The following is a 57671-nucleotide window of genomic DNA, read 5'->3' as shown; positions in this document are numbered from 1 at the left end:
TCATCAATAGTATATGTTGTATATCCGCCATCATAACTTGCTAAATTATGAGAATCGGTAGTAGGGTCTTGTTCCCAATAGCGTAAAACGCCATCAAAAACATTTCTATTCTCAGCATCCCATATGTAAGCGTGAGCATCCATTGCAGAAGGGTATGGGTTTCCAACAAGAGTTTCGGAGCCATTGACAACAGTTATGCTAATTGTTCCTGTATTTGGTTTACCTCTAAAATCGTAGTTCTGATTTTCTCCAGAGCCAACAGTGCCTTTCATAGAAAAGCCATATCCAGGAGCTATAAGTGTTGCGTCCCCTGCGTATACCCAACCTGTATAGTCTGTTCCTGCAGGGTAAGTCCAAATCCAATAAGGCTCTATATTCAAAGGGGCAGATGTTCCATTATAGCCAGGCTGGTGGGTTGTACCTGCAGAAGTAGAATTTACATCATCTACAATGTCATTAAGTAGTGTAATGCCAAATAAGCCATTTCCAGTAGCAACAGCAGGAAGTCCTGTAGGCGAACACCAATAGTTATATTCGTAAGCTCCAACATTTCCATCTTGGTAAACACTTAATGCGCCTTCCCCTGAGTTTACTGTAGTTTCAATACCTTGTATTATTTGAGCTTCGGCTCTTAAATATATTGTACTTGCAGGTTCAACAAGGTTAATATCATCTTCAACAAATACAATTTCATCATTTACATAAACATATGCATTGTTTCTTACAGTTAGTTGAGCTTCTGCAAATTGACATAATAATACTGTGAAGAACAGACCAAATCTAATTGATAAAATAGTTGTTTTTTCTTTCGTTAAATTGCATTTTAACGAACTAAAAAGCGTTTTGCGGATGTTTGGTGTAGGTTTTATCATAGTTTTTTAATGAATATGGAACAATACAAATATACTAAAACTTTGTTAACATCATATTATTTATATAAAATGGTTAAAAATTAAGTGTTTGATAATTAATGATTTAATGTTTTTGAGTAATTTAAGAAATTATAATCTCAATTATTTTGATTAGTATTTGTTTAAATTTGCCGAATGAAGTATTTAAATTATATATTAATTTTAGTTGGAGCAGTAGTTGCTATGTATGCTAAAGTTGGTGCAGAGCAGAACCAGTATTTACTAATGGTTGGTATTGTTTTTTTAATGATGGGAGTTTATAGAATTTCTAAATTAGTACCAAGTAAAAGGGATGAAGATTTAGAAAACAACGACTCAATAGAAAACTAATTACTATGAAATTTAAAGTAAACGATTTTGTTTTAGTTTTAGATGAAAACCTGTCTGGGCATATAAAATCTATTGCCGGAAATACAATATCTATTGAAACAATCGATGGTTTTTTGTTAGATTTTGAAGCCGAAGAACTCGTTAAAGATACTTCAAAGAGCGATTTTTCTACTGGTGTTTTTTCTCATAAAAGTTTAAGTTCTGTTTTAGATGAAAAAGAAAAACCAGGTCGCAGAAAATCTGTTAGAGTAAAACCAAAAGAAAGATTTGAACCTACAATGGAGGTCGATTTACATATTAATCAACTTGTAAAATCCTCTAGAGGCATGAGTAATCACGATATGTTAACCACCCAATTAGATACAGCAAGGTATAAGCTAGATTGGGCTATTTCTAAACGCATACAGAAAATTGTATTTATCCATGGTGTTGGAGAAGGTGTGCTTAAAATGGAATTAGAATATTTATTTGGTCGCTACAACAACGTTAAATATTACGACGCCAATTACCAAAAATATGGTTTAGGCGCCACCGAAGTTTATATTTACCAAAATGTAAGTGCTAATTAAAGCCTACTCAAAATCTGGTGTTACACTTTCCGATGATGTTAAACCACTATCGCTTAAAACACCAAAATCAAAATCGTCTTGAGATAAAAAGCTTAAGCTAATTTCTTGCAAGTTTACAGTTACTAAATAGGTGTAGTAAATTGTATGTTCTCTATAAGCTGTTGCCGGAACTGTTTCTGCAACGGCAGGATTTAAATAATCTGCACCAACATCACTGTTAGTAATATCATTATTTGGACGTTGATCTTGTGAGTCATTTTCTTCATCACGAGTTAAAACACCATCGCCATCATCATCAGCATCTAAATAATCAGGAATACCATCACCATCGGTATCTTGAGCATCTTCTAAATCACCATCACCATTTGGGTCTGGGTTTTCATCTTCAGTTAAAATATTATCACCATCATCATCCCAATCAATATAATTTGGTAAACCATCACCATCGGTATCATCATCAGTTAAATCACCGTTTCCATTAACGTCTTCAAGATCTGCAAGAATTCCATCTTCATCATCTTTAGTTAAAATAGTTAAAATTTCCGCAGTACAAGCATCACTTTCACTAGAAGTAATCGTTACTTCATCAGGAATATCGTTACAAAATAAGGTAGAGGGTAAACTTTCATCACTATAAGTTCTATAGTAAAACGTAGCACCTAAGGCAAGTTCTAGAGAATCATTACTTTCTACCGCTAGAATTTCATCTAAAGTCAAATCAGAAATTAATACTGATAAAGATTCTGATGGATCGTCTTTCGTTTTATAAAGAACAAGATCTGATACACCTTCGCATGCGCTAAACTCATCGTCGAATTCAAGCTCTACGGTAATAATATCACCATCATCACAGCCTTGGATTGAAATTAAACAAACAGCAATAAAAATATAAATTAACTTACGCATGGACATCTATTTTGCCACAAAAATAGTGGAATTGATATTGATAACAAATAAACTTCAAAATTACAGATTAAATTCGTTTTTATCATTTTTTTAACCTACTTAATATGTAATAAAAAATAATGAGTAAACTGAATTTTGCAATGTTGTAAAATTCATTTCAAACTAATAACGAACGATATTAGAAATAATTTTATTTGAAGTATTTTTGTTGCTTAATAAAGTAATATGAAACCAGTATATTTTGATAATGCCGCAACAACAGAACTGAGAGATGAAGTTATTGATGTTATGGCTCAAGTTTTGAAAGCAAACTTCGGAAACCCATCATCTTCACACAGTTTCGGGAGGTCTTCAAAATCTTTAATCGAAAAATCTAGAAAGGCCATAGCGAGTTGTTTAAATGTTTCGGCTAGTGAAATTATTTTTACATCGGGTGGCACAGAGGCTGATAATTTAATTTTGAATAGTGCCGTTCGCGATTTAGGCGTTAAGCATATTATAACCACACAAATTGAACATCATGCCGTTTTACATACAGTAGAAGCTTTACAGGAAAGCCATAACATTGATGTCAGTTTTGTTAATTTGGACAGCAAAGGGAATTTGGATTTTAATCATTTGGAATCCTTATTACAAACAGAAACCAAAACATTGGTGAGCTTAATGCACATTAATAATGAAATTGGCAACATTACCGATATTAAGCATGTTTCTAATTTATGTAAAGCTAATAATGCACTTTTCCATAGTGATGCCGTACAATCTGTAGGGCACTATAATTTAGATTTACAAGATATTCAAGTTGATTTTATAGCTGCAGCAGGTCATAAATTCCATGGTCCAAAAGGTGTTGGTTTTGCTTTTATCAGAAAAAATATAGGATACCTTAAACCTTTAATTTTTGGAGGAGAGCAAGAACGCGGACTTCGAGCAGGTACAGAGAGTGTGCATAATATTGCTGGTTTAGAGGCGGCTCTAAAATTATGTCACGAACGTGCAGAAGAAGAGCATGAATATATTAATGGCCTGAAATTATATTTTATAAATGAAATTAAGGCGGCTTTACCGGGTGTTACCTTTAATGGAGAATCAGAGAATTTAGAAAAAAGCACTTATACCTTAATTAATGTTTGCTTGCCAATTCCGGCAAATAAATCTGCTATGCTGCTCTTTCAATTAGATTTAAAAGGTATTGCTTGTTCTAAAGGAAGTGCGTGCCAAAGTGGAAGTAATAAAAAATCGCATGTTTTATCCGAAATATTATCTGGTGACGATTTAGAGAGACCATCTTTAAGGTTCTCGTTTAGTATTTTTAATACAAAAGAGGAGGTTGACTATGTGATTTCTATTTTGAAGGAATTCGCTTAATAATAATTTGTTTTTATATAATAAATCCGATTAAATGATTGTTTTTAACGTTTAAATGTGTTTTTGTAGTGTTTAACTGATTTTTTATGCTTAACTTTGCGCTTTATTTATTATATTTAGAGTAACTTAAAGCTAAGCGAACATGAAGAACACTACTATTTTTATCGGATTATTATTTTTAGTCCTTTTTCAGATACCAACATATGCACAAGTAGGTATAGGAACAACTACTCCTGATGCTTCTTCAATTCTAGATATAGAATCTACAACTCAAGGAATTTTAACACCAAGAATGACAACTGCACAGCGAATTGCTATTGCTTCTCCTGCAGAAGGTTTAATGGTTTTCGATATCGATGAAGGTTCTTTTTTCTATTTTGACGGAACAGTTTGGGTTGAGTTAGAAGGATCAGTAACTAGAGATAATTATAAATTAGTGAAATCTGCAGCCGATTTGGCCGATGAGCTTGCTGCGGGTGGTGGAACCGAATACTTATTTACTACCGACTTTATGTATGAAATTAATGGCACAATAACTTTAGCTGCACCAATTAATTTAAATGGTGCTTATTTAGTTGGAGAGGATACAAACGAAGATATTTTAATGCGAGTTGGAGGTACTATTTTTGAAGGTGATACTGGCGGTTCTATTAGGGGGCTTACTTTAGTAGCCTCTGGACCTGGAGCAGCAGTATTTAATCTAACGGGTAGTACTGGAACAGAGCGTTTTGTGTTTCGAGATAGTGTTGTAGCGAACTCAACTTCGGTTGGTACTATTTCTTCATATGGATTAGTTTTTATTAGTATTGTACAGTACGTAAATAATGCAGCAGGAATTACTTTTGATGATATACACCAGTTACTTTTAAATTCTGAAGGATGGGCTAGTGATAATACAGGTATTTATCAAACTTTTACAGGTGACTTTGATATTATAGCCAAACAAGGTGGTTTTAGTAAAGTAGTGGGCGCAACAGCGGCAATCGATATCACAGGAGTATCAGCTTTGACTAGTGGAAATATAAGTAATGTTAATTTTTATGGAGGAGGCAATTATGTTAATGGTTCTTCTCCTTATACTGGCTACGATTTTTCTAATAAATGGGATGTGGATAGCCCGGGAATTCCCGTAGAAACAGATGGGGTAGCATCTGGTAATTTTTACTTTAATGGTACTTTAACAACGGGTTTCTCTCAATTTATATCTAACGGCACTCCTGTTGAAGTACAAGGCACAGGTGGTTTTGATGCTCCTAGATTGTTTCGGTTTATAGCGTCTGAAGGGAATAATAAATTAACCTATGATGGTATTAAACCTAGAAAATTTCAAGTAAATGTATCGATGTCTATTCGTGTAGATGATGCTGTGGGTAATTTTTACGCTTTTGTTATTGCTAAAGAAGGTGCTTTAGTTACTGAATCTAACGCAGTTGTACGTATTGATAGTAATCTTCAAATTCAAAATGTGTCATTAAATGCCGATATTGATTTAATAGCAGGTGAAAGTATAGAGGTTTATGTTCAGCGCTTAACAGGTTCAGGGACAGATGAACTTGCTGTTTTTTCAGAGAATTTATCTATTAAATAAAACGTTAATATTAAAACCTCATACTAGTTTTCACATTAAAAACACGCGGTGTTAAGTAATTAGGAATCGCATATTGGCGTTTGCTATATACATCGCGTACCCAAGTGTTAGTTATAGAGTTTTGAGCATCAAACATGTTATAGATTTCAAACCCAAAAGACAAAGCTTTAAAAGGCTTTCTCCAACCACGATCAAATTGCTTTTTATCATCGACTACCACAAATTGTAAACCTAAATCGGCACGTTTGTAATCTGGTAATCTGTTTTGATAATCGTAAGGATCGGCATAACTTGGCGATCCACCAGGTAAGCCTGTATTGTAAACTAGATTTAAATACACTTTCATGTTTGGTACATTAGGTACATAATCTTGAAATAAGGCAGCAAACTTTAAACGCTGATCTGTTGGGCGTGCAATATAGCCACGATTATCTATATTCTCCTCATTTTTTAAGTATCCAAAACTAAACCAAGATTCGGTTCCAGGAACAAACTCTCCGTTTAAGCGCATATCTAAACCATATGCATAAGCTTCAGCATTATTATTGGCAGCATAACGGATACGTACGTTTTCTAAAGTGTACGGATTAACATCGGTAATGCCTTTATAATAAAGTTCGGTAGTTAATTTAAAGGGGCGTTCCCACATTTTAAAACTATAATCGTTTCCTAATACAACATGAAGTGATTTTTGAGCTTTAACATCAGGCTGAATTGTTCCCGAAGCATCACGTAACTCACGATAGAAAGGTGGCTGATAATATAAACCTGTAGCTACTCTAAATAGCATATCTTTTTCCCAATTAGGTTTTATAGTGAATTGTGCACGCGGACTAAATACGATTTGATTGCTTCCAGATATTCCATCTCCCGAAACCGACCAACTATGTATACGCCCTCCGGCATTGTACCAAACATCGCTATTGCCTATAGTAGAGCGTTTACTCCATTGCGCATAGGCTTGCAGTCTATTAATTTGTGTGCTATTTGTAGCTCTAATATTTTGATAAGGTTCTAGCGGACCGCTAAATGGCGTATAAGGTTGCTCGTTTGCTACTGTTTTTGGAGGCCTAATAGAGAATCCTGCCGAATCTATGGTTTCCCATTCTACTAAGCGGTCTCTAATATCTTCGTGAGTATATTTTATAGACCATTCAATATGGTTATCTTCAATTCTTAAATCGCCTTTATGCTCAATATTTGTAATTAAGGCGTCAAGATCGTTTCGGCCATGATTTAATTGACTACCAACACCTTCGCTAAATTCTACCTCTCCTAAATTCTCGTCACCAATATTACTATTAACTTCACCTAATCTATATTGTGCTAAAATATCAAAATACTCTTCTTCTGTAGTGTGGTAAGTTGAGGCTATTAACTTTAATGTTAAATCATCATTTGCAAAATAGCTTCCTTTAAAAGCTCCAAAATAGGTTTGATATTCATCTTTTTCTTGTCCTTCATAAAACACTAAAAGTGCAATAGGGTCGGCAAGTGTTCCAAAATTGGTTTGTCGGCTTTGCGGTTCAAAATTGTATTTATTGATAGAGGCGTTTCCTAAAAAACTCAAATGAAATTTATCGGTAAATTTATAAGTCAAAAATGCTTGAGCATCTGCAAAGGTTGGTTTAACATTAGTTTCGGTTTCCTTAGCATCAACTAGCAAACTATTGTCGCGATAACGTAAACCTATAATGCTTGTAAATTTAGAATCTTTACTAATATTTTCTACGGAAAGACTTCCGCCAAGTAAACTCAAATCGGCATTAACTTCAAACTGGTAAGGTGTTTTATAGGTAATATCTAAAACTGAAGATAATTTATCGCCATATTTAGCTTGAAATCCACCTGCTGAAAAATCAACATTTTGCACCAAATTAGAGTTTACAAAACTTAGACCTTCTTGTTGGCCGGAACGAATTAAAAACGGACGATAGACTTCTATATCATTCACGTAAACCAAATTCTCATCGTAATTTCCACCGCGAACAGAGTATTGTGTGCTCAATTCGTTATTATTACTAACGCCTGGTAAGGTCATTAATAGGTTTTCTACACCGGCATTGGCACCGGGTATTTTTCTAATGGTTTCTGGTTTTATAGTAATTATACCTTCAATATCTTTCCTGCGGTTGCTCGTTACCACAACAGCTGCTATTTGCTCTAAAGAAGTACTCATTACAGGATTGAATTCGAAGATTTCTCCGTTTTTCAAATTAAAAGTACTCGATATTTTCTTGAAAGCTAAATGTGTAAATTCAACTAAAACATCTTCATTTATATTTATAGTTAAACTGTAAAACCCGTTGGTATTACTAATGGTGCCTTGAGTACCAGATTTAATACTCACCTGTTCTACGGGTAAATTGTTTTCATCTAAAATAATACCTTTTATAGTTGCTGTTTGCGCAACCCCATTGTAAAGGTTCAAAAAAAATAAACTGAAAATTAAAAGTTTTGTTTTCAAATGAATTGATGAGTTAGTTCGTGTTATTTCCTGTAAAATAACGCTTCAAAAGTAGAGCTATTTCCAACATTATCAGTAACAATAACTTTTAAATTATTGTTAGTGTCTGTAAAATCGCCATCATTAAAATCGTAAGTTAAAGTATTTGTTTTGTATTCGTATTCCATTAAAATAAATTTCCCGTTAATGGTTGCTCGGTAATTAGAAATGCCAGAAAGATCGTCGCTAATTTTAACTTTTAGATATTTAAAATTACTTAACCATTGCTTATTTTTAAAATTATCTGCCTTAATAGTAGGAGGAACGCTATCTGTTGCTAACGCGTATTTTCCTAAATATTTTGTGGTAGTCGATAAAATATCGCCTTTTCTTTTTGTTGTAGAATAAGCTGGGTAATCTTTGTAGCCAAGTAGACGAGCAATAAATAGTTTGCTTTTATCGGCATCGTTATATTGGCTAACATCAAAAGAGATATTGAAGATTTTTTGTGTTGGTACCGTATCGTCATGCAATAATAAGGTGTCGTTTTTTACTTCAAAATCTAAATAAAAATCGTTGTAAAAAGTATCTTTATAAAAATCGACAGTAATTTTATCTTGTTTTAAATTGGTTACTTGGTCAGCTTTAATAAAATAAGGTGTTATTTTCTTTTCCTTGGGTTCGGTAATGGTCTTTTTTGTTCCCTTTATATTAACGGTAATCCAGGTTGAATTGTTTTTATAATCGGATACTCTAATTTTGTAAACGGAATTGGTGCTATCTTTTATAGTTAAAATACCATTGTTAGATACCGATTTATACAAGCTTAATTGGTTGTCTTGTCGGTACAAACGTTGAATGCGTTCTCTTTTAGTTTTAAAATGCTCGTAATCGATTAAGGCATTAATGTGTTTTGTTTCATCGAATGAAAATTCTTTAAAATCAATTTCAAAATTACGCAAACCATTAATTACGGTTTGTATGTTGTACACACCATTAGAGTTTCCTGCCAAATCTTGTCGGTCAATAGTTTTAATTCCAAAACCAATATTTCCAATGGCGTCAATTTTTTCTGTAACAAAATCACCATTTTTTAGAGGCACCAATCTTACTTTTTGCTTTTTATTCTTCTTATTTACAAATGAAGTGCTATCTAAAGGGTACACGTAAAGTGATTGCACAACAGGGGCTTTAGTGTCTAGAATGTCAATGCCAAAAAGCATTGGGTTTATGGGGTGCTCGTCTTTGTTTCTAATTTCAAAATGTAGGTGAGGACCGCCAGAACTGCCCGTGTTTCCACTATAAGCCACAAGTTCACCTTGTGTTACAGGTAATTCTTCTGGAGTAGGAAATAGCTCAATTTCATAACTTTCGGCCTCGTATTGCTTCTTTTTTATGTAAGCTTCAATTTCTGGAGATAGTTTTGATAAATGCGCATACACTGTAGTATAACCGTTTGGGTGTGTAATGTATAGAGCTTTACCGTAACCGTAATGTGCAATTTTAATACGGCTTACAAATCCGCTTGCCGAGGCATTTACTTTTAAGCCAATGCGTTGTTTGGTTTTAATATCGAGTCCGGAATGGAAATGATTAGACCGCAGTTCGGCAAAAGTACCAGCGAGTACCAAAGTACCCTCTAAAGGATTTGCAAAATAATCTTGTGGATAGTTGTTTTGGGCGTTCAATAAAAACGAACAGAACAAAAGAAGGGAAAGGATAAATTTCATAGAATAAATGTAACTGCTAAAATATTAATTTGAGATGAAAACACAAAGAATAAAGCAAAAACTAAGCCATTGTATTTAAAAGGAGTTTAAAGGAATAATCTAAAAATTTATTGAAAAACTATTGTAATTTATAGCGAACTTGGTTAACTTTGTAAGATAAGTATTGAAATTTGTAAATGAGTAATATTGAGGATATTGTAGATTCGTTAGAAAACAAAATTAGCAAAGTATTACATAAAATAGAGCTTTTAAAGCAAACTAATTTGAAATTAAATGAAGAATTAGAAGTTTCAAAGCAGGAAATTTTGAACCAAAAAAAGCTAAATGCTAATTGGGAAGAAAAATATGAAGCTCTTAAAATTGCAAATTCAATGCTTGGTGGTGACGATAATAAAAGAGAAACTAAGCTTAAAATAAATGCCCTAATTAGAGAAATTGACCATTGTATTGGACAACTATCTGAATAGTGCTAATTAAATTCAATGTCCGACAAGCTTAAAATAAAGCTATCTATTGCTAATCGCGTATATCCTTTAACTATTGACCCAAGTCAAGAAGAAGGTTTACGTAAGGCGGCAAAGAACATTGAAGTAATGATTAAAAAATTTGAGCAAAGTTATTCTGTTCGAGATAAACAAGACGTTTTGGCTATGTGTGCCTTGCAATTTGCATCTCAAGTAGAGCAGAAGTCTATAGATAAAACAAATATAAACGAGCATGTTGAAGAAAAGCTTGTTGCGCTTAATAGTTTGTTAGATTCTCACATAGGCTCTTAATTCGTTCTTTAAAATAAACTAAAAAGTTACTGCCTACATTGGTTATTTTTTTTGATAAACTCAACGTTAATTCTTTAAAAAGGGTGAGTTTAAGTTGTAAAAGCAGGCTGCAACACTAAATTTATTTAGTGTTAGACAGATCCTTGATCAGCTTGTTAGCCCTAAACTTGTTTTTAAGGAGTTTATACAAAACTTTATGCTAGTGTAGGCTTTTTTTATATATTATAATCAACTAATTTAAACGATGGATAACTCAATTATATTTGCAGTAGGTGGTGTTATATTAGGGCTTGCAATAGGCTTTATTATAGCAAAAACGTTAGAAAAAAACAATGCGTCTAAACTTATAAAAAACGCTAAAAAAAATGCAGCATCAATACTTAAACAAGCTAACCTAGAAGGTGAGAGTATTAAAAAAGATAAAATGCTACAGGCTAAAGAAAAATTCTTAGAGCTAAAAGCAGAACACGAAAAGGTTATTTTAAGTCGTGATAAAAAAATGAGTGAAGCTGAAAAGCGCACTAGAGATAAAGAATCTCAAGTATCAAATGAACTTTCCAAGAGTAAAAAAGCTAACGATAGTTTAGAGAGTAAAATAAAGGACTATAACCACAGACTTGATGTATTAGAAAGCAAACAAGAAGAGGTTGAAAGATTACACAGAAGTCAAGTACAACAATTAGAAGTTATTTCTAGTCTTTCGGCAGAAGAAGCTAAAGAGCAATTAGTAGAGTCTTTAAAAGGTGAAGCTAAAAATGATGCGATGGCTTTTATACAGAGTTCTATAGAAGAAGCTAAGCTTACAGCTGAACAGGACGCTAAGAAAATTATAATAAACACCATACAGCGTATTGGAACAGAGGAAGCAGTTGATAACTGTGTATCTGTATTTAATATCGAATCTGATGATGTTAAAGGACGTATTATTGGTCGTGAAGGTAGAAATATACGTGCCATTGAAGCAGCTACAGGAGTAGAAATTATTGTTGATGATACGCCAGAGGCTATTATCTTATCTTGTTTCGATTCTGTACGTCGTGAAATAGCAAGATTATCACTTCATAAATTAGTGACAGATGGTAGAATTCACCCTGCACGAATTGAAGAAGTAGTTAAGAAAACTCAAAAACAAATAGAACAGGAAATTATAGAAGTTGGTAAGCGTACGGTTATCGATTTAGGTATTCATAATCTACACCCAGAACTTATTAAAATGGTTGGTAGAATGAAATATCGTTCATCTTACGGACAAAACTTATTACAACACTCACGTGAGGTTGCTAAGCTTTGTGGAGTGATGGCAGCAGAATTAGGTTTAAACCCTAAACTTGCAAAACGTGCTGGGTTATTACACGATATTGGAAAAGTGCCAGATGCTGAAACAGATATGGAAACGCCACATGCTATATTGGGAATGCAATGGGCTGAGAAATATGGTGAGAAAGACGATGTAATAAATGCTATTGGAGCACACCACGATGAAATTGAAATGAAATCTTTACTAGCGCCAATTATACAAGTTTGTGATGCAATCTCAGGAGCAAGACCAGGAGCACGTAGACAAGTATTAGATAGTTATATTCAACGTTTAAAAGACTTAGAGGAAATTGCTTTCGGATTTAGTGGTGTTAAAAAAGCATACGCTATTCAAGCCGGTAGAGAACTACGTGTGATTGTAGAAAGCGAAAAGGTTAACGATCAAACAGCTGCTGATTTGTCGTTTAATATTTCTCAGAAAATCCAAACAGATATGACGTATCCAGGACAAGTAAAAGTTACTGTAATTAGAGAAACAAGAGCAGTTAATATTGCAAAATAAACTACTGGTTTAAAGTAGAAGACGTATTAAAGCTTTCCTTTTTTTTATTAAGAAGGAAAGCTTTTTCTTTTGGAAAAAAGAGTTTAAATGTCGTGCCTTCGTTTAGTTTACTATCAATAGTAATTTTACCTCCTAAATCTTCAACTTGTATTTTAGTAAGATATAAACCTATGCCTTCAGAATCGTCTCTACTGCTTTCGTGAAATGTGTTGTACATTCCAAAAACTTGCTCTTTATATTTTTCTAAATCAATACCAATACCGTTGTCCGAAATCGAAATTTCAAAGCCTTCCTCTGTTTGAACACCTTTAATATTTACTATTGGTGTCTTTTGAGGGTGAACGTATTTTACAGCGTTAGAAATTAGGTTATGGAATATACTTTCTAAATAAGACGAGTTTCCTTTAAGATATAAGTTAGAAGGCAAGTCTGTGTTTATAGTCGCTCTTTTTGTAGCTATTTCAATAGATAGATTACCTAATGTTTCTCTAACTACACCATTTATGCCTATGTTATTGTTTAGGTCGTTATACTCTGAGTTTACACTAATAACGTCATTTAAATTGGTGATAGTAGTCGTTAACGCAGACGAAATGGTTTTTAAATAATTAAACATTTCATCTTTTTCTTGTTGCGTTGTAGAGGACTCGTGAAACTCTAGTACGTTTTTAAAGTTACCAATATGGGTTCTTAAATTATGAGAAACTATATGCGTAAAATTATAAAGTCTTTTATTTTGACTTGTAATTATGTTGAAGTTTTCATTTAGAAGCACTTCATTCCGCTTGCGAGATGTAATGTCTATATGTGTACCTATAATACGTAACGGTTTACCGTTTTTATCTTTACTAACAATTTTTCCGCTATCTAGAATCCATCTATAGCTACCGTCTTTACAAAGTACACGGTGTTCATTTTTGTAGAGTTCTAGTTCGCCTGTAATATGTCTTTGAAAATCGCTATTGTAAGCAGCTTTATCTTCTGGGTGTACACGTTTGTTCCATTCATCGGCATGGTTACCAATTTCATGATCATTGTATCCTAAAATATTTTTAGATTCAACTGAATAAAACACTTCGTTCATCTTTGCATCCCAATCCCAAACACCAATTTTAGAGTTTTCAACAGCAAATTGCCATTTTAAACTATTGGAGTTATTAGAATTAGTTCTATGTTCAAATAGACGACGAATAGGGGAGAATATACGCTTAATCATTTGGTTTTCTTAGGGTTATTAATGTAATATGAATTATAAGTAGGTGCTATTTAGACGCATTAAATAGTAATAGGTCACAGTTTTGGTCTTGATTTTGTTTCAAATCTTACATAAGAAACAATATTTCTCGGATAAAAGCACTATTTTCTTGGATGAAATTTCTCTACAACCTTAGTTAAATGGTTTCTGTCTAAGTGCACATAGATTTCGGTGGTGGTTATACTTTCGTGCCCAAGCATAAGCTGTATCGATCTTAAATCTGCATTGTTTTGAAGTAAATGTGTTGCAAAAGAATGTCTAAATGTATGTGGAGAAATACTTTTATTTAAATCTATTTTCACTGCCAACTGTTTTATAATGGTAAAAATCATGGCTCTTGTTAATTGTTTACCCCGACGGTTTAAAAACAAAGTATCTTCAAAACCTGCTTGAATGTTCATGTGTTTTCTAATATCTTTTCTGTAAATATCAATATATTTTTTAGTAACATCAATAATAGGTACAAAACGCTGTTTGTCTCCTTTACCGGTAACTTTTATAAAGCCTTCTTCAAAAAATAAATCCGATAGTTTTAAATTCACCAATTCACTAACACGCAAGCCACAGCCATATAGTGTTTCTAACATGGCTCTATTACGTTCGCCTTCTGGTTTGCTTAAATCTATGGCTTTTATAAGGTTATCAATTTCTTCTTCTGATAAGGTGTCTGGAAGTTTTCTTCCTATTTTAGGAGATTCTATAAGCTCCAAAGGGTTGTCTGGTCTATAATCTTCGAAAACCAAGTAATTAAAAAAACTACGTAAACCAGATATTAATCGAGACTGTGAACGCTCGTTAATATGTTTAGAGGTGTTATAGATAAATTCTCTAATGGTTTCATCTGTAATTGAAATAGCTGTTTCGTTAATATCTTTTTCCTCTAAAAAAGATATTAATTTTTCAACATCTAGTACATAGCTGTTAATTGAATTTTGAGATAACCCTCTTTCTATTTTTAGATAAAAGGTATAATCTTTTAAAGCTTGACTCCATTTCATTATGATAAAAGTAAAGAATTTTTTGGATTAAATAGAGATTGGATTGCTCATATTTTTGGAAGTATTTAATAAACAAATGAATAAGAAATCACAGTGTATTTAAGGATGAAAAAAAACTGATTTTCGGCTTTTTTTATGTTAAAAAAAAAGTTTTTTCTGTAGATATTGATTACCAATGAGTTGTAGTCTAAACAATGTTAAAATTATCACAAAGCGGGATTAAGTGTTAATTTAACGGGTAAACAGTCTTTAATTTGCGGAATATTTAAAATAAAACAATTTAATTATGAAAAAATTATTTTTTGCTGCGGCAATTGCAGTTTTCGGATTTACTACAGTAAATGCACAAGATGATACTACTGAATTTGGTTTTGGAGAAGGTAACGTTTTTGTTGAAGGAAGTTTAGGTTTTAGCAGTACTAATGACAAAAACTTTGATACAAAATCTAACACTTTTAACTTTACACCAAAAGTAGGTTATTTTTTAAATGATGATTTAGCAGTTGGTGTTCAATTAGATTTTGGTACAGCTAAAACTTCTGCTTCTGGAACTGACACTTCTAAAAACTCAAATGTTGGAATTGGTGCTTTTGGACGTTATTACTTTTTAGATTTAGGAAAACGTTTTAAAACGTATACTGAACTTGGTGTTGGGTATAACACATTAGATGACAAAATTTCTGATGTTAAAGTGAATTCAATTGGAGCTGGTCTAGATTTAGGTCTTAACTATTTTGTAAAAGAAAACATTGCACTTACTTTCGGATTAGATAATGTTTTAGCATACTCTTCTTCTAAAGTAGATGTATCTGGAGCTAAAGCTACAAACAGTTTTGAGTTTGGAGTAGGTGAAGTAAACAATCCTTTTGGTGGAACTGCTAAATTTGGAGTATTATTCGTATTCTAAGTAATAATAGTTATTGAAAATAAAAAAAAGGAAGTCGTAAAGGCTTCCTTTTTTTATGCGTAAAAATTAAATATATTTACCATATGAAAAAACTAATGATCATCAACGGGCCAAATCTAAATTTGTTAGGTAAACGCGAACCAGAAATTTATGGTAGCTTAACTTTTGAAGCTTTTTTTAGTGAATTAAAAGAAAAGTATCCATCGGTAAGTTTAGAGTATTTTCAGTCTAACATAGAGGGAGAGATTATAGATAAGTTGCACGAAGTTGGTTTTAGTATAGATGGTATTATTTTAAATGCAGGAGCTTATACGCACACATCCATCGGTATTGGCGATGCTATAAAAGGAATTTCCACTCCTGTTGTAGAAGTACATATTTCTAATACATTTGGTCGCGAAGCTTTTCGTCACCAGTCTTACATTTCACCAAATGCTAAAGGGGTTATATTAGGTTTTGGTATGGCAAGTTACGGATTGGCTATACAGAGCTTTTTGTAAAAATCTTTTAAGTTTAAATTATAAATAAATTGTGAAAGATTAACAGGTATTAAGGTTAAATTTGTGTAGTATTAAGTTTACGATAATTTATATATGAAACAAAAATTACTTATTCTGTTTTTTATCTGCCCTGTATTTTTTATTGTAAATGCTCAAGAAAATTCTAAAGAGAAGGAAGATGCCTTTGAGATAACCGATGATGTTAACATAAACAACAGCGTTTTACCATTTTCAAACTACTTTTCGGAATATAGAATAAGTGATAATTGGAACATCCGTGCAGAGAATATTGAAACCAACTTTGGAGGTTTTAATACAAACTATAAGGTGAAAGAATTTCCAATACTTGCAAAATACAGTTTTACTCAAAAATTTAGTGTTATGTTTGGGCCAACAACACGTTTATTATTAAAAAATGGTGTTATTGAAGATGTATCTACATCAGGAACTTTAGGTGTGCAATACGATTTTACTGAATCGTTTTTAATGGAGGCTAGGCTAAATTATAATTTAACCGATGATGCGCCATTTAATTCAAACTTACCAACTACAAATTCTATTTTTAAACTAAGCGGCAAATATAAATTCTAAAAAAAAAGTGCGATTCAAAATATATTGAATCGCACTTTTTATATTTATAATATCTAATAGTATTAGATATGTATTACTTCATCATAAGCAGCTGCAACAGCTTCCATAACGGCCTCACTCATTGTTGGGTGTGGGTGAATGGTTTTTAAAACTTCATGACCTGTAGTTTCTAATTTTCTACCTAAAACAGCTTCAGCAATCATATCAGTAACACCAGCACCAACCATATGGCATCCTAACCATTCGCCGTACTTAGCATCAAAAATTACTTTTACAAAACCTTCTTTGTTTCCACCAGCACTAGCTTTTCCAGAAGCAGAGAAAGGGAATTTACCAATCTTTACATCTAAACCTTGTTCTTTAGCTTGCTTTTCAGTGATACCAACAGATGCAATCTCAGGAGTACAGTAAGTACAACCAGGAATGTTTCCGTAGTCTAAAGCTTCAACGTGTTGTCCAGCTAATTTTTCTACACAAAGTATACCTTCAGCAGAAGCAACGTGTGCTAAAGCAGGCCCAGGAGTAATATCTCCAATAGCAAAATATCCAGGAATATTAGTTTGGTAAAAATCGTTAACAATTACTTTATCTCTATCCACAACAATTCCAACATCTTCTAATCCAATGTTTTCAATGTTTGTTTTAATACCAACAGCGCTTAAAATAATATCAGCTTCAAGAATTTCTTCACCTTTACTAGTTTTAACTGTAGCTTTCACACCTTCTCCAGATGTATCAACAGTAGTCACTTCAGCAGAAGTCATTACTTTAATACCAGATTTTTTGAAAGAACGCTCAACTAATTTAGATACGTCTTCATCTTCAACAGGTACAATGTTTGGTAAATATTCAACAATAGTTACATCAGTTCCCATAGAGTTGTAAAAGTATGCGAACTCAACACCAATAGCTCCAGAACCAACCACAATCATTTTCTTAGGTTGTTCTTTTAACGTTAAGGCTTGTCTGTATCCAATAACTTTTTTACCATCTTGCGGTAAGTTTGGTAACTCACGAGAGCGAGCACCTGTAGCTATAATAATATTGTCGGCGCTATATTCAGTACCATCAACATCTATTTTTTTACCTGGTTTAAGTTTTCCAAAACCATCAATTACGTCTACTTTATTTTTCTTTAGTAAAAACTGAACACCTTTACTCATACCGTCTGCAACGTTACGGCTACGTTTTACAACAGCATCAAAATCGTGTTCTGCATCTGTTACTTTTAAACCGTAATCTTCAGCATGTTTTAGATATTCAAAAACTTGAGCAGATTTTAATAAGGCTTTGGTTGGAATACAACCCCAGTTTAAACAAACCCCACCAAGATTTTCTTTTTCAACAATAGCAGTTTTAAAACCTAATTGTGATGCTCTAATAGCTGTTACATAACCACCAGGACCACTTCCAAGAACAATAATATCGTATTTACTCATTTGTTAATTTTTAGGTTACGAATTTACAAAATCGAAATGTAATAATGAATTAACAAAGCCTTAAATCGAAAAAAAAAGCACGCTCCTGTTCCTTTTGGTTTTCAATAAATTAGAAGCCCCAGTAATAAATGGAATTTACCTTTGTTTTACTACCTTTGCTTTGCAAGTTATTATTTATGAACATACCTAAAACAAGTTACCCACGAATTATTATAATTGGTGGCGGTTTTGCAGGAATTGCCTTAGCAAGAAAATTATCAAAACAAGAAGTACAAGTGGTACTCTTGGATAAACATAACTATCATACATTTCAACCGTTATTATACCAAGTATCTACCGGTGGACTAGAGCCAGACTCCATAGCATATCCCATTCGTAAAATTTTAAAAGATTTTCCAAACTTTCACTTTAGGCTTGCAGAAGTAAATGAAATTGATACCACTTGCAATACCATAAAAACGAATATTGGCGATTTAAAATTTGATTATTTAGTGGTGGCTTCGGGATCTAAAACTAATTATTTTGGTAATACGGAAATCGAAAAACACAGTATGGCCATGAAAACCATACCACAATCTCTAAACCTAAGGAGTTTAATACTCGAGAATTTTGAAGAAGCTCTATTAACGACTGATTTGCATGAGCGTATTGCTCTCATGAATTTTGTAATAGTAGGTGGTGGTCCAACAGGCGTAGAGCTTGCAGGTGCTTTAGCCGAAATTAAAAAAGGTATTCTTCCAAAAGATTATCCCGATTTAGATACTCGTTTAGCGCAGATTAATATTATACAATCTGGAGGTTGCTTATTAAAGGGTATGAGTGAAAATGCATCGGCAAAAGCCGAAGACTTTCTTGAGAAACTTGGCGTTCATGTATGGAAAAACGTTCGTGTAACTAATTACGATGGTAAAACAGTAACTACAAATTCCGATTTAACCTTCGATACAGCTACCGTAGTTTGGGCAGCAGGAGTACAAGGTGCAACTATAAAAGGACTAGATGCTAAAGATTTTGTTACTCGTGGTAACCGTATTTTAGTAAACCAATGCAACCAAGTAAAAGGCTTCGAGCATATTTTTGCCATTGGCGATATCGCTTGCATGGCAACCGATGAGTTTCCGAACGGCTTACCAATGATGGCACAACCCGCCATACAACAAGGTCAGCAATTGGGGAGTAATATTTTAAAACTTATAGAGGAAAAACCCATGAAACCTTTTGAATATAAAGACAAAGGTGCTATGGCAACAGTAGGACGAAACAAAGCAGTGGTCGATTTAAAAACATTGAGATTTCAAGGTGTTTTTGCCTGGTATGTTTGGATGTTTGTTCATTTGTTTTTCCTAATTGGTTTCCGAAACCGGATGGTTGTTTTTGTAAACTGGGTGTATAATTACATACGTTTCGATCGCGAAGCACGTTTAATTATTCGTCCGTTTAAAAAGAAGTTTAAATTATAAATTCTCTCTTTTTTGTTTAATGTTTATAGCGAGTTGCCATGAAAAATGGCAAACAGGCTTTCCGCTATATCTTTTGTTTTTTTTCTTAAGGAGAGTGATGGCTTGATTGTTTTCGTTTTTTCTAAACTCGAAAGTACAAGTTAATCAACGTAAAACAAAAGGATATCGCATCAATCCTTCTCGCAGGGCATATCCGCAAAAGTATGTTTTAAGTATTTATATTATTGGGTTTGTTTCGTCATGTCGACGCTGGGAGACATCATATCACAGTAAGCACTTCAATTTAAAATATCGAAATTTAAATTACAAAATACCACCATTATAAATCATCAGTAAAATGCTTTCTAGATTTTTCTTCGCTAAACTTTTTATCGTTATAAGCTTTAGATCCTCCTTTAGGGATGGAAAGAATCTGCCAATCTTTTCCTTTAAAAATTTTACCTAAAAAAACAATTTGACCAATATGATAAGAGTAATGCGCTAATTGTCTATTTATCGCTTCTGTAACAGTATGGCCTTCATTCCTGATATAAACTATGCGTTCTAAATCGCTTTCCGTTAAAGGTTTTATAGCATTAAATAGGCAGTCCCAACCAGTATTCCAACTTTCTAATAATTGCTCTTTGGTTTCAAAAGTATCATCGAATTCTCGATTTCGGTTTCTCGAAGGTTTTTCACCGTCTTCAGTTAAAAAGTTTGTCCAACGGCTTAGCATATTCCCAGAAAGATGCTTTGTTATAATGGCTATAGAATTGGCATCTTGGGCAATTTCATTTTGTAATTCATCAAATGATAATTGATCAAAAGTTTTGTCGCCTAAACCTTTATAATATTCAAACTGTTTTCTAATACTTTCTAAATAACTTTCCATGCGATAAATGTAATCCATCAAGGCAATAAAAGCAAATGGAGAAGGTAACTTTCAAAAAAGCTTATTCTGTAGGTACAAATTTTAAAGAGACACCGTTAATGCAATGGCGCATTCCGGTTGTTCGCTTTGGGCCATCGTTAAAAACATGACCTAAATGTCCGCCACAAGTTCCACAATGTTCTTCGGTTCTAGCATATCCTAAATCGTAATCGGTAGAAAAATCGACATTACCTTTAATTTCTCTATCGAAACTTGGCCATCCCGTACCGGAATCAAACTTGTGTTCACTTTCAAATAAAGGTGTTTCGCAAGCTTTGCAAACGTAAGTTCCTGGTTTTTTGTTATTGTTTAAAGCGCTTGAGAAAGCACGTTCGGTTCCTGCTTCACGTAAAACGTAATACTCTACATCAGATAATTGTGCTTTCCACTCAGATTTTGTTTTCGTGACTTCAAAAGTTTTCTTTGTCTCGGTTTTCTTCTTTTGTGCTGTAGAATTGCAACTAAAAGCTAAAAATAAAGCAAGTACTATAATTATCTTATTCATATTTAAATTTGTTTTTTAATTCAGTCGTAGTGTAAATCTAAAAATAACAGAATAGAATTTAATTAAAGTTATATTTTTCATAAAAAAGCGCTTTTATTATGTTCAAAGTTTGTTAAATTTGAATGTGACTAATTAAATAAAAATGTGTCTCAATATTAAACATACAGTTTTTGTATTTTTGAGATCTAATAAAACCCAATATGATGAAACTAAAAGTTACTTTAATATCCTTAGGAGTTTGTGCCATGATATTTTCTTGTGCAACAAACCCTTTTACAGGAAAAAAAACAATGGCATTTGTATCTAATGCTCAGTTGTTTCCAACTGCTTTTGCTCAATACGATCAGTTTTTAACGGATAATAATGTTGTAACAGGTACTAAAGATGCAGAAATGATTACAAGAGTAGGACAGCGTATAGCTGTTGCAGCTGAGCGTTGGTTAACTGCAAACGGAAATGCTGGTTATTTAAATGATTACAAATGGGAATATAATTTGGTAGATGATGAAACTGTAAATGCTTGGTGCATGCCAGGTGGTAAAATTGTATTTTACACAGGTATTTTACCAATAGCAGCAAACGAAACAGGAGTTGCTGCCATTATGGGGCACGAGGTTGCGCATGCATTAGCAAACCACGGACAGCAACGTATGAGTGCTGGATATGTACAACAAGGTTTAGCGGTTGCAGGAAATGTAGCTATACAAGATGAGCAATCTAGAAATGCTTTTAACCAGTACTATGGTGTTGGTTCAAATGTATTAGGAATGTTACCTTTTAGTAGAAGTCATGAAACTGAAGCTGATAAAATTGGTTTATACTTAATGGCTGTTGCTGGTTATAACCCAGATGAAGCTGCTGAATTATGGAAACGTATGAAAGCTAATAGTGGAGGAGATGCGCCTGCAGAATTTATGAGTACGCACCCATCTAACGATACGCGAATTAATAACTTAACGCAATGGGCTCCAGATGCTAAAAAGGAAGCTGCAAAATTTGGCGTAACATCGTTTAGAGCGATATAACATTTTAATAAAATATTTGTTTACTTTAGAAGCTGCTAATTATTAGCAGCTTTTTTATTTAGCGAAATTTTTTATATGATTCAACTTGAAAAGGGAAGTAAGAAACTATTAAATGCTTGGGCATTTTACGATTGGGCAAATTCGGTTTATACTTTAACTATTGCATCTTCAATTTTTCCGATATTTTATTCGGCATTATTTCTTTCAGAAGTTAAAACTGTTGGAGCTTTTGGTACCGAATTTAAAAGTACTGCACTTATAACTTTTGTAACAGCTTTTACCTTTTTGGTAGTAGCGATTACTTCGCCAATACTTTCCGGAATTGCCGATTATGTTGGTAATAAAAAGAATTTTTTAAAGTTTTTCTGTTACGTTGGTAGCGTAGGTTGTGTTGGGTTGTATTGGTTTAATTTAGAACAAATTCACCTGAGTTTGTTGTTCTATTTTATGGGATTAATTGGGTACTGGGGAAGTTTGGTTTTCTATAATTCATATTTACCAGATATTGCATATCCAGAGCAACAAGATAGCATAAGTGCCAAAGGGTTTTCCATGGGGTATTTAGGAAGTGTGTTGTTGTTAATATTCAATTTAATGATGGTGATGTTTCCGCAGTTTTTTGGATTCGATTTAAGTATAGATCCATCTATTACAGAAAGAGGAAGCGAGGCTGAAATTCAATTAGCTATGGATGCGGCTAAAGACGCAGCTTCGTTTAAGGCTATGAAAATATCTTTTATTACTGTTGGAATTTGGTGGGCTTTATTTAGTCAATATTCATTTTACTTTTTACCAAAAGGAACAAAATCTGGACATAAAGTAACTCGAGCCGTCATCTTTAATGGTTTAAAAGAATTAAGAGAAGTTTGGAAAGAGTTAAAGCAAAACTTAAGATTGAAACGCTATCTATATGCATTTTTTGTATTTAGTATGGCTGTACAAACTATTATGCTGGTTGCTGTTTATTTTGGAGAAGAAGAAATTTCTTGGGGAACAGATAGTGAAAAAACAATGGGGTTAATTGTTAGTATTTTGGTGATACAACTGGTTGCTATTCTTGGCGCTTATGTAACCTCAAAAGCATCATCTAAATTTGGAAATATTAAAACACTAATCGCTGTTAATTTTGTTTGGATGTTTTTGTGTTTTTATGCTTATATAATGCATACACCAATGCAGTTTTATATTGCGGCCGGTATTGTTGGTTTGGTTATGGGAGGAGTGCAATCACTTGGGCGTTCTACATATTCTAAATTTTTACCAGAAACGGAAGACACTACATCATACTTTAGTTTTTATGATGTTGCTGAGAAAATCGGTATTGTAATTGGTATGGTTATTTTTGCTACCGTAGACCAAATTACCGGAACCATGAGAAATGCTATTTTGGTGCTTGTTGTCTTTTTTATAGGTGGTATTATTTTATTGTTTAGAGTGCCGAACGAAAATAAAAAGACTGCCTTAGAATAGTAAAAATACATTCTAAAAACAGTCTTATTTATTCAAATTAGGGGAAGCTTAAACGAGCTCCAACGTTTGGGATCTTAAATTTTTAGCAGCAGTCACTAAATTTTTCAAAGCATCTTTGGTTTCTGGCCAATCTCTAGTTTTTAGTCCGCAATCTGGATTTACCCAAATATGTTCTTTAGGTAAAACGTTTTTGGCTTTTGTAAGCAAGTTTTCAATTTCTTCTAAAGAAGGAACGCGTGGCGAATGTATATCGTAAACACCTGGTCCAATTTCATTCGGATATTTAAAATCAACAAAAACATCTAGTAATTCCATTTCAGAACGTGATGTTTCAATAGTAATTACATCGGCATCCATATCAGAAATACTTGCAATGATGTCATTAAACTCCGAATAACACATATGCGTATGGATTTGAGTTTGGTTTTGCACACCACTTGCCGAAATTCTAAACGCTTTTACAGCCCAATTTAGGTAATTCTTCCATTCTTCCTCTCGTAATGGTAATCCTTCACGAATGGCAGGTTCGTCTATTTGAATAATTTTTAAACCCGCTTTTTCTAGATCTGTAACTTCATCTCTAATCGCTAATGCAATTTGGTTACAAGTAACGTCTCTAGGCTGATCGTTTCGAACAAAAGACCACTGTAAAATAGTAACCGGACCAGTAAGCATGCCTTTTACAGGAATATCAGTTAAAGATTGTGCGTATTCAGACCATTTTACGGTCATTGGGTTTTCGCGAGATACATCGCCAAATAAAATAGGTGGTTTTACACAACGGCTACCGTAACTTTGTACCCAGCCGTAGCTGCTAAAGGCAAATCCGTTTAGTTTTTCTCCAAAATACTCAACCATATCATTTCGTTCAAATTCACCATGTACCAAAACATCTAAGCCTATTTCTTCTTGAAAACGGATAGAGTCTTCAATTTCTTTGGCAATTAATGTATTGTATTCTTGTTGAGATAAAATTCCTTTTTTAAATTTTAGACGCCAGCTACGAACTTCTTTGGTTTGCGGGAAAGAGCCAATAGTAGTAGTTGGGAAAAGAGGAAGATGTAACGCTTGTTTTTGTAAAACTTGACGTGTAGAAAAAGTACTTTCTCTATGACTATCGGAAGATTTTAAATTAGAAATTCGCGTTTTTACCGAATCATTATGGATTAGTTTTGAGCTTTTCTTGGTGAGGTTTGCTAATTTATTTTCTTCAAACAAATGTAAATAACCATCGTTATCTGCTTTTAATAAATGTTTAAGCGCAACAATTTCTTCAATTTTTTGTTTAGTAAAAGCTAGCCATTGTTTTATTTCGGGTTCTAGAGTAGTTTCTAAATCGAGATCGTATGGCGTGTGCAGTAGAGAACAAGAGGACGCTATCCATAAATTTTCTGGATCTAATTTTTTACTCGCTTTTTCTATAATTTTAATTGAAGCTTCAAAATCATTTTTCCAAATGTTTCGACCATCTACAACACCTAACGATAGTTTTGTTTTTGGATTAAAATGTTCAGATTCTAAAATATCATTTAATTGTAAAGGGCATCTTACCAAATCTAAGTGTAAAGTATCGACGGGTAGTTGTAAAGCAATATTTAAATTTTCGCCATAACAATCAAAATAGTTAGCTAAAAACACTTTTAATGCCGGGAATTTTTTGGCAATTTTGTTGTATGTTTTTGTAATAGCTTGTTGTTCTTTTTCAGAAAGGTTTAATGCTAAGCAAGGTTCATCAAATTGAATATATTCTGCACCTAAATTCTCTAGTCTTTCAATAACTTCGAAGTAAACGGGTAATAATTTATCCAATAAACCTAACCTATGAAACCCTGATTCTTTTTCTTTTCCTTGAAGTAAAAATGTAACCGGACCAATTAAAACAGGTTTTGTTTTTATTCCTAATGTTAAAGCTTCCTTGTATTCTTCTATAATTTTATTCGAAAAGAAATGAAATGTTTGTTCTTTTTCAAATTCGGGAACAATATAATGGTAATTAGTATCGAACCATTTTGTCATTTCCATGGCAGTAACATCTATATTATCTTTTTGAAGTCCACGCGCCATAGCAAAATACAACTCTAAATAGTTGCTTTTATCAATGTTGTTATAACGTTTTGGAATACAACCAAAAGTTAAACAAGCGTCTAAAACTTGATCGTAAAAAGAGAAGTCATTCGACGGAATTAAATCAACACCTAAGTCTTGTTGTTGTAGCCAATTTTGTTTTTTTATTTCTTTGGCAGTGTTTAGTAGTTCTGTTTGATTAATTTTTCCTGACCAAAAAGCTTCGCATGCTTTTTTTAATTCACGTTGGCGTCCAATTCTTGGGTGTCCTAAAAGGGTAGTTTTCATAATTAAATATTAGATTTTATTGCTGTTCAAAATTAGTATTACAGCATGTAAGTGAGAAATTATAGCTAATATTAAGATGATTTACCTATTTTTGAGTAGTATAATAGAATAATGTTATTTATATCTAGTTAAATATGAGTTTACCAGAAAATAATTCTGCTTTACCATTGGATGAAATAGATTTGCGCTTATTAAGAATGTTGCAAGCTAATTCGAGCCTAACAACAAAGCAATTAGCAGCTAAAGTGAATCTATCTACTACGCCAGTTTTTGAGCGTATCAAAAAATTAGAAAAGGCAGGCTATATTAAAAACTATGTTGCTGTTTTAGATGCCGAAAAGCTTCAAAAGGGCTTAACAGTGTTTTGTAATATTACTTTGAAAGAGCATACACGCATTATAGGTAATCAATTTGTGAAGGATATTGTGTCTCTTGAAGAAGTTGTAGAGTGTTATAATATCTCGGGAGATTATGATTTTTTACTTAAAATATTGGTAAAAGATATGAAGGAGTATCAGAATTTTGTTCTAAACCATTTAGGAAGCGTTAAAAACATTGGTAGTGCACAGAGTACTTTTGTAATGGGCGAAATTAAAAATTCTTATGCTGTACCCATTTAAGTTTGGGTTTTAATTTACACTATTTATCATCAGCTTCGCGGACTGCATTGTTTGCCCATTCTGTAGCATCATTTATTTCTGTAAATGTTTTCAATGGTTTTTTTGAAAATATTTGTTCGATTTGAGAATTGATACGTGCTATTTTTTTAGATGAAACTATGGCAAAACCTACTAAGTTTTCAATTTTTGAGGCTTGAATATAAATAACGGGATCTACGGCATACGAGTTTATGCGGTGTGAGATGTAAACAAATTTTTTGTTTTTAAAATGGGTTTTTGCTATTTTGAATAGGTCGGCATTCGACAGGTCGGTTACGGTTTCTCCTTCGTTAACAATACCAATAACGTAGTTTTCGTAAACCTGCATGACCCCAACTGATGTTTTTACTATGTGCATCATTTATATGAAATGGTGTTTTGATGAATAAAAAAAAGCTCGAAAAACTAATTTCGAGCTTTTTTTATTTATAATTTTATTTTAAGACTCTGTTGATTTTTCAGCTTTTATAATTGAAATACTCAACTCTTCTGTTTTAGCATCAAGATCAATTTTGATGTTATCGCCATCTTGTAAATGCGAAGCTACAATCTCTTCAGCTAAAGCATCTTCAACATATTTTTGAATGGCTCTTTTTAAAGGTCTTGCTCCGTATTGTTTATCGAAACCTTTATCGGCAATATAGTCTTTAGCTGTTTCTGTAATAGTTAGGTTGTAACCTAATAACTTAATACGATCTAAAAGTTTTTCTAATTCGATATCGATAATTTTGTTGATGTCTTCTTTTTCTAAAGCATTAAAGACAACTACATCATCAATTCTATTTAAAAATTCTGGTGCGAAGGATTTTTTCAAAGCATTTTCGATAACACTTTTTGCATTCGCATCTTCTTGAGCCTTTTGTGATGCTGTTCCAAAACCAATTCCGGTACCAAAATCTTTTAATTTACGAGCTCCAATATTAGAAGTCATTATGATAATAGTGTTTCTAAAATCAATTTTTCTACCTAAAGAATCGGTTAAATAACCATCATCTAAAACTTGAAGTAGCATATTGAATACATCTGGATGTGCTTTTTCAATTTCATCTAAAAGAATAACTGCGTAAGGTTTACGACGTACTTTTTCTGTAAGTTGTCCACCTTCTTCATAACCAACGTATCCCGGAGGTGCTCCAACTAATCTAGAAATAGCGAATTTTTCCATGTATTCACTCATGTCAATTCTGATTAAAGATTCTTCAGAATCGAATAATTCTCTAGATAACACTTTAGCTAACTGTGTTTTACCAACACCTGTTTGCCCTAAAAATATAAATGACCCAATTGGCTTATTTGGATCTTTAAGTCCAGCACGGTTTCTTTGAATAGCCTTAACTACCTTAGCAACAGCATTATCTTGGCCAATTACTTTTCCTTTTATAAGGTCTGGCAATTCAGCTAACTTATTAATTTCTGTTTGCGCAATACGGTTTACAGGCACACCAGTCATCATAGAAACCACATCGGCAACATTATCTTCTGTTACCACTTCACGATGTTGTTTGGTGTCTTCTTCCCATTTTTCTTGTGCAACAGCTAATTCTTTTTCAAGACGTTTTTCATCATCTCTTAGTTTTGCAGCTTCTTCGTATTTCTGTTTTTTAACAACAGTATTCTTGGTTTCCTTAACTTCTTCTAGTTTCTTTTCTAGTTCTAGAATTTGTTTTGGAACTTCAATATTAGTAATGTGTACGCGAGAACCCGCTTCATCTAAAGCATCGATAGCTTTGTCTGGTAAAAAGCGCTCTGTCATGTATCTATTTGTTAATTTTACACAAGCCGCAATAGCTTCTGGTGTATAATCAACATTATGGTGCTCTTCGTATTTACCTTTTATGTTGTTAAGTATTTCAATAGTTTGTTCTACCGTTGTAGGCTCAACAATTACCTTTTGGAAACGACGCTCTAAGGCACCATCTTTTTCTATGTACTGTCTGTATTCATCTAAAGTTGTGGCACCAATACATTGTATTTCGCCTCTTGCTAAAGCAGGTTTAAACATATTGGAAGCGTCTAAACTTCCAGTAGCTCCACCAGCTCCAACTATAGTATGTATTTCATCTATAAATAGAATAACATCATCATTTTTTTCAAGCTCGTTCATAACGGCTTTCATACGCTCTTCAAACTGTCCGCGGTATTTTGTTCCGGCAACTAAGCTGGCTAAATCTAAAGTAACTACACGTTTATTGAAAAGAATTCGGGATACTTTACGTTTCACAATTCTAAGCGCTAAACCTTCGGCAATGGCAGATTTACCAACACCAGGTTCACCGATTAATAGCGGATTGTTTTTCTTTCGTCTACTTAAAACTTGAGAAACACGTTGTATTTCTTCTTCACGACCAACAACAGGATCTAGTTTTCCTTCTTCGGCCATTGCTGTTAAGTCGCGCCCAAAGTTATCTAAAACTGGAGTTTTAGACTTTTTGTTGGTTTTAGCACCTGTTGGTGCATTAAAAATACTGTCTTTAGAAGATTCGTCTTCTATGTTAGAATCATCATCCGGGAATTCAGCTTTCGGTTCTATATAACTATCATCGTTTGTTATCATAATTTTAAATTGTTCTTTAACATTGTCGTAGTAAACCTTTAATTTATTTAAAAGTTTTGTAGTTGGGTCATTTTCATTTCTTAAAATACAAAGCAGTAAATGCGCTGTATTTATTGAGGTGCTCTGAAATAATTTAGCCTCTAAAAACGTGGTTTTTAGTGCGCGTTCTGCTTGCCTTGTTAAATGTAAGTTCTTCTTTTGGTTAGAACCTACAGCTATATTGGGGTTTGCAGGACTTAATATTTCTACTTTACGCCTTAAATGATTTAAATCAATATCTAAAGCGTTTAAAATTGTTATTGCTTTGCCATTACCATCACGCAAAAGACCAAGCATAAGGTGCTCGGTACCGATAAAATCGTGACCTAACCTTAGGGCTTCTTCTTTGCTGTAAGCAATAACATCTTTTACTCTTGGGGAAAAATTATCATCCATATTCGTGTCCTTTCTGCATTAAAAATACTAAAACATTTTACCAACGACAAAAACTATACCTTTTTTTGTGTGTAAAATGCTAATTGACGAAAAAAAGGATATAAATCCAAAATTTTGGAATACATACTTATTAACTAAAAAGAGATGTGAAATTGTTAATAAAAAACATGAAAAAATGATTATAAAACCCTTAGTATAACTATTGGAATTGTTATATTAGCATGTTTTGAAAATTACATAAAACTTAATTAAAATATATATGGCAGAAGGAGAAAAACTTATTCCAATTAATATTGAAGATGAGATGAAATCAGCTTACATTGATTATTCAATGTCAGTTATTGTGTCACGTGCTTTACCAGATGTAAGAGATGGATTAAAACCCGTTCATAGACGTGTACTTTATGGTATGCATGAACTAGGTATTAGAGCAAATACAGCACATAAAAAGTCGGCAAGAATAGTTGGGGAAGTTTTAGGTAAGTATCACCCACACGGCGATACTTCGGTTTACGATGCAATGGTGCGTATGGCTCAAGAGTGGAGTTTACGTTACATGCTAGTAGATGGACAAGGGAATTTTGGTTCGATTGATGGTGATAGTCCTGCAGCAATGCGTTATACAGAAGCACGTATGCGTAAAATTGCAGAAGACATGTTGGCAGATATCGATAAGGAAACCGTAGATCATAAGTTAAACTTTGATGATACTTTACAAGAGCCAACGGTTTTACCAACACGTATTCCAGGTCTTTTAGTTAATGGAGCATCGGGTATTGCTGTAGGTATGGCGACTAATATGCCTCCTCACAATTTAACAGAGGTTGTAAATGGTACAATTGCCTATATCGAAAATAACGATATTGAAATTGATGAGCTTATACAACATATTAAAGCACCAGATTTTCCAACAGGTGGTACTATATATGGATACGATGGTGTAAAGGAAGCTTTCCATACAGGTCGTGGACGTATTGTTATGCGTGCTAAAACTAATATTGAAGAGGTAAACGGTCGTGAATGTATTATTGTTGACGAAATTCCGTACCAAGTCAATAAGGCAGATATGATTAAAAAAACTGCCGATTTAGTTAACGATAAAAAACTAGAGGGTATTTCACTTATTCGTGATGAATCTGATAGAAATGGTATGCGTATCGTTTACGTTTTAAAACGTGATGCGATTCCTAATATCGTTTTAAATAAACTTTTTAAATATACAGCGTTACAGTCTTCTTTTAGTGTAAACAATATTGCATTAGTAAATGGACGTCCACAGTTATTAAACTTAAAGGAGTTAATTCATTACTTCGTAGAGCATAGACATGAAGTTGTTGTTAGACGTACTACTTATGAATTACGTAAAGCAGAAGAACGCGCGCACATATTAGAAGGATTAATTATTGCTTCGGATAATATAGATGAAGTAATAAAAATTATTCGTGCTTCTAATAATGCAGATGAGGCTAGAAATAACTTAATTGAACGTTTCAAACTTTCAGAAATTCAAGCAAAAGCTATTGTTGAGATGCGTTTGCGTCAGTTAACAGGTTTAGAGCAAGATAAATTGCGTGCTGAATATGATGACATTATGAAAACTATTATTGACCTTAAAGATATCTTAGATCGCAAAGAGCGTAGAATGGATATTATTAAGGAAGAATTAGTTGTTGTTCGCGATAAATATGGTGATGAGCGTCGTTCTTTAATAGAATATGCTGGTGGCGATTTAAGTATCGAAGATATGATCCCTAATGAGAGTGTGGTTATTACAATTTCTCATGCAGGTTATATTAAACGTACATCTTTAACAGAATACAAAACACAGCATAGAGGAGGTGTAGGGCAAAAAGCATCTACAACAAGAAATGAAGATTTCTTAGAACACTTATTTGTGGGTACAAACCACCAATATATGTTATTCTTCACTCAAAAAGGAAAATGTTTCTGGATGCGTGTTTACGAAATCCCAGAAGGATCTAAAACATCTAAAGGACGTGCTATTCAAAACCTTGTAAATATTGAACAAGATGATAAAGTTATGGCTTTCATTTGTACTCAAGATTTAAAAGATGAAGAATACATTAATAGTCATTACGTAATTATGGCTACTAAAAAAGGTCAGGTTAAAAAGACTTCTTTAGAGCAATATTCTCGTCCAAGAACAAACGGAATTAATGCCATTACTATTAAGGACGATGATGTTTTATTAGAAGCTAAACTTACAACTGGTGAAAGCCAAGTGATGTTAGCATTAAAATCTGGTAAAGCTATTCGTTTCGAAGAAGCTAAAACGCGTCCGATGGGTCGTGGTGCATCTGGAGTTCGTGGTATTCGTTTACAAGATGAAGAAACAGATGAAGTTATCGGAATGATTGCTGTTGACGATATGGAAAGCAACGTGCTTGTAGTATCTGAAAATGGTTATGGTAAACGTTCTAGTTTAGAAGATTATAGAATTACTAACCGTGGAGGAAAAGGTGTAAAAACTATTTCTATTACAGAAAAAACAGGTAATCTAGTGTCTATTAAAAACGTAACGGATGATGATGATTTGATGATTATCAACAAATCTGGTGTAGCAATTAGATTGGCAGTTGCCGATTTAAGAGTTATGGGACGTGCAACTCAGGGAGTGAAATTAATAAACCTTAAAGGAAAAGATTCTATTGCCGCAGTTGCAAAAGTAATGCATGAAGATGAAGAGATTGTACTTGAAGGAGAAGAAGGTGAAACTTCTGTAGAAGGCGTTGAAGGTGTTGAAAACACTGATTTTTCTGAAGATGGCACAACTCTTGATAATAATTTAGAAGATAATAACACTGAAATTTAAACTTAATATTACTTAAAATGAAAAAACAATTAATCATAGCTTTAGCCATTTCAATGGGTGCATTTTCATTTGCACAAAAGAAAGAATTGAAGGCAGTAGAAAAAGCTATTAAATCGAGCGATTTTGCAGCAGCAAAAGCAGCAGCAACTACAGCAGAAGGTCTTTTAGGTGCTATGGATGAAAAATCTAAAGCAAAGTATTACTACTTATTAGGACAAGCACTTTATGCTGATGGAAAAGGGTCTGATGCAGATATTGCAACGGCTCTAGAAAGTTTTACAAAAGCAGAAAGTGCTTACGGATCTGAAGTAACTGCTTTAAAGCAAACTATTACTAACAAGTTTTTAACTAAAGGTAATGCTGCTTACGAAAAGCAAGATTATTCTAATGCTTCTAAGTATTTTGAAAAATCTTATAGAGTAAAAGAAAAAGATACTGTTTATCTTTATTATGCAGCTGCAACAGCTGTAAACGTAAAAGAGTATGATAGAGCTTTAGGATTATATGAAGAACTTAAAAATTTAGGTTATACAGGTATCCAAAAGCAATATTTTGCAATTAACAAAGAGACTGGAGAAGAAGAAATTCTAGATAAAGCAACTCGTGATCTTTATGTAAAAGCAAAGAGTCACATTAAGCCAGGTGAACGTTTAACGGAATCTAAAAAACCAGAAATTGTTAAAAATGTAGCATTAATTTATGTTAGCGAAGGTAACAATGAGAAGGCTATTGAGGCTATGAAAGAAGCTAGAGATGAGAATCCAGATGATGTAAACTTAATTCTTTCTGAAGCTAATATTCATTTCAAAATGGGTAACACTGAAAAGTTTCAAGAGCTTTTAACTAAAGCTACAGAATTAGAGCCAGAAAATGCTGAGTTACAATATAACTTAGGTGTAATTGCATCTCAATCTGATCATCCAGTAGAGGCTAAGGCTTATTATGAGAAAGCAATTGAATTAGATCCTAATTATGTAAATGCTTATATTAATATTTCTGCTCTTGTATTAGCGAGAGAAGAGCCACTTATTACTGAAATGAATGGTTTAGGAAGTTCTAAAAAAGATGATTTACGTTACGATGAATTAAGAGAAGAGCGTCAAAACTTATATAAAGAAGCAGTACCATTTTTAGCGAAAGCTTTAGAGATAGATACTGAAAACTTAAGCGCAGCAAAAACTTTAATGAACATCTATAATATTTTAGGTGAATCTGATAAAGCTAAAGGTTTAAAAGCTAAAGTTGAAGCTTTAGAAGGGGCTCAATAATTATAAGGTCACTTTCATAAAATAAAAAAGGTCGCAATTTGCGACCTTTTTTTATGCAGTATATTTTAAAAAAATATTAAATAATCTTTTTAATTACGCGTAGTTTATGCGTGTGTTTTCTTTTGTCGACGTTATAAATTCCAGAATGATCTAAGCGGTCAATTCTTACTTTACCATGCGCATGTATAATGTAATTGTCCTCCATTATTAAGCCAACATGAGTAATAGTGCCTTCGCTATTATCAAAAAAAGCTAAATCTCCAGGTTCACTTTCTTCTATAAAACTTAAAGCTTCGCCTTGCGTGGCTTGCTGAGAGGCATCACGAAGTAATTTGTAACCATTTAATTTATAAACCATTTGTGTAAAACCAGAGCAGTCTATCCCGAAAGGTGTTTTTCCACCCCATAAATAAGGTGCATTTAAGTATGTGAATGCGGTTTGTATTATTTGCGATTTAGGACATGTACCAGAAATTACCCCTCCATCATAGTGGTGGTCTAATAAAGAGATTCCGTTTAAGCTAGAGCCAAAAACAATAGGGTGGAGTTGTTCGTCTTTATCCTGAATAAATTCAACCAAATCTCCAGAAAGCTGCAAAGGCTGTCTATTTAAATTAGTGTATTGCTCTTCTGTTAATTCAACATATTGTTTATTATCTATCCAACCTTCGTAAGTATCAAAGGCAATTCTAATTTTACTCCAATTTTTACGTTGTTCTAAAACTTTAAACACATCACCATAAATTACTTGCGAAATTAATTCGCTAGCATCCGATGGTTCTAGTCTTAAAGGTACAATGCTTAAATTACAAATTCCGTATTGCATTAATCAATTATCGTTGTTTAATATTTTAAATAAAGCTCTGTTTTATTCAAATTAATATACAGGCAACAGCTTTTAAAGTTAACTTATATATTGTTTTTTAAGGGCGTTCTATAACTACTGCCGATGCGCCACCGCCGCCATTACAAATTGCAGCAGCACCAATTTTTGCATTGTTCTGTTCAAGTACATTCAGTAATGTAATCAGTATTCTAACACCAGAGCAACCCAGTGGATGTCCAAGTGAAACGGCACCACCATTAACGTTAACATTGCTATCGTTAAGACCCAAAATTTTCATATTTGCTAAACCAACAACCGAAAAAGCTTCATTAAACTCAAAGAAATCTACATCTTCAAGTTTCATACCTGCTTTGTTCAAGGCTTTTGGTAGCGCTTTTGCTGGTGCTGTTGTAAACCATTCTGGCTCGTGAGCAGTATCTGCATAACTTTTTATGGTCGCTAGAATTTTTAATCCAAGTTCTTCTGCTTTGTCTTTACTCATTAATATCATAGCTCCAGCACCATCATTTATGGTAGAAGCATTGGCAGCTGTAACTGTACCATCTTTACTAAAAGCAGGTCTAAGTTGCGGTATTTTATCCATTTTAACATTGGTAAACTCTTCATCTTTCGAAAAAACTAAAGCATCACCACGGCGTTGTGGTACTTCTACAGGCACAACTTCGTTATCAAATTTTCCTGCTTCCCAAGCTGCTGCAGAACGTTTGTAAGATTGTATGGCGTAAGCATCTTGAGCTTCACGAGAAAACTCATACTTATTAGCACAAGCATCTGCACAAACTCCCATAGCATCTTCGCTATATGGATCTACTAAACCATCTTTTTGTAAACCATCTATTAAAGATGTTGGTCCAAATTTAGTTCCCGTTCTAGCATGTAAATAATGAGGTATTAAACTCATGTTTTCCATACCACCAGCAACTATAATATCTGCATCACCAAGCGCAATACTTTGAGCGGCTTGCATAACAGCTTTCATACCCGAAGCACAAACTTTATTTATCGTTGTACAAGGCACCGTGTTAGGTATACCTGCGTAGATAGCAGCTTGTCTTGCTGGAGCTTGTCCGGTTCCTGCTTGCACCACATTACCCATTAAAACTTCATCTACCAATTCTGGTTTTAAATTAATTTTATCTAATGCTCCTTTTATTGCAATAGCTCCTAATTTAGGGGCAGCAATGGTTGATAAACTTCCTAAAAAACTACCAATTGGTGTTCTTGCTGCAGAAACGATAACGACTTCTTTGCTCATAATGATCTACTTTGGTTTAGTTTGAATGTATTTTATATTATAATGAAAAATTAAAAATAGAATAAATTCATTGCGAAAATAACGATTTTTTTAATAATATACAGAGATGTGTTCATTATAAAAGGTGGTGAAAGCCTAATATTTTATTACATTTGAAAATGAAATCATTAACTAAATTTTTATCTATATTTAGTTAGAAAATGTACCTGTGAAAGACTTTTTAAATAAATTATACCGAAACCATTCTTTAATATATAAGGTTCTCTTATTTATTTGTACAACGTTTTTAATTGTTTATTTGTTTCCGAAGAGCGGGAAATTTAAATATAATTTTGAAAAAGGAAAGCCTTGGCAGTCAGAGAATTTGTATGCGCCTTTCGATTTTGCTATTAAAAAATCTGAGAGTGAAATTAATAAAGAAAAAGAAGATATTATTAATAATGGAACTTTGTATTTCAGCATTGATAGTAGCATTGAAAACAAAGTAAAAACAGCCTTTAAAAAGGAGTTTACTACTAATTTTTCCGATACTATTTCGTTAACATCATCTAGTGAATTATACAAAACAGGAATTGATATTATTTCTCAACTTTATGCGTTTGGTGTTTTAAATGAAAGTTATAGTTTTTCTGAAGAAAAAAGAATTGTAATTTTAGACGAACGTGTAAAGAAACAAGAGGGTATTTATTTCGATTTAATTAAATTGGATAAAGTGACTTCTGTAATAGAAAAAGTTTTAAAAAAGCATAAATTATCTTCTAATAAAACTGAATTTGTTTCATTGTTTTACGACTTAGTAGAACCAAATTTAACTTTCGATAAATCTTTCACAGACAAAGCTTTGCAAGAAGAGTTAGATAAAATAGTTTATGCTAGAGGAAGTATTGAAAAACAAACTTTAATAGTTTCTAAAGGAGAAGTTGTTCAGGGCGATAAATATCAAATATTAAAGTCTTTACAATCGGAATACGAATCGCAGGTTTGGAGCAAATCTAGCTACATTTGGATTTTATTTGCATACACGTTATTAGTGGCCTTAGCGTTACTTATGCTTCTATTATTTTTAATGAAATACAGATTAAGTGTATTTGAAAATAATACCAAAGTTACCTTTATATTCTTCAATATATTTTTGTTAATCTTTCTAACCACTATGGTAGTAAACTACAATTCAAAGTTTATATACGTGGTGCCAATATGTATTCTGCCTTTAGTTTTTAAAGCGTTTTTCGATGCACGCTTAGGGTTGTTTTCTCATGTTATTACCGTGTTGCTTTTAGGTTTTGTAGTACCAAATAGTTACGAGTATATGTTTTTGCAAATTATAGCTGGTATTGTTACTATATTAACGGTAAAAGAGCTTTACAAGCGTGCTAATTTGTTTATTTCGGTTGGGCAAATTACACTTATTTATTTTATAGCTTATTTTGCGTTTTTTGTAATTCATGAAGGAACGGTTGAAACTCTAGACTGGAAAACTTTTGGCTATTTTGTACTTTGTGGATTAGCAACATTATTTGTGCAGCCTTTAATTTATGTTTACGAGAAAGTTTTCGGGTTGGTATCCGATGTATCATTGTTAGAGCTTTCCGATACTAATTCTAAGCTTTTAAAAGAATTATCTAATAAGGCACCTGGCACGTTTCATCATTCCTTAAACGTTGCTAATTTGGCGGAATCTTCTGCAAATGAAATTGGAGCAAACGCCATGTTAGTTAGGGTAGGAGCTTTGTATCATGATATTGGTAAAATGAAGAGCCCAACTTACTTTACCGAAAATCAATCTACCGGAATTAATCCGCATGATGAGTTATCATCTAAAGAAAGTGCGAGAATAATTACCGATCACGTTATTGACGGAATAGAAATTGCTAAGAAAAATAATTTGCCAGATCGTGTTATAGATTTTATTAGAACACATCACGGTACTAGCGTGGTGTATTACTTTTATATGCAGGAAAAAAAGAACCATGATGATGTAGATCGATTAGATTTTAGCTATCCTGGTCCGAAGCCTTTTAGTAAAGAAACGGCAATCTTAATGATGTGCGATAGTATTGAAGCTGCATCTAAGAGTTTAAAGGAGCCAACCTCGACAAAAATTGACGCATTTGTGGAAAATATAATAAATAAGCAGATAGAAGAGGGACAATTTTTAAATGCGAACATAACTTTTAAAGAAATTGAGTCGATTAAAAAAGTGCTAAAACACAAGCTAGCAAACATTTACCATTTAAGAATTGAATACCCTGAATAATTTTTGAAAAAAAATGAAAAAATGTTTGTTAGATTTAAGATGAAATCCTAAATTTGCACCCGCATTACAATATTAGTGCTGAGTTCTTAGAACAATTATTGGAGAGGTGCCTGAGTGGCCGAAAGGAGCGGTTTGCTAAATCGTCGTTGGTGGAAACACTGACCCAGGGTTCGAATCCCTGTCTCTCCGCAAAATATTTTGAAAAAAATATAGATAACCAATTCGGGGTGTAGCGTAGCCCGGTTATCGCGCCGCGTTTGGGACGCGGAGGTCGCAGGTTCGAATCCTGCCACCCCGACTAACCTAGAGATAGGAATACTAAACACAGTTAATCTTTTGATTAGCGGTGTTTTTTTATATCGACCAAACTATAATAGTTAGCCTATTATTCTGCTTCTTTAAAAATGCATTTTACTTTATCTACATAATTTTTTTAATAAATATTTTTTCTTGTTGTTTAGAAATTAAACAATGTATTATTATTTCAAAATTTAACTCTCACATCATTTCAGTAAGCTTTATCTTTTTAATAAGTAGATAGAGGTGTTTTGTATGAGGTTTGTTTTTGGTTTTTGTAAATATTGAGAGTTATTCATTAATTGTATGTAGTAATTATCTTCTTTTTTATTTATTTTCATAATAAATAAGCTTAAAACGTCGTTTAAAAACATTTATATCGGATTAAATGTTTATTTTAGCAAATAATTAACGTTGCGATTCTTACGTCAGGGCACAAATTTAGCCTAGATTTAATCGATTGCTTGAATAAAATAGTCCCAAATGAAATTAAAAAGAAGTGTTATAACCAAACCGTTTACTATTCTATCTATATAAGAGTGTACACAGTAAAAATATATTACTAGTTCAATTATTAAAAAAAGCTAACTCTCGTGCTTCAAGTTCTTTTCAATAAGAAGCATAGCTGAATTTATACCTATTTAATAAAGTCTATGATAATTTATGGATAGTAAAATAACTATCCGAAAAACCAATTTTTTCTATATTAAGCTAATATGCTTACACTGTTGATTGCTCTCTTTCAAAGCCCCGTATATGTGTTGTAAAATATGAGCATGATAAAAATCATACTTGATTATGTGAAAAAAATATAATTTGCATAACTGTATTTTAAAGTAAAATGAAACCTACGAATGATTAACTTAAAATTCTCCAAAAATATAAGCTGCCTAGCTAAGGGGATAATTCTTATTGTCATTTTTATCTGTTGGAGCAACACTTGTTTTGGACAAAAAATTGCTGTGCCAGAAAATATTCAAGCGGCACTATTAACTAAGGTTTTAAAGTATAATCCTCAAATTCCTCAAAATAGTCAAATTAAAATCTTAGTGGTTTACAATGATAATACTATCCTAGATAAAGACGAGTTTATTAAAGGACTAGGAAGTTCTATGGCTTTTAAAGCCATTACAACAAGAGAATTAGCGAAAAATATTTCTGAGTTTGATGTTGTTTATTTCATGGAAGGCATTAATGGGTTTTCTGAATTATGCAGAAGTAATAAAGTTTTATCAGTAACGGCTACAACACGGTTTGTAGAAGAAGGGGAAATTTCCCTAGGATTTGGAATTGAAAACAGTAAACCCAAGATATTGGTGAATTTAACATCTCTAGATATGGAAGGACAATCGTTCTCTTCGGATATATTGAGAATTGGAAAAATTTTTAAATAACACAGTTATGAATTTTAAGGAAAAAATACTTTTATTCATTATGATCATAACATCATTGTTATGTTTCGAAACTTTCGCGCAAAAAGATAAAGTTTATAATGAAATGACTCTTGAGGAGTTATTGGATATTGATGTTGTGGTAACTGCTTCTAAACACCCAGAAGATTTGTTTGAAACACCATTGTCTACAACTATTATTAGTAAAGAGGAAATTAGTAATTCTGGAGTTACAAGTATTCCAGAAGCATTGCGTTTATCTCAAGGTTTAATTGTTAGAGAAATTACTCCAGGTAATTACGACATACATATTAGAGGGTATGATGATATTACAAAAAATGTATATTTAACATTGTCTTACAATACGACTATATTGGTGATGATTGATAACCGAATAGTATACAGTTATTTTAGTGGAGGAACATTTTGGGAAACTTTACCTGTAGATTTAATTGATGTTGAAAGAATTGAAGTTGTTAGAGGACCTGCGTCTGCTTTATACGGGCCTAATGCTGTTACTGGTGTAATTAACATCATCACTTCTCATGCTAATAAAAAAGGTAAAAACATTACTGTTAATAGCCAAATTGGAACCAACGAGGCTAAAAATGCTAGTGTAAATATTGGTTATAATTGGGATGATAAAACAAAGCTTTCATTCTCTGGTAATTTTACAGAACGTCACCGTTTTGATACGGATTATTTTGATTTCATAAGGAAAGGTTATACATCTGTAGATAGTTTAACCATGTTTGTGTCACCGGTAAAAGATGTAAATGGCAATGAGCCTTGGACGTTTTTAGAATATCAAGAAGAACTCGGTGCGTATTATAATGAAGATCTCAGTTTAAGAAGAGTAGGAGGAAACATATTTTTAACCCATAATTTTAAAGAAGGTTCTAATTTTGATATTGCTGTTGGTGCACAAAAATCCCAAAGTCAAAGAACAGGCTTTGTAAATTTGGCAACACCATTATCTCAAACAGAGTCGGAAAGTTATTACTTCAATGCAAAAATAAATCACAACAACTTTAGCGGACAGTTTAATATTAACACCGGAAAAGATGAAAATAATTACAAGTTTAATTCTTATAAGTTTACTAACATAGAGGGGAATCTAGAGTATTTTAAAGAATTTAAAAACGTAAGTATTAGACCAGGAGTTAATTATAAGTTTTTATCATATAATAGTCCGTTTACTTACGATGACGGATTTAGTTTTAATGAGCTTAACTTCGAATTTAAAGATGAGCCAAAAAAGACGTTTTCTTATTCCGCTTTTGTATTAACAGAATGGAAACCAATATCTAAACTTAGAATGATTGGAGCTATTCGAGTTGATAAATTTGGGTTTAATAAAAATTATTTCACCAATTTTGAAATAGCATCCACGTATCGAATAAATAAAAACAATTTAGTTAGAGCTGCTTATTCTAGAGCCAGTAAATCACCTTTCTTTTTTGATACGTATCTAAATAGTGATTTAACTGTAAAATATGCGAGTAATGCTACTAATTTAGATGTACCTGTAGATTTTACAGTTAGTGGCCAAGAAGATTTAAAATACCCAACTATTACAAGTTTTGAAATCGGTTGGAGAACGAAATTGAAAACAAATTTAACATTAGATTTTGAGGCATTTTATTCTAAAGTAGACAATTTTGTAAATCCAAATGCATATTATGATTATGTTACTACACAAGAAATAAATGAAGCGGGTGAGCCAGATGAAATTTTAGCTATACATGCTGATGGTTCTGTTATATTCGAAAATTACGATTTAAAAGCAAACCAGTTTGGAGCAGGATTTACATTAAACTATGATTTTAGTGATAATTTTCAAGCTAAGGTGTTCGGTACTTATCAAAAAACTAATATTTCTGGTAGAAAAGATATTGAGATTGAATTGACTGATATTGTTTTTGAACCTAATGCTGAGGGAGATATTTTAACAACTACTTTAAGCAATAGAACAAACCCTACCCAATGGAGCGAAGAAGCGACGCCATCCTTTTTTGGAGGTTTTTCATTAAATTATAAACCTAATAAAAAGTGGAGTTTTAATACAGATGCTTACATATATGCAGATCATGAATTTGCTAACTATAACTATTATCAAATATCAAATGTAGATAATATTGATGATGCTAAAGTGCAGATGGATATTAGAACCAACATGATTTTAAATGCCAAAACAATCTATCAATTAAATAAAAATATGTCTGTTAATGTTACAGCAAAAAACATATTAGGAAAACACCGTGAATATGGTTTTGCAGACAACATTGGTTCTCTTTTCTTAATAGGCATACAATGGAAATATTAAAATTAAACTCTCAAATCTTTATGAAAAACAATTATTATTTATCTGCTATTATCGCTTTATTTATTTCTTTAACCTCTTGTAGTTCTAGTGACTCTAACGATGCGAACACACCCAGTGATATGGTGAGTTCTAAAACATGGAAGATAGAAAGTAAAATGCTTTCACCTACTATAAATTATGGAGGTGTAGAGATAGACGATATCATGATTCTCGAATCAGAAGAAACTAGAAACTATTCATTTAAATTTAATGCTGATGGTACTTTTGAACAGTATGATGCAACTGGAGAAGTTCTATTTGAAAGTACGTGGTCTTTAAACTCAGATAATACCATTTTATCCTTTGGAGAACCAATTGTTTACGTCTATCCTGTAGTTGGCGAAATGGGGTTTTCTAGCATTGATATTGTCTCTATATCATCATCAAAAATAGTAGGTACTATTGAATCTACGTTTGGTGAAGATGATTACGAGCTTACAATAACATTTATATAAGAAAGTATTAAAACATAATCTTCCAGATAAGTTAATTTATATAAATTATGATCTTTAAAAATCTATCAATTAAAGTTAAAATGATGCTGATTATTCAGTTAGTATCGTTGTCTTCTCTATTGATAGGTTTTTCTTATGTTGTCTATAGTAATATAGATGATTTTAAGGAAGACATGAAGAATAATACTATAATTAACGCTACACTCGTTGGCGATTATTGTGCTGTGCCTTTGGTTTTTGATGTGTCAGAAAGTGCAACAGAAACGCTAGGCAAATTGCAAAATATTCCTTCGCTAGAGGTTGGCATAGTTTATAATGATAAACATGAGGTTTTTGCGGAATATTACAAAAATGGCAATAAAATTCCCGTTTCTAATACTTTTGTAAAAGGCTCATGGAATAAGTTTGAAGACGATCATTTAAGTGTTTCTAAACCCATATTTAGCGATGAAGAATTTGCGGGAACCATTTATTTAAGAGTTTCTACCGAAGAGCTAACCATGAAAATTAATGACTATTTAGTTAAAATGGCTATTTTATTGGTTTGCTTACTTTTAGTTAACTATATACTTGCTACATGGTTGCAAAAAGTTCTTTCAGAACCTATATTGAATTTAACAAAAGCTACTAAAGAAATTTCTCAAGAAGGAAATTATAAACTACGAGTGCATAAACAAGGTAACGATGAAATTGGAGATCTAGTTGATGAATACAACGAAATGCTATCTCAAATCTATGTTAGAGAAGAGGCTTTAAAACAACGCACAAATGAGTTAACACAGACTCTAGGAGATTTAAAGCAAACTCAAGAAAAACTTATTAATTCAGAAAAACTGGCAGCACTTGGTCAATTAATTGCTGGTGTTGCACACGAGATAAACACACCACTTGGAGCCATTCGTTCATCTATCGGCAATATCAATAAAACGTTATGTTTTGTGTTAAATGAATATCCTATATTTATAAATGAATTGCCAAAAGAGTTAAAGGAAAACTTCTTAAATTTAGTTGAAGATTCTTTTAAAAATAGGCACATGCTTACGTCAAAAGAAGAACGATCGCTTAAAAAGAAAATATCTAAAATATTTGAAAAGCGCGATATTAAAAATGCCTATTCATTTGCAGATACTTTTGTAGATATGATGGTAGTAGAAAATGTAGAAAACTATTTAGACTTATTGCAAAACGAAAATTCTGAAAAAATTATAGAAACAGCTTATAAAATTACAGGATTACAAAGAAGTACAGAAAACATTGAATTTGCAGCCGACAGGGCTTCAAAAGTAGTTTTTGCACTAAAGAATTCGTCTAGAGTAAATAATTACGAAGAGCAGGTTTTAGCAGATGTTACAGAAGGCATTGAAAGTGTTTTAATTTTATACAACAACCAAATTAAACAAGGTATAGAAGTAGCAAAAGTATACAAGGAAATACCCGAGATTCTTTGCTATTATGATGAATTAAATCAAGTATGGACCAATATTTTACATAATGCCATTTATGCCATGGAGCTTAATGGTAAATTAACTATTAAAACATACACAGAAAACAATTGGGTTGTAGTTTCAATTAGTGACAGCGGACGAGGTATTCCTAAAGATGAAATTGATAAAATATTCGATCCTTTCTTTAGTACTAAACCAACAGGTGAAGGTACAGGTATAGGCTTGGATATTTCAAAACGAATAGTAGAAAAGCACCACGGAAAAATTGAAGTACAAAGCGAACCAGGAAAAACAACCTTTAGTGTTTACCTACCAATAGCAGGTAGTAACAATGAAGATTCTATAAAACCACAACAATAATACTATGGAGAAAAATGTAATATTATGTGTCGATGATGAAAAAATTATACTAGATAGTATTAAAGCGCAGTTAAAAGAGAATTACGGTAACTTATTTCTATATGAAACTGCCGAAAGTGCAACAGAAGCTTTAGATATTATTGAAGATTTAGAACTAGATTTAAGCACCAATTTAATAATAATTAGCGATTGGTTAATGCCGGTTATAAAGGGTGATGAATTTTTAATTAAAGTACACCAGATGTATCCTAATGCATTAAAAATAATGTTAACAGGTCATGCGGACTATAAATCGATTAAGAAAACGGAAGATGAAGCAGATTTATATAAATGCATTAAAAAGCCTTGGGTTCGGTCTGAGTTATTTTCATGTATTGATTCTGGTTTGCAATTAACTTAAATTACAGCGAATGAAAAAGGATGTAATATTTTGTGTCGATGACGAAAAAATCGTTTTAAATAGTTTAAAAACCGAGCTGAAAAATGCGTTCGGTAATAAGTATATTATAGAAACTGCAGAGTCGGGAACTGAAGCTTTAGAGGCTATCGAGAACTTAATGAGCTTAGGTTATAAAATACAAGTGGTTATTGCAGATTACGCCATGCCAGTTATGAAAGGGGATGAGTTTTTAATGAATCTTCATAGTAAATCCCCTGAGACCTTAAATATATTATTAACTGGGCAAGCAACTATTGAAGGGGTTATAAACTCTATAAATCACGCTGGTTTATATCGTTATATTTCTAAACCTTGGCATACTAATGATCTTGTATTAACAGTAAAGCAAGCGCTTAAAAGTTACGATCAAGAAAATCAACTTAAAGCTCAAAATGAAGCGCTTAAAGAGCTAAGTGCTTCTCTAGAAAACAAAGTACAGTTACGCACACAAGAGCTAAAAAATAATAACATTTTGCTTCTAGAAAAGCAGCAAGAAATTATACTTCAAAATAAGGAATTAGAAACCTATAGAAATCATTTAGAAAACCTTGTTAAAGAGAGAACCCTTGATTTAACTATTGCTAAAGACAATGCAGAAGAAAGTGATCGATTAAAATCGGAATTTTTATCTACCATGTCTCACGAGTTACGCACACCTCTTAATTCAATTATAGGCTTATCTGGTTTGGTAGATCGAGATACATCTATGGATGAGGTTATTGAGTACACACAAATAATAAATAATAGCGGAGAGCATTTACTTAAATTAATTGACGATCTTTTTAATGTTTCTCTTATTGAATCCGGGAAAACTAAAGTCAACATTAAGGATATTGATTTAGGTGTTTTTATGAATGAAATTCATGGGAACATGAAGATTTATTTAGAACGATTAAAAAAGGAACACATAGATTTTAATTTAGTAATACCAGAAATTCATAAAAACTTAACCATTTATACCGATAAATTAAAGCTTACCAACATTTTGGTTAACCTATTAAGGAATGCCATTAAGTTTTCGGAAAATGGTACAATAAATTATGGGTTTAGAATTTGCGAAAAACATGAACAAAAGTATATTGTATTTTTTGTGTCAGATACGGGGATTGGTATTGATAAAAAATATCAGGATTTAATTTTTAAAAGTTTTACTCAGGTTAATAGTGATTTAAACAGACCTTACGAAGGGGCAGGAGTAGGATTAACTATTGCAAAAAAGTTGGTTAATCTTTTAAAAGGTGATATATGGCTAGATTCAACTTTAGGAGAAGGAAGTTCTTTCTTTTTCACAATTCCATTGTATGATGTAAATAACGAAATGATCAGAAATAATTGTGAAAATATCATAAAGTCACCAGCCGAATTTAAAAATGAACGCTAAAAAAAATAAAATAATTATATTTTTTTTCGAGTGTTAAAAATCTTCAAATTTATATAAATAGATAAAATGTTCTGTACTTCAGTGTGTTACTATTTAATTTAGTTGAAGAATAAAATGAAGAAGATTTATTGAAATTTAAAATAGAGAATTTATTTAAAATAAAAAGTAAATTTTATTTGTTAGAACTCTAATAAGTTATATATTTGCAGCCGATAAAGTAAAACCCATTACTTTTAAGTTCTTAAATTAGATATTGAAATTAAGGTTATTTATTAAATATTTAACCAATTAATATAAATTGTAGAAAATAGAAAATCTCTATTAATACAATGTTTTCGTAGAAACATAAAAACTACGGGCTCTTAGCTCAGCTGGATAGAGCACCTCCCTTCTAAGGAGGCGGTCGAAGGTTCGAATCCTTCAGGGCTCACTCAAAGCTTCACAGAAATGTGAAGCTTTTTTGTTTTATAAAGGTTTTTTTAAAATTTCTCAAGAACCTTTAAAACATCCTTTTTGTAGCTTCTACTAATAGTTAAAGACGTTTTATTGATAGTAACTTCTTCGTTGGTGAAAGATGTAATAGATTTAAGTGCAATAATAAACGATCTGTGTATTCTTAAAAAAGCATCACTAGGTAATTTAGCTTCAATAGCGCTAATAGTTTCTCTAGTTACAATCGTTTCATTTTCTAGATGAATTTTTATATAGTCGCTATAACTTTCAATATATAGTATAGAGGCAAAATCGACCTTAATCATGCGTCTGTCTGCTCTTACAAACATAAAGTTATGTTGTTCTAATATTGTAGCTTTAGTGCTGTTGGCAGTTGTGTAAGTATCAAAATAAGCGGTAACAGCTTGTAGCAATCTATTAAATGAAATAGGTTTTAGTAAATAATCTACGGCTTGAAGCTCAAACCCCTCAACAGCATAATCGCGATAGGCTGTTGTGAAAATAATTTTGATGTCTTTGTTGATAGATTTAGCAAAGGAAATCCCTGATATTTCTGGTATATTGATATCCAAAAATACTAAATCAATTTTATGCTTATTTAAATAATTAAAGGCATCAATAGCGTTACTGCAACTTGCAACAATATCTATGTTATTAATTTTAGAAAGATGATTAGCAATAACGTCTCTAGCGATACTTTCATCATCAACAATAATGCACGAAATGTTGTTCTGCTGCTCCATGCTTAATTTAAGTTTAGGTTTAAGTTTACTGTAAATAGATCATCAGTTTGATCAATTTTTAATTCATATTGATTTAAATACAGCAAATCCAATCGTTTTTTTATATTATCCAGTCCAATACCACTTTTAGATGAAATAGCTTTAGAAGCTGTGTTTACAATCTGTAAGTGTATTTTATTTTCGTCACAACGTAAATCAATATTTATAGATAATTCGCCATTTTTTATAACACCATGCTTAAAACTATTTTCTACAAAAGGAAGTAATAACATGGGCGCTATTTTTAATGCTTCGGAAACTGTACTGGTCTTAAAATTAATGTTTAGCGTGTTATTAAAACGCATTTTCTCTAAAGCAATATAATCTTCAATATGATGTATTTCTTCTGTTAAAGAAACAAAAGGTTTATCGGTTTGATAGAGTAAATAATCTAACAAATTGGATAGTTTTAAAATCATATCCGGAGTTTCGTCTGCTTTTTTTAGAGCAAAACCATATAGCGTATTTAAGGTGTTGAATAAAAAATGCGGATGAATTTGCATTTTTAAGTAGTTTAATTCTTGTTCTTTTAATTTTAGTTGAGTTTCTAAAATTTTAGTCTCAAGTTTTTTGGTTTCATTGCTGTGTTTTGCATTCAATTTTAATAATTTAAAAGCACTAACAATTATAACAACCAAATAAACTGCAGTACCAACTAGCAACAAGCTTTTGCTGATAGGTGCCATATTGTTAAACTGAAAATTTGATAAATAAATGAGACCATAAAAAACAGAAACTACAATTAAATATGCTGAAATGATAAAGGTGTACAAACTGTATAAGCCAAACAAAGCATATCGTTTTTTTACAAAATAATCTGGAATAAGTTTATATATCGAAACATAAGTGGTGGCAATAGTTATAGGCATTAAAAACAAAGAAAACGATAACACATAATTAAAATCGGCGCTATTAAAACCAAAAAAATAAGTGTAAAATAGGAGCACACCACACCAAAAGATAGCGTGTAGCAATACTTGACCTGTTTTATTTAATATTATTTTTGTTGTCATACCTTTGTTGTAGCCTTACAATAATACTATATTTTTGATTTTTAAAGGTGTTTTATAGATAGATAACTGATTCTGTTGGGGATTTAACCAAAAGTTATAACAGGTGCTAAATTGGCAATCCATCGCATTTTATCCTGTAGCTTGGCCAAAGCGACTAGGTTTGCGATATGTTAAATTAAAACTATTAATTATGAAAATTTCTATGTATTTATTGTCAACTTTTTTAGTCTCAAATGTTTTTGTCGATCGCTTTATGGAAGGCGGGCCACTTTTTATGTCGCTAATATTAATTTGCTTTTTACTAGCCTTATTTTTTATTATCAAGGCTTTTGTAAATTTGAAAAAAGATGAATCAAAATCTATAAAAATGACGAGTTTAGCTTCTGAAGCGAGCTTATTAGGATTAGTTTTTGGCTTTTTAGGGTCCATAATTGGTTTAATCACCGCTTTTGATGCTATAGAAAGTATGGGGAGTATTTCTTCCGGAATGCTCGCTGCAGGACTTAAAGTATCTTTTTTAACAACTGTATTCGGAACCGTTACTTTTATATTGATACGAATTGGAATTATAGTTTTAAAATCACTTCGAGCGAAATAATGCTATAAATAAAATAATTTTTAACCTCCATTTATAATAGTTAAATGGAGGTTTTATGTTTTGATAAAATTAAGATCAATTCATTATAATTATTTAATGAGAATATATCTGTTTGATTGTGAGAAAATTAAGCTTTAAAAATGATGTGTTTACGGAAATAAATTTTATATTGTAGTTAACCTTAACTAAATATTAAAATATGATACGTGATTATCCATTAGAAAAATGGAAACACGTAGTTTTTGATGACAAAATAGCCGAATTTGAAAACTACAAGATTTCCAATTATGGTCGGTTAATTAATTGCAAACACGACCAAGAGAAACTAGTTAAATTGTCGCTTACAAATGGTTACCCTAGTATTTCTTTAAAGCAGCGGGTAAATGGCAAAAGTACAGGTCGATATATCCATAAACTGGTTGCACAGCACTTTTTGGAAAAAGAAGAGGATCAGATTTATGTTATTCATTTGGACTATGATAAGGAAAACAATCATATCGATAATTTAAAATGGGCAACAAAACGAGAAAAGGAAGTGCATCAATATTCTGGTGAAAACTATAAAAACAGAAAAATAAACAGATCTTATGCTAAGCTTACCGAAAGTCGGGTTCGATTAATTAGAAGAAAAGTAAACGACCCAAATCGGCGTACACGTATTAAAATGATAGCTAAACAATTCGGGATATCAGAAATGCAAGTATATCGCGTTGCTTCTGGTGCAAACTGGAAACATGTAACAGATTATTAAAACAAAAAAAAGGTTAACTTTTCAGCTAATCTCTTTTTATTGTATTCTAATTAAGTGTAAATTTTATTTTTTCTTGTTACGTTTATTGTAGTTTTTATCACCACGTGTTTTAGGTTTTTTGTATTTCGCGGCAATTTTAAACTTGTACGATCCACCTAAATTTTCTTTAGAGTTCTTTTCAGATTTCTCATGAAAAGCAGGTCCAGGAGCGTCTTCGTCCGTGCGTTTAGTAGGATTGTAGTGTTCTTTTATTTGTGCGCGTTCCTCATCAATTTGCTCTGTAGAAATTTCAACAGTTTCGGGTATTTCCAAAACAGGAATTTGCATATTCATTAAAGCTTCAATGTGTTCAACTAGCACGGTTTCTTTTACAGTAGATAGTAATAAAGATTCACCTTCGCGTTCAGCACGACCAGTTCTACCAATTCGGTGCATGTAGTTTTCAGGGAAATCTGGCGTATCAAAGTTAATAACATGAGATACGTTGTCAATATCCAAACCACGCGCCATAACGTCGGTTGCAATTAAAATTCGGTTTTGCCCTTCTCTAAATTGCTCAATACTTCTAAGTCTGTAATTTTGTGTTTTATTAGAGTGAATAACGCAAAGTTCATCATGAAAAATTTCATCTAATTGATCAAATAATCGATCTGCCATACGTTTGTAAGCCACAAATATCAAAACTCTACTATATTTTTCTGTATCTCTCAATAAGTGAGAAAGCAGGTTTACTTTAGTGTAAAAGTTAGGTACATTGTAACGCTCTTGCTTAATATTTTCTAAAGGAGTACCAGAAACAGCGATAGAAACGCGTTCTGGGTTTTTAAAGAAATCGTTAAGTAAAACATCAACATCCTGCGTCATCGTAGCCGAGAACATAATGTTTTGTCTCTTAGGAGGTAAAATATCAAAAATATTAATTAATTGATGTCTAAACCCTAAATCTAGCATAACATCAACTTCATCAATCACTAATTTCTGAATAGATTTTAGTTGTAAAACACGGCTCAAAGCCAAATCGTACATACGGCCTGGTGTGGCAACTAAAATATCGATACCTTCAGCAATAGCTCTTTTCTGCGTGTTAATATTAGTACCACCATAAACACCTAATACGCGAGTGTTAACATATTTAGATAATTTTTCAATTTCATCTACAACCTGTACAACAAGTTCACGCGTTGGTACTAAAACCAAAACACGCGGGTTTTCCTGCATTGAATATTTTAAATTTTTCAAAATAGGTAACATGTAGGCAAACGTTTTACCCGTACCTGTTTGCGCAATACCAACCACGTCTTTACCCGAGCTAACAACGTTAAAAGCTTCTGCTTGTATCGGTGTAGGCGTAGTAAAGCCCAAATCGTCTAGAGCGTTATATAATGGTGTATTTAAATTTAAATCTTGAAAAGTCACAATGGTAAGTTTAAGCGGCAAAGTTAAGCTATTTTTTAGAACCTTAGCTAATTGAAAACTTGTTGTTTTACGAGCTAAGTTTATCCGTCATTTACGTGTTTACTATAAATGTGCTTTTGCAATAGTAATATGGTAACTTGCTGTAAAACTTTGTTTAGAATCTAGTTTTAGAATTCCTTCTTTTGTCATGAAACCTTGATTTGTATTTTCGTTATCTGCAATGCCTAACCAAGGCTCAATACAAACATAATCTCCACTTGGCTTGGCCCAAATACCTAAGTACGGGAAGTTTGGGTAGCTTACATTTAGTATTTCTCCATTCAATTTACTTTTTAAACTTACACGTCTCGATTTTAAATCTTTAAAAACAAGGGCATCATCATTAAATAAATCATGCTTCAGTGGTAGCAAGTTTGTATTGTTAAAAACAGGTTCGGTTTTAGATGAAATTAAACCGTTTTCCATATTAATACAATGCGTTTTAGAATTTTCGGCATGTTCAAATTCTAAAAAATAATCTTCATAAGTTTCATTTTCAAAAACAGGACATTTAAAAGCAGGGTGACCGCCTAGAGAAAAATAGAGCGATTTATCGTCTATATTGTTAACGGTATGTTTTATCTCAAGCGTATTTTCTGTTAAAATATAAGAGATAAAAAATTCAAATTTAAACGGATATATTTTCAATAACTCATCGTTATAAGTCAGTTTAAAAGTAATGCTATTTTCTGTTTGTTCTGTGATTTCTAAGTCGTTACTATGCCTAACAAAACCATGTTTAGGCAAGCTGTATTCGTTATTATCAAAAGTGTAAGTATTATTTTTTAGAGCACCAATAATTGGGAATAAATTTGGCGCAATACCACTCCAAACATCTGGATTACCATCCCACATAAAATCAGTGTTGTCCTTAACCGATGTTATTTTACTTAGTTCGGCTCCCGTTTTATTAATGGCTATTTTAAGTAATTTATTCTGTAAAGTGTACATAGTTATTTTTAAAATTGGTATTATGGACAAAATTTACATTTTTTTATGGAAACTCATTAACTTTACCAAATAATATTTTTTAATCGAATAGATCTAGAATATTAGAACCAGAAAAATAGCTTATTAAATTCCCTTTTGAGAACAAAACAAATTTATAATCCAGAAAATGCCGCCGATTTTAAAAATCAATTATTGATTTGGAGTCAGCAATTCGACGAAGTTATTTGGTTAGATTCCAATCAATACGAGCAACAATACTCAAGTTACGATGCTATTTTGGCGGTAGAAGCTTTTACAAGTATTCAAACCGATTACCACGATGGTTTCGAAAAACTAAAAGAATATCAAACCTTAGCAAACGATTGGGTTTTTGGGTATTTAACCTACGATTTAAAAAACGATGTAGAGGCTCTAAAATCTCAGAATAACGACAGTTTAGAGTTTCCCGATTTATCTTTTTTTCAACCTAAAAAAATATTTTTATTTAAAGATAATCAAATTGAAATTCAGTATTTAAAATTTGTAGATGATGAGATTCAAACCGATTTAGAAGATATTCTAAACACTCAAAAAGTTGTTACAAACCCTGAAGAAAACAACATAAAAATAAAGCTTAAAATACATAAGGATGAGTATTTCGAAAAAGTAAATACGCTTCTTAATCACATCCATAGTGGCGATATTTACGAAGCCAATTTTTGTCAAGAATTTTATGCCGAAAACACCCAAATTTCGCCTTTAGAAACCTATAATAAGCTTAATGCGATTTCAAAACCACCTTTTGCAGCTTTCGTAAAACTTTACGATAAATTTGGTTTAAGTGCTTCGCCAGAGCGTTATATCAAAAAAGAAGGTCAGCATCTTATTTCGCAACCTATAAAAGGTACAGCAAAACGATCTTTAGATAAAACGGAAGATAATGAGTTGAAAAACAAATTAATTGCAGACGAAAAGGAGCGAAGCGAAAATATTATGATTGTAGATTTAGTACGTAATGATCTTTCAAAAACGGCCACAAAAGGCAGTGTTAAAGTAGAGGAGCTTTGCAAAATTTATACCTTCGATCAAGTACATCAAATGATTTCTACGGTTACTTCCGAAGTAAAACCAGAAACGCACCCAGTAGACATTCTAAAAAGTACATTCCCGATGGGGAGTATGACGGGCGCACCAAAAATTTCTGCCATGAAAATCATCGAGAAACTCGAAGCTACAAAACGCGGATTATACTCTGGAGCCATCGGTTATTTTACACCCGAAAACGACTTCGATTTCAATGTGGTTATCCGTACCATTTTATACAATGCTACACAAAAATACGTGTCTTACTCCGTTGGTGGCGCTATTACAGCAAAAAGTGATCCGCTTAAGGAATACGAAGAATGTTTGGTAAAAGCCAAAGCTATGCGTACGGTTTTAGAGAATTAAATTACTTTGGGCGCAACCCGAAAAGGGTCGGGCTTTCACTACTCAATCTGCTTGTTTTTCAGGAAAACAAGCAGGATTTCAAACAAACCGTTCAATCCCTTGCGCGTATATCCGTTAGGTTTAGAACAACTTTAAACAATGGTTTATTTGCGCAATTGATTTGTTTTTACTTCTTATAAGCCCTGTAAATCTTTACGAATAATCAAAATAAACACTAAATTTGAAACATGCTTAAAAACCTTCAAAACCATATCAATAAAAATCTTGCATTTTTAAACGAAAGCAAAATCCTAATTGCTATTTCTGGAGGAATCGACAGCGTTGTTTTAACACATTTATGCCATCAATTAAAACTTAATATAGCACTAGCACATTGTAATTTTCATTTAAGAGGAGAAGAAAGTAATGGCGATGAAGAATCTGTAAAACAGTTAGCAGAACAATTAGGTTTAGAAGTTTTTGTTCAAAATTTTGACACCGAAAATTATGCTAAAACCAATAAGCAATCGATTCAAATTGCAGCTCGAGAGTTACGTTACAATTGGTTCGAAGATTTAGCAAATCAATTAGAATTCGATTATATTTTAACAGCACATCATGCCGATGATAATCTCGAAACCTTTTTAATAAACTTTACAAGAGGTACAGGTTTAGAGGGGTTAACGGGGATTCCTGAAGTCAATACTATTTTTGTTCGTCCATTATTACCATTTTCTAGTGAAGCTATCGAGCATTATGCCAAAGTAAATACTATCGCTTGGCGAGACGATCGCAGTAATGCTTCTACTAAATATGTACGCAATAAGTTGCGTCATAATTTAATACCGATTTTAAAAGAAATAAACCCAAGTTTATTACAAAGCTTTCAAACAACGCTTAGTAATTTAAACGACACCACGGATCTTGTAAAAGATAGTGTGGATAATCTTTTAAGTAAAGCCATTGTTTCTCAAGATGATGATAAAACGGTATTTAAAATTTCAGAATTTAAAAGCTTAAGGAATCCAAAAGCGTATTTATTCGAAGTTTTTAAAGATTATGGATTTACCGAATGGAATGATGTTTTAAACTTACTCGATGCCGAATCTGGAAAGCAATTGTTCTCTGCAACATACCGATTAATTAAAAATAGGGAGCATTTATTATTAAGTGAAATTAATAACGAAACAGAAGAAAATATTTTAATTTCAAAAGAAGAAAAACAAATAGAATCTCCTTTTGGATTATTGTTTTTTGATGAAGCCGATGCTATTTTTGGAAAACGCACTGAGGTTATTTATGTCGATGCAGATACTTTAGAGTACCCATTAATTTTGCGAAAATGGGAAGACGGCGACTTTTTTCATCCCTTAGGGATGTCGGGTAAAAAGAAAATTAGCAAATATTTAAAAGATGAGAAACTATCACTTTTAGATAAGGAGCAGGTTTGGGTGTTGTGCTCTAACAATGCTATTGTTTGGGTTGTAAATAGGCGTGCAGACAATCGTTTTAAGGTTACCGAAAACACTAAAAATATTTTAAAAATTACATTACAATAGTTTGTTCAATTTATTCCAAAATAGCTTTTGGAGTATTAACAAAACTATCAAAACATATAAGTCATGATATTACAAGGCCAAATAGTCGATATACAAAATAAGCGTATTTATAAAGGTGAAATCACCATTGAAAACGGTAAAATTTCATCTATAACAGAAGCAGAACATAATGTTAATCATTACATACTTCCTGGTTTCGTAGATGCACATATACATATAGAAAGTTCTATGTTAGTGCCTAGTGAGTTTGCGCGTTTAGCTGTAACTCATGGTACTGTTGCAACAGTTTCCGATCCGCACGAAATTGCCAATGTTTTAGGTGTAAAAGGTGTAGAGTTTATGATTGAAAACGGAAAAAAAGTACCGTTTAAATTTAACTTTGGAGCACCATCTTGTGTGCCTGCAACAACTTTTGAATCGGCTGGAGCTGTTATAGATTCCGATGATATCAAAATCCTTTTAGAAAATCCAGATATTAAATATTTGGCAGAAATGATGAATTATCCTGGCGTTTTATTTAATGACGATGAAGTTATGAAAAAGATAGCTTGGGCAAAATATTTTAACAAACCTGTTGATGGACATGCACCGGGATTAAGAGGTGATGATGTTTCAAAATATATTAGAGCAGGAATTTCTACAGATCATGAATGTTTTACTTATGATGAAGCTTTAGAGAAGCTTCAAAAAGGTATGAAAATTTTAATTCGAGAGGGAAGTGCAGCCAAAAATTTTGAAGCTTTAATCGATTTATTACCAGAATATTTCGAAAACATGATGTTTTGTAGTGATGATAAACATCCTGACGATTTAATTCTTAATCATATTAATAAATTATGTGCAAGAGCCGTTGCCAAAGGCATCGATGTTTTTAAAGTATTGCAAGCGGCTTGCATAAACCCAGTGAAGCACTATAATTTAGATGTGGGTTTATTACAAATTAATGATGTTGCCGATTGTATTGTGGTAGAAGATTTAAAAGATTTTAAAACACTTCAAACTTATATAAATGGTGAATTGGTTTCAGATAACGGTAAGCCGTTAATTAAGCCAGTTTCTTTTACAAACTTGAATAATTTCGACTGTACTAAAAAAGAAATTTTAGATTTTAAAGTGGCGTCATCATCAGATAAAATAAGAGTTATTGAGGCTTTAGAAGGGCAGCTTGTAACCAATGAATTAATTGAAGATTCGTTAATTGAAGACGGTAATCTTGTTTCAAATACCGAAAAAGATATTTTGAAAATCACGGTTGTTAATCGCTACAACGATCAAAAACCAGCCATGGCATTTATTAAAAACTTCGGATTAAAAGAAGGCGCTATAGCATCATCGGTTGGTCACGATTCTCACAATATTATTGCTGTTGGAGTTTCAGACGAAATGATTTGCAAAGCTGTTAATTTACTAATAGAAAATAAAGGTGGTATTTGTGCTGTTACTGCTTCCGAAGAAAAAATAGTGTCATTACCTGTTGCAGGAATTATGAGCGATAAAGATGGTGAAACTATTGGTAAACAATATGCTGATCTTGATGTTGTGGCAAAACAATTGGGTTCTAATTTAAATGCGCCTTACATGACGCTTTCATTTATGGCATTGTTAGTTATTCCGTCGTTAAAACTAAGTGATAAAGGTTTATTTAACGGAACAGATTTTAAGTTTACACCGCTAGAAGTTTAGGATTTCAACTGCTTAATAACAATCTAAATTTAACGTAATCCATTAGCTGTAATTTCTATTCAATGAAAAAAATATTAAGTTATATATGGCCTATAACAGCTAAAACTATCGATTCTGATACCAATGGGAAGTTACAAATAACCTATTATAATGGTAAAAAAATGCTCAATACTAAAGATGCTAACTATTCTTATGGATCCCTTCAGAAAATTCTAGAATATGCACTTTCTAAAATTGAGTTTGATAATGTTAAACATGTTCTTATATTGGGTTTGGGAGGCGGTAGCGTTATATCTTCCTTAAGAAAAAAGTTTGACTTTAATGGGTATATTCAAGCGGTAGATATTGACGAAAAGATTATAACCATTGCTAAAAATGATTTTGATATTTATACTGCGCACAACCTAACGATAAGTAAATATGATGCTTACAAATTTGTTAAAAAGAATAATAAAAAACATGATTTGATTATTATTGATTTATTTATTAATAATGAAGTTCCTGATCAATTTTATTCTGTTATTTTTTGTGAGAATATTTCAAAATTAGTTAACGAAAATGGATATTTCATTTTTAATTTAGGTTTAAAAGGAAAAATGACAAAGAAAACAGAGCAAGTAATTGCTTATTTTGAAAAGTCAATTTACTTTGAAATATCACTTTTTAAAAATATTGAAGGAACAAATAGTGTGCTTATCGGTCGAAAAAGTAACAGTTAAACTACTTTTAATTTATCTTGTGTTTTTACATTCTCACTAAAATTCTTATAAGTTTTTTAGTGAGAATGTAAACTAAGTATAATCACTTTTAAGAAATGCTAGAATAAAATAAAACTGTTTGTAATTTAACTACTTTTGTTCTTTAGAAGAAAAAATATTTGTTTTTCATTAACAACTAATAATTATAGATAATGCCAATATTAA

At 32.3% G+C, this 57671-nt stretch carries 48 protein-coding genes, 3 tRNA genes and 1 other RNA gene (2 of these 52 running past the window's edge); 34 read left to right on the top strand and 18 right to left on the bottom strand.

Annotated features, from left to right (window positions below; translation table 11 throughout):
• Positions 1-872: the 5' portion of a T9SS type A sorting domain-containing protein gene (locus BM246_RS05505; RefSeq protein WP_074936326.1), read on the bottom strand. It extends 967 nt beyond the left edge of the window; only the first 872 of its 1839 coding nucleotides appear in the window; it begins with the start codon at positions 870-872; its stop codon lies beyond the left edge, outside the window.
• Between the two features lie 174 nt (positions 873-1046).
• On the opposite strand from BM246_RS05505, the gene BM246_RS05500 reads away from it, so the two are divergent.
• A complete protein-coding gene (locus tag BM246_RS05500) occupies positions 1047-1241 on the top strand; it encodes a hypothetical protein (RefSeq protein ID WP_042494742.1) in 195 nt (64 codons plus the stop codon).
• A gap of 5 nt (positions 1242-1246) precedes the next feature.
• Positions 1247-1810 carry a Smr/MutS family protein gene (locus BM246_RS05495; RefSeq protein WP_042494743.1) on the top strand — a complete coding sequence of 188 codons (564 nt, stop codon included), beginning with the start codon at positions 1247-1249 and terminating at the stop codon, positions 1808-1810.
• 3 nt (positions 1811-1813) lie between these two features.
• Here the strand turns inward: BM246_RS05495 and BM246_RS05490 are convergent, their stop codons facing one another.
• Positions 1814-2716, bottom strand: coding sequence for a hypothetical protein (locus tag BM246_RS05490; RefSeq protein ID WP_074936324.1), 903 nt, complete (start codon positions 2714-2716; stop codon positions 1814-1816).
• 225 nt (positions 2717-2941) lie between these two features.
• On the opposite strand from BM246_RS05490, the gene BM246_RS05485 reads away from it, so the two are divergent.
• A complete protein-coding gene (locus BM246_RS05485) occupies positions 2942-4084 on the top strand; it encodes a cysteine desulfurase family protein (protein WP_074936321.1) in 1143 nt (380 codons plus the stop codon).
• Positions 4085-4226: 142 nt separating this feature from the next.
• The gene (locus BM246_RS05480) at positions 4227-5672 is read left to right on the top strand and encodes a hypothetical protein (protein ID WP_074936318.1); all 1446 of its coding nucleotides are present in this window, start codon (positions 4227-4229) and stop codon (positions 5670-5672) included.
• Between the two features lie 10 nt (positions 5673-5682).
• Here the strand turns inward: BM246_RS05480 and BM246_RS05475 are convergent, their stop codons facing one another.
• The gene (locus tag BM246_RS05475) at positions 5683-8103 is read right to left on the bottom strand and encodes a TonB-dependent receptor (RefSeq protein WP_231961823.1); all 2421 of its coding nucleotides are present in this window, start codon (positions 8101-8103) and stop codon (positions 5683-5685) included.
• Positions 8104-8162: 59 nt separating this feature from the next.
• On the bottom strand, positions 8163-9848 hold the full coding sequence (locus BM246_RS05470) for a M23 family metallopeptidase (protein ID WP_074936312.1): 1686 nt from the start codon (positions 9846-9848) through the stop codon (positions 8163-8165).
• Between the two features lie 176 nt (positions 9849-10024).
• On the opposite strand from BM246_RS05470, the gene BM246_RS05465 reads away from it, so the two are divergent.
• The 4 genes from BM246_RS05465 (at position 10025) to rny (ending at position 12443) form a co-directional block, all read left to right on the top strand.
• The gene (locus BM246_RS05465) at positions 10025-10315 is read left to right on the top strand and encodes a hypothetical protein (protein ID WP_042494746.1); all 291 of its coding nucleotides are present in this window, start codon (positions 10025-10027) and stop codon (positions 10313-10315) included.
• Positions 10316-10330: 15 nt separating this feature from the next.
• Positions 10331-10624, top strand: coding sequence for a cell division protein ZapA (locus BM246_RS05460; protein WP_042494747.1), 294 nt, complete (start codon positions 10331-10333; stop codon positions 10622-10624).
• A 58-nt stretch (positions 10625-10682) separates the two neighbouring features.
• Positions 10683-10808, top strand: a non-coding RNA gene (gene ssrS / locus BM246_RS05455) — 6S RNA.
• A 60-nt stretch (positions 10809-10868) separates the two neighbouring features.
• Positions 10869-12443: a ribonuclease Y gene (gene rny, locus BM246_RS05450; RefSeq protein ID WP_074936310.1), complete on the top strand. Its 1575-nt coding sequence runs from the start codon at positions 10869-10871 to the stop codon at positions 12441-12443.
• A gap of 1 nt (position 12444) precedes the next feature.
• On the opposite strand, the gene BM246_RS05445 is transcribed toward rny, so the two are convergent.
• Both BM246_RS05445 and xerD read right to left on the bottom strand, forming a co-directional pair.
• A complete protein-coding gene (locus BM246_RS05445) occupies positions 12445-13659 on the bottom strand; it encodes a sensor histidine kinase (protein WP_052415273.1) in 1215 nt (404 codons plus the stop codon).
• 140 nt (positions 13660-13799) lie between these two features.
• Positions 13800-14696 carry a site-specific tyrosine recombinase XerD gene (gene xerD / locus BM246_RS05440; protein ID WP_074936308.1) on the bottom strand — a complete coding sequence of 299 codons (897 nt, stop codon included), beginning with the start codon at positions 14694-14696 and terminating at the stop codon, positions 13800-13802.
• Positions 14697-14982: 286 nt separating this feature from the next.
• Here xerD and BM246_RS05435 point away from each other — a divergent pair, with 286 nt between their 5' ends.
• From BM246_RS05435 to BM246_RS05425, 3 genes are all read left to right on the top strand, one after another.
• Positions 14983-15603 (top strand): outer membrane beta-barrel protein, encoded by a 621-nt coding sequence (locus tag BM246_RS05435; RefSeq protein WP_042494748.1) that lies wholly within the window; start codon positions 14983-14985, stop codon positions 15601-15603.
• An 83-nt stretch (positions 15604-15686) separates the two neighbouring features.
• Positions 15687-16103 (top strand): type II 3-dehydroquinate dehydratase, encoded by a 417-nt coding sequence (gene aroQ / locus BM246_RS05430; RefSeq protein WP_042503835.1) that lies wholly within the window; start codon positions 15687-15689, stop codon positions 16101-16103.
• A gap of 93 nt (positions 16104-16196) precedes the next feature.
• Positions 16197-16694 (top strand): hypothetical protein, encoded by a 498-nt coding sequence (locus tag BM246_RS05425; protein ID WP_042503836.1) that lies wholly within the window; start codon positions 16197-16199, stop codon positions 16692-16694.
• 62 nt (positions 16695-16756) lie between these two features.
• Here BM246_RS05425 and lpdA read toward each other — a convergent pair whose 3' ends face one another.
• A complete protein-coding gene (gene lpdA / locus BM246_RS05420; RefSeq protein ID WP_042503837.1) occupies positions 16757-18133 on the bottom strand; it encodes a dihydrolipoyl dehydrogenase in 1377 nt (458 codons plus the stop codon).
• Positions 18134-18309: 176 nt separating this feature from the next.
• Here lpdA and BM246_RS05415 point away from each other — a divergent pair, with 176 nt between their 5' ends.
• Positions 18310-19593 carry an NAD(P)/FAD-dependent oxidoreductase gene (locus tag BM246_RS05415; protein ID WP_042503948.1) on the top strand — a complete coding sequence of 428 codons (1284 nt, stop codon included), beginning with the start codon at positions 18310-18312 and terminating at the stop codon, positions 19591-19593.
• A 319-nt stretch (positions 19594-19912) separates the two neighbouring features.
• On the opposite strand, the gene BM246_RS05410 is transcribed toward BM246_RS05415, so the two are convergent.
• Positions 19913-20464, bottom strand: a complete 552-nt coding sequence (locus BM246_RS05410; protein ID WP_074936450.1) for a DUF1572 family protein — start codon at positions 20462-20464, stop codon at positions 19913-19915.
• 61 nt (positions 20465-20525) lie between these two features.
• Complete coding sequence (gene msrB, locus BM246_RS05405; protein WP_074936306.1) at positions 20526-21008, bottom strand: peptide-methionine (R)-S-oxide reductase MsrB; 483 nt, start codon at positions 21006-21008, stop codon at positions 20526-20528.
• A 203-nt stretch (positions 21009-21211) separates the two neighbouring features.
• Between msrB and BM246_RS05400 the strand changes: the two genes are divergently transcribed.
• Positions 21212-22033, top strand: coding sequence for a M48 family metallopeptidase (locus BM246_RS05400; protein ID WP_174564429.1), 822 nt, complete (start codon positions 21212-21214; stop codon positions 22031-22033).
• A gap of 75 nt (positions 22034-22108) precedes the next feature.
• Entirely contained in the window at positions 22109-23503 is a 1395-nt protein-coding gene (locus BM246_RS05395) for an MFS transporter (protein ID WP_074936303.1), read from the top strand.
• A 48-nt stretch (positions 23504-23551) separates the two neighbouring features.
• Here the strand turns inward: BM246_RS05395 and metE are convergent, their stop codons facing one another.
• Positions 23552-25855: a 5-methyltetrahydropteroyltriglutamate--homocysteine S-methyltransferase gene (gene metE / locus BM246_RS05390; protein ID WP_175489779.1), complete on the bottom strand. Its 2304-nt coding sequence runs from the start codon at positions 25853-25855 to the stop codon at positions 23552-23554.
• Positions 25856-25989: 134 nt separating this feature from the next.
• On the opposite strand from metE, the gene BM246_RS05385 reads away from it, so the two are divergent.
• Positions 25990-26475 (top strand): Lrp/AsnC family transcriptional regulator, encoded by a 486-nt coding sequence (locus BM246_RS05385; RefSeq protein ID WP_042494755.1) that lies wholly within the window; start codon positions 25990-25992, stop codon positions 26473-26475.
• Positions 26476-26494: 19 nt separating this feature from the next.
• Here the strand turns inward: BM246_RS05385 and BM246_RS05380 are convergent, their stop codons facing one another.
• Together BM246_RS05380 and BM246_RS05375 are read right to left on the bottom strand one after the other, a co-directional pair.
• Complete coding sequence (locus BM246_RS05380) at positions 26495-26875, bottom strand: hypothetical protein (protein ID WP_074936297.1); 381 nt, start codon at positions 26873-26875, stop codon at positions 26495-26497.
• Between the two features lie 78 nt (positions 26876-26953).
• Positions 26954-29503 (bottom strand): ATP-dependent Clp protease ATP-binding subunit, encoded by a 2550-nt coding sequence (locus BM246_RS05375; RefSeq protein ID WP_042503843.1) that lies wholly within the window; start codon positions 29501-29503, stop codon positions 26954-26956.
• A gap of 259 nt (positions 29504-29762) precedes the next feature.
• Between BM246_RS05375 and gyrA the strand changes: the two genes are divergently transcribed.
• Together gyrA and BM246_RS05365 are read left to right on the top strand one after the other, a co-directional pair.
• Entirely contained in the window at positions 29763-32336 is a 2574-nt protein-coding gene (gyrA, locus tag BM246_RS05370; protein WP_074936295.1) for a DNA gyrase subunit A, read from the top strand.
• Between the two features lie 17 nt (positions 32337-32353).
• A complete protein-coding gene (locus BM246_RS05365) occupies positions 32354-33604 on the top strand; it encodes a tetratricopeptide repeat protein (RefSeq protein WP_042503845.1) in 1251 nt (416 codons plus the stop codon).
• 76 nt (positions 33605-33680) lie between these two features.
• Here the strand turns inward: BM246_RS05365 and BM246_RS05360 are convergent, their stop codons facing one another.
• Together BM246_RS05360 and BM246_RS05355 are read right to left on the bottom strand one after the other, a co-directional pair.
• Complete coding sequence (locus BM246_RS05360; RefSeq protein WP_042494757.1) at positions 33681-34430, bottom strand: C40 family peptidase; 750 nt, start codon at positions 34428-34430, stop codon at positions 33681-33683.
• A gap of 97 nt (positions 34431-34527) precedes the next feature.
• Positions 34528-35706, bottom strand: coding sequence for an acetyl-CoA C-acyltransferase (locus BM246_RS05355; RefSeq protein ID WP_074936293.1), 1179 nt, complete (start codon positions 35704-35706; stop codon positions 34528-34530).
• Positions 35707-35914: 208 nt separating this feature from the next.
• Here BM246_RS05355 and BM246_RS05350 point away from each other — a divergent pair, with 208 nt between their 5' ends.
• From BM246_RS05350 to BM246_RS05305, 10 genes are all read left to right on the top strand, one after another.
• Positions 35915-37963, top strand: coding sequence for an HD family phosphohydrolase (locus tag BM246_RS05350; RefSeq protein WP_042503848.1), 2049 nt, complete (start codon positions 35915-35917; stop codon positions 37961-37963).
• A gap of 100 nt (positions 37964-38063) precedes the next feature.
• Positions 38064-38152, top strand: a tRNA-Ser gene (locus tag BM246_RS05345).
• A gap of 34 nt (positions 38153-38186) precedes the next feature.
• Positions 38187-38261: transfer RNA gene (locus tag BM246_RS05340), tRNA-Pro, on the top strand.
• 853 nt (positions 38262-39114) lie between these two features.
• Positions 39115-39654 carry a YfiR/HmsC family protein gene (locus BM246_RS05335; protein WP_042503850.1) on the top strand — a complete coding sequence of 180 codons (540 nt, stop codon included), beginning with the start codon at positions 39115-39117 and terminating at the stop codon, positions 39652-39654.
• Between the two features lie 40 nt (positions 39655-39694).
• The gene (locus tag BM246_RS05330; RefSeq protein ID WP_175489778.1) at positions 39695-41977 is read left to right on the top strand and encodes a TonB-dependent receptor plug domain-containing protein; all 2283 of its coding nucleotides are present in this window, start codon (positions 39695-39697) and stop codon (positions 41975-41977) included.
• Positions 41978-41997: 20 nt separating this feature from the next.
• The gene (locus tag BM246_RS05325; RefSeq protein WP_133965656.1) at positions 41998-42471 is read left to right on the top strand and encodes a hypothetical protein; all 474 of its coding nucleotides are present in this window, start codon (positions 41998-42000) and stop codon (positions 42469-42471) included.
• A gap of 80 nt (positions 42472-42551) precedes the next feature.
• Complete coding sequence (locus tag BM246_RS05320) at positions 42552-44276, top strand: ATP-binding protein (RefSeq protein WP_175489777.1); 1725 nt, start codon at positions 42552-42554, stop codon at positions 44274-44276.
• Positions 44277-44280: 4 nt separating this feature from the next.
• On the top strand, positions 44281-44676 hold the full coding sequence (locus tag BM246_RS05315) for a response regulator (protein WP_042494815.1): 396 nt from the start codon (positions 44281-44283) through the stop codon (positions 44674-44676).
• A 10-nt stretch (positions 44677-44686) separates the two neighbouring features.
• Positions 44687-46096, top strand: coding sequence for a hybrid sensor histidine kinase/response regulator (locus BM246_RS05310; protein ID WP_074936285.1), 1410 nt, complete (start codon positions 44687-44689; stop codon positions 46094-46096).
• A 356-nt stretch (positions 46097-46452) separates the two neighbouring features.
• Positions 46453-46526 (top strand) — tRNA-Arg (locus tag BM246_RS05305).
• A gap of 49 nt (positions 46527-46575) precedes the next feature.
• On the opposite strand, the gene BM246_RS05300 is transcribed toward BM246_RS05305, so the two are convergent.
• Both BM246_RS05300 and BM246_RS05295 read right to left on the bottom strand, forming a co-directional pair.
• Positions 46576-47292: a LytR/AlgR family response regulator transcription factor gene (locus BM246_RS05300; RefSeq protein WP_074936283.1), complete on the bottom strand. Its 717-nt coding sequence runs from the start codon at positions 47290-47292 to the stop codon at positions 46576-46578.
• A gap of 2 nt (positions 47293-47294) precedes the next feature.
• The gene (locus BM246_RS05295; RefSeq protein ID WP_074936280.1) at positions 47295-48344 is read right to left on the bottom strand and encodes a sensor histidine kinase; all 1050 of its coding nucleotides are present in this window, start codon (positions 48342-48344) and stop codon (positions 47295-47297) included.
• Positions 48345-48534: 190 nt separating this feature from the next.
• On the opposite strand from BM246_RS05295, the gene BM246_RS05290 reads away from it, so the two are divergent.
• Together BM246_RS05290 and BM246_RS05285 are read left to right on the top strand one after the other, a co-directional pair.
• Positions 48535-48942, top strand: coding sequence for a MotA/TolQ/ExbB proton channel family protein (locus BM246_RS05290; RefSeq protein ID WP_227805182.1), 408 nt, complete (start codon positions 48535-48537; stop codon positions 48940-48942).
• A 199-nt stretch (positions 48943-49141) separates the two neighbouring features.
• Positions 49142-49693 carry an NUMOD4 domain-containing protein gene (locus BM246_RS05285; RefSeq protein ID WP_042503857.1) on the top strand — a complete coding sequence of 184 codons (552 nt, stop codon included), beginning with the start codon at positions 49142-49144 and terminating at the stop codon, positions 49691-49693.
• A gap of 63 nt (positions 49694-49756) precedes the next feature.
• Here BM246_RS05285 and BM246_RS05280 read toward each other — a convergent pair whose 3' ends face one another.
• Positions 49757-51109 (bottom strand): DEAD/DEAH box helicase, encoded by a 1353-nt coding sequence (locus tag BM246_RS05280; protein WP_042495360.1) that lies wholly within the window; start codon positions 51107-51109, stop codon positions 49757-49759.
• 102 nt (positions 51110-51211) lie between these two features.
• Complete coding sequence (locus BM246_RS05275; RefSeq protein ID WP_042503858.1) at positions 51212-52099, bottom strand: aldose 1-epimerase family protein; 888 nt, start codon at positions 52097-52099, stop codon at positions 51212-51214.
• A 135-nt stretch (positions 52100-52234) separates the two neighbouring features.
• Here BM246_RS05275 and pabB point away from each other — a divergent pair, with 135 nt between their 5' ends.
• From pabB to BM246_RS05250, 5 genes are all read left to right on the top strand, one after another.
• Positions 52235-53527, top strand: a complete 1293-nt coding sequence (pabB, locus tag BM246_RS05270) for an aminodeoxychorismate synthase component I (RefSeq protein ID WP_074936278.1) — start codon at positions 52235-52237, stop codon at positions 53525-53527.
• Between the two features lie 227 nt (positions 53528-53754).
• Positions 53755-55065 carry a tRNA lysidine(34) synthetase TilS gene (gene tilS / locus BM246_RS05265; protein WP_042503860.1) on the top strand — a complete coding sequence of 437 codons (1311 nt, stop codon included), beginning with the start codon at positions 53755-53757 and terminating at the stop codon, positions 55063-55065.
• A 63-nt stretch (positions 55066-55128) separates the two neighbouring features.
• Positions 55129-56748 carry an adenine deaminase gene (gene ade, locus BM246_RS05260; RefSeq protein ID WP_074936276.1) on the top strand — a complete coding sequence of 540 codons (1620 nt, stop codon included), beginning with the start codon at positions 55129-55131 and terminating at the stop codon, positions 56746-56748.
• Between the two features lie 62 nt (positions 56749-56810).
• Positions 56811-57467 (top strand): spermidine synthase, encoded by a 657-nt coding sequence (locus tag BM246_RS05255; RefSeq protein WP_042494823.1) that lies wholly within the window; start codon positions 56811-56813, stop codon positions 57465-57467.
• 191 nt (positions 57468-57658) lie between these two features.
• On the top strand, positions 57659-57671 hold the beginning of the coding sequence (locus BM246_RS05250) for a YheT family hydrolase (RefSeq protein ID WP_042494824.1). The gene runs 947 nt beyond the window's last position; only the first 13 of its 960 coding nucleotides appear in the window; it begins with the start codon at positions 57659-57661; its stop codon lies beyond the right edge, outside the window.

The organism is Algibacter lectus (assembly GCF_900112395.1).
In the GTDB taxonomy this organism is placed as follows: Bacteria; Bacteroidota; Bacteroidia; order Flavobacteriales; family Flavobacteriaceae; genus Algibacter; species Algibacter lectus.
Note: the sequence above shows the minus strand (reverse complement) of the source record. Positions and strands in the feature narration are given on the sequence as shown.

Coding starts and splice junctions, on each gene's coding strand:
- ade (WP_074936276.1), top strand. CDS start 55,129: ATGATATTACAAGGCCAAATAGTCGATATACAAAATAAGCGTATTTAT.
- BM246_RS05425 (WP_042503836.1), top strand. CDS start 16,197: ATGAAACAAAAATTACTTATTCTGTTTTTTATCTGCCCTGTATTTTTT.
- BM246_RS05490 (WP_074936324.1), bottom strand. CDS start 2,716: ATGCGTAAGTTAATTTATATTTTTATTGCTGTTTGTTTAATTTCAATC.
- BM246_RS05470 (WP_074936312.1), bottom strand. CDS start 9,848: ATGAAATTTATCCTTTCCCTTCTTTTGTTCTGTTCGTTTTTATTGAAC.
- BM246_RS05465 (WP_042494746.1), top strand. CDS start 10,025: ATGAGTAATATTGAGGATATTGTAGATTCGTTAGAAAACAAAATTAGC.
- BM246_RS05445 (WP_052415273.1), bottom strand. CDS start 13,659: ATGATTAAGCGTATATTCTCCCCTATTCGTCGTCTATTTGAACATAGA.
- BM246_RS05395 (WP_074936303.1), top strand. CDS start 22,109: ATGATTCAACTTGAAAAGGGAAGTAAGAAACTATTAAATGCTTGGGCA.
- BM246_RS05335 (WP_042503850.1), top strand. CDS start 39,115: ATGATTAACTTAAAATTCTCCAAAAATATAAGCTGCCTAGCTAAGGGG.
- BM246_RS05500 (WP_042494742.1), top strand. CDS start 1,047: ATGAAGTATTTAAATTATATATTAATTTTAGTTGGAGCAGTAGTTGCT.
- aroQ (WP_042503835.1), top strand. CDS start 15,687: ATGAAAAAACTAATGATCATCAACGGGCCAAATCTAAATTTGTTAGGT.
- BM246_RS05285 (WP_042503857.1), top strand. CDS start 49,142: ATGATACGTGATTATCCATTAGAAAAATGGAAACACGTAGTTTTTGAT.
- BM246_RS05460 (WP_042494747.1), top strand. CDS start 10,331: ATGTCCGACAAGCTTAAAATAAAGCTATCTATTGCTAATCGCGTATAT.
- metE (WP_175489779.1), bottom strand. CDS start 25,855: ATGAAAACTACCCTTTTAGGACACCCAAGAATTGGACGCCAACGTGAA.
- BM246_RS05295 (WP_074936280.1), bottom strand. CDS start 48,344: ATGACAACAAAAATAATATTAAATAAAACAGGTCAAGTATTGCTACAC.
- BM246_RS05290 (WP_227805182.1), top strand. CDS start 48,535: ATGAAAATTTCTATGTATTTATTGTCAACTTTTTTAGTCTCAAATGTT.
- BM246_RS05325 (WP_133965656.1), top strand. CDS start 41,998: ATGAAAAACAATTATTATTTATCTGCTATTATCGCTTTATTTATTTCT.
- lpdA (WP_042503837.1), bottom strand. CDS start 18,133: ATGAGTAAATACGATATTATTGTTCTTGGAAGTGGTCCTGGTGGTTAT.
- BM246_RS05400 (WP_174564429.1), top strand. CDS start 21,212: ATGAAACTAAAAGTTACTTTAATATCCTTAGGAGTTTGTGCCATGATA.
- BM246_RS05385 (WP_042494755.1), top strand. CDS start 25,990: ATGAGTTTACCAGAAAATAATTCTGCTTTACCATTGGATGAAATAGAT.
- BM246_RS05410 (WP_074936450.1), bottom strand. CDS start 20,464: ATGGAAAGTTATTTAGAAAGTATTAGAAAACAGTTTGAATATTATAAA.
- rny (WP_074936310.1), top strand. CDS start 10,869: ATGGATAACTCAATTATATTTGCAGTAGGTGGTGTTATATTAGGGCTT.
- BM246_RS05330 (WP_175489778.1), top strand. CDS start 39,695: ATGATCATAACATCATTGTTATGTTTCGAAACTTTCGCGCAAAAAGAT.
- BM246_RS05360 (WP_042494757.1), bottom strand. CDS start 34,430: ATGCAATACGGAATTTGTAATTTAAGCATTGTACCTTTAAGACTAGAA.
- BM246_RS05365 (WP_042503845.1), top strand. CDS start 32,354: ATGAAAAAACAATTAATCATAGCTTTAGCCATTTCAATGGGTGCATTT.
- BM246_RS05255 (WP_042494823.1), top strand. CDS start 56,811: ATGAAAAAAATATTAAGTTATATATGGCCTATAACAGCTAAAACTATC.
- BM246_RS05435 (WP_042494748.1), top strand. CDS start 14,983: ATGAAAAAATTATTTTTTGCTGCGGCAATTGCAGTTTTCGGATTTACT.
- BM246_RS05315 (WP_042494815.1), top strand. CDS start 44,281: ATGGAGAAAAATGTAATATTATGTGTCGATGATGAAAAAATTATACTA.
- BM246_RS05355 (WP_074936293.1), bottom strand. CDS start 35,706: ATGAGCAAAGAAGTCGTTATCGTTTCTGCAGCAAGAACACCAATTGGT.
- BM246_RS05375 (WP_042503843.1), bottom strand. CDS start 29,503: ATGGATGATAATTTTTCCCCAAGAGTAAAAGATGTTATTGCTTACAGC.
- msrB (WP_074936306.1), bottom strand. CDS start 21,008: ATGAATAAGATAATTATAGTACTTGCTTTATTTTTAGCTTTTAGTTGC.
- BM246_RS05380 (WP_074936297.1), bottom strand. CDS start 26,875: ATGATGCACATAGTAAAAACATCAGTTGGGGTCATGCAGGTTTACGAA.
- BM246_RS05300 (WP_074936283.1), bottom strand. CDS start 47,292: ATGGAGCAGCAGAACAACATTTCGTGCATTATTGTTGATGATGAAAGT.
- BM246_RS05275 (WP_042503858.1), bottom strand. CDS start 52,099: ATGTACACTTTACAGAATAAATTACTTAAAATAGCCATTAATAAAACG.
- BM246_RS05495 (WP_042494743.1), top strand. CDS start 1,247: ATGAAATTTAAAGTAAACGATTTTGTTTTAGTTTTAGATGAAAACCTG.
- BM246_RS05480 (WP_074936318.1), top strand. CDS start 4,227: ATGAAGAACACTACTATTTTTATCGGATTATTATTTTTAGTCCTTTTT.
- tilS (WP_042503860.1), top strand. CDS start 53,755: ATGCTTAAAAACCTTCAAAACCATATCAATAAAAATCTTGCATTTTTA.
- BM246_RS05320 (WP_175489777.1), top strand. CDS start 42,552: ATGATGCTGATTATTCAGTTAGTATCGTTGTCTTCTCTATTGATAGGT.
- BM246_RS05485 (WP_074936321.1), top strand. CDS start 2,942: ATGAAACCAGTATATTTTGATAATGCCGCAACAACAGAACTGAGAGAT.
- BM246_RS05310 (WP_074936285.1), top strand. CDS start 44,687: ATGAAAAAGGATGTAATATTTTGTGTCGATGACGAAAAAATCGTTTTA.
- BM246_RS05415 (WP_042503948.1), top strand. CDS start 18,310: ATGAACATACCTAAAACAAGTTACCCACGAATTATTATAATTGGTGGC.
- xerD (WP_074936308.1), bottom strand. CDS start 14,696: ATGAAATGGAGTCAAGCTTTAAAAGATTATACCTTTTATCTAAAAATA.
- gyrA (WP_074936295.1), top strand. CDS start 29,763: ATGGCAGAAGGAGAAAAACTTATTCCAATTAATATTGAAGATGAGATG.